Below are 57,671 nucleotides of genomic sequence, written 5' to 3'. Positions count from 1 at the left end.
TGGAGCAGAAGCTACGAAGGAAGTGCTAAGCCGATATCCTGAATTGAAAATCGTCATCTTAACCAGTTTCTTGGAGGACGATCTTGTAGTTCAGGCTATTGAAGCGGGTGCGGTGAGTTATGTTCTAAAGACCGTGTCGGCCGAAGAGCTGATTTATGCTCTGCAGGGTGCTTATCGCGGGATGCCTGTCATGACGGGGGACGTAGCCCAGGCGCTGACGCGCGGACTGCGCCAACGCACGGTGCAGGGGGATAGCTCCGGGATGACGGAGCGGGAGAAAGAGGTATTGCTGCTGATTGCTGAGGGCAAAAATAATAAAGATATCGCCGAAGAGCTTCATATCAGCATTAAGACGGTCAAGACGCATGTCAGCAATCTGCTGATGAAGTGCGAGCTGGAGGACCGGACCCAGCTTGCGATTTATGCGCACAGGCAAGGATGGGTCACCGGCAGCTAACGCAACACAAGGCATACTATAGCTTAATCTAGGTTGCCATTGGCTTTTATCTCCTTTTAAATTGTTTTTAAGGTGCGTTTAAGGTTTATAGTACAAAATAAGAACAAGTAAACAAGAACCCCTATAGGTTAGGGGAAGGAGGTTAGTTACAATGGACGATCAAAAAAATAAAACGGGTCAAAATTTTGACGATAACGAAAGCGACAAGCCGCAGCAATCTTCAGAGTCCGGCTCGTCCTCTTCATATTATTATTCATACGGGCCGTTCCAATCCTACGGAAAAAGCGGTGAGGAGTCTGGGGAAGGTTATTCGTACGACCGCGTACAGCGCGAAGAAGTTGAAATTACGAGACCTCAGCCGGTAAGGCCGATTCCAACATCGTCTTTTAATGCACATTCATCCTCAGCCGGTCCGCACGGCACCAATGCCGGGAACGCAGGAGCGCCTCCGGCCAGAAACGGGAATTGGCAGTACAATCAGCGCCCCAAATCATCCTTCAAATCTGTATTCGCCGGCATGCTCGCGGGAATGTTGATTTTGACCGGAGCGATGGTGTTTGCAGACCGCACCAATATGTTCACGCCTAATTCGGAACCTACTGTTCCGGCTTCGACGGCTGCGGAATCCCAAACGGCGGCCGGTAACGGAGGCTCAGCCTCTAAGGCTGCGACAGCGGCGTTCCCGATTACGAATCCGGGCGATGTGACGAGCGTTGTTCAGCAGGCAAGTCCGGCCGTGGTCAAGATTGAAACTTTGGTCAAAGCCAGCAACCAGAGAAGCCGGAGCCAAAACAATGATCCATTCTATCGTTTCTTCTTCGGGGACGATTGGTACGGAAGCAGTAACGGTGGCAATGGAGGCAACGGGGGAGGCTCGTCCAACTCCAATCAACTGGTGCCTACCGGAATCGGTTCGGGCTTTATTTTCGACAAAACAGGTTATATTCTAACTAATGAGCACGTTGTGCACAATGCTGATATCGTTCAGGTAACGCTGCAGGATATTGAAAAGCCATATGAAGCCAAGGTGCTTGGCACGAGCTATGAGCTTGACCTGGCCGTCCTGAAGATCGAGGGAGACGACAACTTTCCATCCATTCCGATGGGCAATTCCGACAGTACACAGGTGGGTGAATGGCTGGTAGCAATCGGCAACCCGCAAGGCTTTGATCATACCGTTACCGCCGGCGTACTTAGCGCGAAGGAAAGAGGCGGCATACGCATCGCTGGGGAAAACGGGGAGAAGGCGCGGGAATATGAGCATCTGCTGCAGACGGACGCTTCGATTAACCCGGGTAATTCCGGCGGTCCATTGCTCAATTTGAACGGCGAAGTAGTTGGAATCAACGTCGCTGTCAGCTCGGATGCGCAAGGTATCGGGTTTGCCATTCCGACGTCGACCGTTAATGAAGTATTGGATAAGCTGAAAAATAATGAAGAGATTCCTCAAAAGCCGATACCATTTATCGGTGCAACGCTGCTGACGATGACGGACGAAGTCGCCAAGCAGATGGGAACCGAGGTGAAGGAAGGCTCGCTTGTATCCGATATTGTATACAAATCTCCAGCCTATAATGCCGATCTCCGTCCATATGACATCATCACTGGAGCAGACGGAAAGAAATTTGTGACCAAGGAAGATTTGATCGGCTATATCCAGAAGCAAAGCGTCGGCAAAGTAGTGACCTTCAATGTCGTTCGCGATGGCAACAGCATAGACTTGCAAGTGACGATTGGAAATAAAAATGATTTCCCTAACCTAGAATAGGCCGGATGAAGCATCCGACCTGGAAGTGAACAGCGGGCGGCAGGGCGAAAAGCCTTGCCGCCTTCTTTGCATCATGGCCTGACGAAGGAAACTAAGCTGCTTCTGATGTACAATATAGTCAAGAACCTAAAGGAGAGATTGCCGTGAGATCGGGAATACTGGTAATTGATGATGACGAGAAAATTACTTCCATGCTGCGCCGCGGGCTGGCATTTGAAGGTTACGAGGTCCATACCGCTCATGACGGGATGGAAGGATTGTCGATGATGCTGGCCGCTGATCCCGATTTAATTATTTTGGATGTCATGATGCCAAAGCTCGACGGATTTGAAGTATGCCGCAGACTTAGAGAAGGGGGCAGCACGGTTCCTGTTCTCATGCTGACGGCTAAGGATGAGGTGGAGAATCGCGTCAAAGGGCTGGACACCGGTGCTGACGATTATTTGGTGAAGCCGTTTGCGCTGGAAGAATTGCTGGCCCGGGTAAGGGCTTTGTTGCGCCGCAAAGAAACGTCGGGCGGGGATGCGGGCAGCCAGAGATTAATATTTGAGGACATTGTCATGGATCTTGATTCCCGTGAGGTAATGAGGGCTGGACAGCGTCTTGAATTGACCGCCAAGGAATTCGAATTACTGCATTTGTTTATGCAAAATCCCAAGCGGCTGCTTACCAGAGATCTTATTATGGATAAAATATGGGGCTATGATTACAGTGGAGAGTCCAACGTGCTGGAAGTTTATATTGCGATGCTCCGGCAAAAAACGGAGGAATATGGAGGCAAACGTCTTATTCAGACGATCCGCGGCGCCGGGTATATTTTGAGAGGGGATTCCTAGGCATGTCGATCAGGTTGCGGCTAACAGCATGGTATACCGGCATTTTGGCCATAACACTTATTATGTTTGGCGCTTCCATCTATGGAATCGTACGGTATAACATTTTTTTAGAAGTAAAAAAGAGACTTGAGGAGCACGGGGCTCAAATTGAGCAGGCCCAAAATGTCAGTCTTTCTCAAGGGCTCGATTTGCAAATGGATCGCGGTCAAATATTGCGTTTGGAGGATGCGCGCATTTTTTGGCAGTTAAATAACTATGTATTGGGGTCTAAGCGCATTTCAGAAGGGATGCTGAATCGCCAAATGGTGTTTCCGGTGCCCTCGATCGACCAGATCGGCAAGAAAGGAAAATTTCAGAACATCACGATCAACGGTAATTCGTATTTGTTATATGAGCGGACGCTCGTCTATGGAAATACGATTGTCGGCCTGCTGCAGCTGGCGGCGGATACGAATGCAGAGCACCGCATTATGGATCAGTTAAAAACCGTGCTGTTATTCGGCTCTTTTATTACTATTTTTGTAGCCAGCTCCTTCGGGATGTTCCTGGCGCGCACGTCGATGATGCCGATCGGCAAAGTGATTGAGGCCGCTAACGGCATTCAGAAAGGCACGGACCTGAGTGTCCGTATTGAGTATGACGGGCCAAACGATGAAATCGGGCGTTTAATCGGCACGGTGAACAACATGTTAGCGAGGACGGAGCGATTTTACAATGAGCTGGACGAAGCTTACGCCAATCAGCGGCGATTCGTATCAGATGCCTCTCATGAGCTGCGCACGCCCTTGACGACGATCCGGGGAAATGTCGATCTAATCAAAAAAATATGGGGCCGGGAGGAAAACGAACCGATGCCGATGAACGAGGAGCAGCTAAGGAGCTTCTCGTTGGAAGCTGTCAGCGATATCGCAGATGAAGCCGAGCGGATGAGCCGTCTCATCAATGATATGCTGTCTTTAGCCCGGGCAGACGCAGGGCAAACAATCGAGAAAGAACCTCAATTGCTCGGTCCTATTGTCGAGGAAGTCGTACGGCGGGCTAATTTTTTACCGCGCCAGGCGCTATGGGTCCAAGGAGACTTGTCGGTCATTCAAGACGCCTGTATTGTCGGCAACAAAGATTACCTGCAGCAAATGCTGTTTATTTTTATCGAAAACGCCTTTAAGTATACACCGGAAGGGCAAGTGAGCATCGACGCCATAAGCTCCGGCAATCAGGTCGGCATTCGGATCAAGGACACGGGGATTGGCATGGAGCGAAGTGAAATTCCGCAAATTTTTGAACGATTCTACCGTGCCGATCCGTCACGCGGGGTAACGCAAGGAACAGGACTGGGGCTGTCTATTGCCAAATGGATCATCGATGAGCATGGCGGCTCAGTTGAAGTGATCACCCGGCGCGGAGAAGGGACGATGTTCGTGATCTGGCTTCCCGTTGTCTTTAACGCTTTGCCGAAATAGGCTATAATAAATAGTGTTACCCATCAGAAAGTATAATTAGGGAACGAGAAAGCGGGGGTGCCAAAATCATGGAAGTGATCAAAATTTCACCGCGCGGTTATTGCTACGGCGTTGTGGATGCGATGGTGCTCGCACGTCAGGCAGCCAAAAATCTTGATCTGCCGCGGCCGATTTATATACTGGGCATGATTGTGCATAACAGTCATGTTACCCAATCGTTTGAAGACGAAGGAATTATTACGCTGGATGGACCGAACCGGCTGGACATATTAAGCCAGGTCGAGCGCGGTACGGTCATATTTACCGCTCATGGCGTATCCCCTGAGGTTCGCAAAATCGCTCGCGACAAGGGATTGACCACGGTAGATGCCACTTGTCCGGATGTGACCAAGACCCATGTTCTTATTAAGGAGAAGGTGGCGGACGGTTACGATATTATTTACATCGGCAAAAAGGGTCACCCAGAGCCTGAGGGGGCGATTGGGGTGGCGCCAGAGCATGTTCATTTGATCGAGAAGGAGGAGGAGATCAGCTCCCTTTCGGTTAGCTCGGACAAAATTGTAATCACGAATCAGACGACGATGAGTCAGTGGGATATTAAGCATATTATGAAGAAGCTGCTTGAGAAATTTCCGGGCGCTGAAGTTCATAATGAAATATGTCTCGCGACTCAGGTCCGGCAGGAAGCTGTTGCTGAGCAGGCAGGCCAAGCGGATCTCGTCATCGTTGTGGGCGATCCGCGCAGCAATAACTCGAATCGGCTGGCTCAAGTATCTGAGGAGATCGCCGGAGTTACGGCCTACCGTATTTCTGACGTGACGGAGCTGAAGCGGGAGTGGCTGGAGGGAGTCGGCAAGGTTGCAGTCACCTCGGGTGCGTCGACGCCAACTCCGATTACGAAAGAGGTTATCGCTTATTTGGAGCAGTATGATCATCAAAATCCGGACACCTGGGAAATCGTGCGGACTGTGAATATGCAGAAGCTGCTGCCCCCAGTCAAAGTGGGAGCAAAGAAATCATAAGGTTAAGTTGAGTACAGCTGTCCCTGTAGCCAAGGCAAACTTTGCGCTATGGGGACAGCTTTTTTATTTTGCGTTAAATCGGTAAGCATGAAATAAAAGTGTTATAAAAAGCGGATTTGATCTATTGATTTTCGAGGGTAGGGTGCAAACTGCATAAAACTGGTGGGAAATAACATTTTTTGCGGATGGAATAAGCCTATAAAGGCAGATAGACTAAAAATAGAACATAAATAGAATACAAACAGCTATGGGGGACAAATCATGTACTGGAAGCGGATATCATATCATAAAAAGTTGTTTATCGTGCTGACGATCGTCAGCAGTTTGCCCGTGCTTTTACTAGGAACGATCGCTTATAAAAAGTCATCGGATACTTTGATGCGCCAGACGGAACAGGAACTGCAGGTAATTGCCGGCCAATTGATCACAGCGATCGAGAAGCAAATCAGCGATTTTGATCGTTTTAGCATCTTGCCCTACTATTTAACGGAAGCGTTTACAATTTTTAATCAGCCTTATATCCCTGAAAAAGAGTGGGGTTCCGCCGAGCTGAATGCGGAGAAGCAGCTAATTCGTTTAATGAGTGCCTATCCTTCTATTAATACCTCGATAAAAGGCATGGTACTGTACGGCAACAACGGCGGGATCAGCGGTTATCAGCTTAGCGGTTCTTCCTCGATCAATAGAAGCTACGATGTCACAAAGGAAGCCTGGTATCAAGAGGCGATAGAAAAAAGGGGCGGATTTGTCGTCTCCGGCGTGCATGAAGTCAGACAATTTGATGGACAAGCCTTTACAGCCGTGACCGTGTCCAGAATGCTGCTGGATGAGCGGATGCGCCCGCTGGCGATAATAGCCCTGCACATATCTCCCGATTTTATTGAGAAAATAATTTCCTCCTCGCAGCTGCGCGACACTGCTGTGACGGTTGTCGATGCGGATAATCAGCTAATCTATGCATCCGATGAACAGATTGCGGACCATCTGCTGGAGCGGCCGCCTCGCGTCGGGGTCGACGGCGTCTGGACGGCGGACAGCAAGCTGGGGGATCAGAACGTGAAATATAGCGGGGTTGTGAGGCAGAACAAATATTTGGGATGGACGATTTATATGGGTAAAAATCAGGATGTGATATTGCAGGGAAGCAGCACGATCCGCCAATATACCATAGCCATTGCTATCGTGCTGATGATTGCCTCCGCTGTCGTATCCTGGATGCTGGCCAACAGTTTGTCCCGGCCGATCAGCCGATTAATCCGTTCCATGCGCAATGTGGAGAAAGGTAAATTTGAAGTGCTGGAGGCGCCAACTAGATATGATGAAATCGGGCAGCTTCATTTAAGCTATGTGCGGATGGTCAAAAGAGTGAATGAGCTCATTCATTCGATCGCCGAGAAGGAACGGCAGAAGCGGAAGGCAGAGCTTTATGCGCTTCGGGTGAGGATTCAGCCTCATTTTTTGTATAACACGCTTAATTCGATTCGGATGCTGGCCATTTTGCAGCAGTCGCCGCAAATCGCCAAGCTGATTCATTCCTTAAACCGCTTGCTGCAATCATACATGAAGCTAAACGATGAGCTTATGCCATTATCCGAAGAGCTCGAGCTGCTCCGGGATTATGGGCAATTGATGGATCTAAGGTATACTAACACATTTGCCGTGGAGTGGGACGTACCGGAGGAACTGCTGGATGCAGGCATACCGGCCATGCTGCTGCAGCCGATATTGGAAAACGCTATTTTTCATGGCTCAATGGGCCTGAACCGCATATTGCTCATCACCGTGAAGGTCCGGCTAAGGGAAGACGGAAATACGCTGTGCATTGAAATTATCGATAACGGAATTGGAATATCAGAGGAGCAAATCGCTCTGCTGCTTGATCAGCGGGAGGACGACGCATCTCATATCGGGATCAACAATGTCAATGACAGGATTCGATTGTGGTTTGGCAGGGAGTACGGTCTTGAGGTTCAGCGCCAGGAACCGGGGACGGCGGTGCGGATGACGATTCCTTATAAATCCGTAACAAGGGGGAATTGAAATGTGGAATTTATTAGTGGTCGAGGATGAAGCGATCGTTAGAATGGGCTTGCGTTATATGGTGGATTGGGATGCCCAGGGCGTGTGCTGGAAAGCTGAGGCGTCTAATGGGGAAGAGGCCGTGCGGCTGCTGGAAACAGAAAACATTCATATCGTCATGACGGATATTCGCATGCCGGGCATGGATGGGATCGAGCTGGGCCGTTATATTCGCAATGGTCCGTTCAAGCATGTGCAGATGATCTATTTAAGCAGTTATGACGATTTTCCTTACGTCAAAGAGGCGATCCGGCTCGGAGCGATTGATTATCTTCACAAGCCGACTATGGATGAGGAGGAAGTGACGGCAACGCTTCAGAAAGCGGTCAAGCTGCTCGAGCAGAACACCGCGGGGACAACGGCCATATGGTCGGAGGAGGAGCGGAACGACTGGCTCGTATCTTTGCTTGATACGTACACTTACCCGTCCAAAATGCGATTGTCCGAACCGGAGAAAGGGCAATTTGCCCAGGGTCTGTGGATCGCTGCATTTCGCCTGCGGGATGATGCTGCAGATCAAATGACTGTAGATCACATAACCGCCCCCAGCACAAAAGATCATTTAAAGTTTATGTCGATCCGCTATTTGATTGAAGAATACGTCTCCCGAAACTGGGGCGGCATTGTGTTTCACCGCAACCATCGAGAAATATTGTGGCTGTCGCCATCTGCGCCGAAAGAAGAGGAGGACCTTCAGGGCAGGGAGCAGTATCTGGAGCGTCTGCGCAGCAAAATATTTGAATTGTTGAATGCGTCTATCATCTATTCGTGCAGTTCTATTTATAAAGATATGAGCGAAATTCCAAAAGCCTATATGGAGGCGGAGCTAAAATTTCCCGTCAACCAGCAAAGCGACAGCCTGCATGTCAGATTAGCGAAGGAATATGTGGATCATCATCTGCTTGAGGATATTACGCTGATGAAAGTGGCAGAGTCCATTCCGATCAGCACCAGCTATTTAAGCCGGATTTTTTTAAAAGAGGTTGGAGAAAGCTTTAGTGAATATGTCATCCGGAACAAAATTATTTATGCACAGAAGCTGCTGCGGGATACGAATAAAAAAGTATATGAAATAAGCGAAATATTAAGCTATACAAATCCGCATTATTTCAGCAAGCTGTTTAAAGATCGGGTAGGCATGACTCCGCTGGAGTATCGCAACCGTTAGTGCATAAGAGTGTAGGAAAATGCATTGATGTTCTATTTGGCCACACGAAAAGGTTTTTTACCTTGCCGAAAGTCGATATTTTCGCGTAAGAAATGACATATGGCCCTCATACCCAGCGCTGCTGCCGGATAGTAGACTTAAAGCAAGCAAATAGGCCAGCGCTTATTTACTTAACTTATTTATTATCAACAGGGGGTTGAAGAAATGAAAAGAAATCGCTTTACGGCAATGCTGGCGGTAATGATCTTGATCGTAATGATGTTATCCGCCTGCGGTGGCGGCGGCAGTCCGGAAAAGAACGCTGCTGGAACCGGGGCTGGTGATGGCGGCGGAGACAAAACGACAGTGAGCATTTGGGTGCTGAATGATCAAGCGGCATATCTTGAACCGATTATTAAAGATTTCGAAAGCAAAAATCCCGATATCAAAGTAGAACCTACCTTCTATGGGACAGATCCGTTAAAAGAATCACTGAAGGTAGCAGCAGCTTCGAAAACATTGCCAGATATGTGGTTTACTTGGGGCGGATCATTAGGGGCCTTTTACCCGGAAAACGGGTTGACGATGGATTTGACTGCGGTTGCGGCCGAACACAAATGGGAGGATATATATAATCCGGCAGCGATTGATTTGGTGAAGTATGACGGTAAAATTGCCGGGGTGCCATTCCACCTCGCTTCCCTCGCCGTCATTTATCCGAAGGAGTTATATGCTAAATTAAACCTGAATCCGCCAGCTACGTTCGCGGAGTTTGAAGCACAACTGCAATTGATGAAGGATCAGGATATTACGCCATTTGCCGTTGGAGGTAAGGGCGGCTGGATGCTGATGCGCTGGGTTGAGCAGTTGATCGAGCATTACGGCGGCGTCGAACTGCATGATCAGCTTAATGCGCTGGAAGCTTCATGGGAAGATCCGGCGGTTGTGCAAAGCTTTCAGAAGCTGAAGGAGTGGTCGGATAAAGGTTATTTCGAAAAAGGCTTTATTACTCTTGATCCACAGGAGGCTGAAACGCCGCTGTACCATGGTCTCCAAGGCTTTGCGATTGAAGGGGCATGGGTTGATTTGACCATATCCCAGGCAGGAGTAGATCCGAGCAGCATCGGTATTTTCAAATTCCCTACCGATCATCAGCCAGTGCGGATGTCGAGCTTTGCGGAGATGTTCCAAATTAACGGCAGCTCTGAGCCTGCTGTTCAGGAGGCAGCTGTAAAATTGGCCGAATATGTTACGGGCCAGGAGATTGTAAACGAGTATATTGACCAATATGGCTCTCCGGCTTTACAGCAATTCAATACTTCAGAGCAGTCCCCGCATACGGCAGAAATGGCCGATATGATTAAAGACGGCAACTTCCTGATTTCCGATCAGGCGCTGCCGCAAACGGTAGTACAGAAGCTGTTTGAAGCGCAGGATGCGGTGATTCTGAATGAATGGACACCGGAGCAGGCAGCCCAGGAACTTCAAAAAGCTGTCGAGGCGCATAAGAGCAACAACTAGAAATACAGCACAGCTTGGGAGGAACGGCCGTCTGGCTGTTCTCTCAAGCCCTGCTGGTGCGAGGGAGGCACAGTATGAAGCTCAAAGCTTGGAAGCCATGGACATTCCTGATGCCGGCGTTATTGATTTATCTTGTTGTAATCGTGGGGCCCTCCTTGTATACGCTGCAGCTCAGTCTATATCGCTGGAACGGGATTTCGCCAAACAAACAGTTTGTCGGCTTACAAAACTATATTTATTTATTAACAGAGGATACGGTCTTTCAAAAGGCTTTGAAAAATAACGTACTTTGGCTGGCAGGCTCTCTGACCATCATTATTGGACTGGGACTGATGTTTGCTCTGCTGCTTAACCGGAAACTCAAAGGGAGATCGTTGTTTCGCGGTGTATTTTATTTTCCCTATGTATTGTCAGGTATTATCGTCGCTTTGATGTGGAGCTGGCTTTACCATCCGACAAGGGGGTTCTTTAACGCTTTGTTGGAGGGGATCGGGCTTGGAGAACTGGCTCACCCCTGGCTGGCCGATCCGAAGACGGCACTGTACGCGGTATTTATCGCCGCTGTATGGCAAGGGGTTGGATTGCCAATGGTATTGTTTCTCGCGGGCTTGCAAAGCATTCCGAAGGACTGCTATGAGGCGGCGATTATCGATGGTGCCAAACCGGTTCAATCGTTCCGCTTCATAACGATACCGCTGCTAAGCGAAACCTTTGTCATTGTTTTCGCTACTACAATGGTTAATGCGATGAAGGTATATGACATTATTTACGGCATGACGGCAGGAGGCCCGGCGCAAAGCACACAGGTGCTGTCATCCTGGATGTACTATCAAACTTTTAAATTCAACAATATCGGTGTAGGGTCAGCCATTTCGTGGTTCCTGGTTTTTGTAACTATGGTGGTCATTATCCCTTACGTCTACTATACAAATAAAAAATCACATCTGTGATTTGCAGGAAAGCGGGTGGTGTGCCATATGGAAGACATCCAACAATCCGCTGTTTCAAAGGCGGTTATGTATCTATCTCTAATTTGCCTGGCTGTCATTTTTCTGATACCGATCGTGTTTATCGGGATGACAGCTTTGAAGTCCAATGCCGATCTGCTGAAAAATCCGGTCTATACTTTACCGGAAGTGTTCCAATGGAGCAATTTTGCCGAGGCATGGAGTAAAATGAATATTTATATTCGCAACAGTTTGTTTATTTCCGTGGTCAAGGTTCCGCTCGGTATATTGATCGAGGCGCTGGCCGCGTATGCCCTGACACGGATGGGCTTCAAGTGGGGGAACGCGCTATTTGCCGTATTTTTGGTCGGGATGATGATTCCCTTTCAGGCTACGCTCGTACCATTGAATATGATGCTGAATTATTTCGGGCTTGAAAATACGTATCCTGGTATTTTTATCGTTTATATAGGCTTTGGTATTCCCTTCGGCATCATGGTGCTGAGAGGATTTCTCCGCTCGATTCCAAAGGAATTGGATGAGGCGGCATATATTGACGGCTGTGCGGAACTGGGGAAATTTTTTCGCATCATATTGCCGATCGCTATGCCGGCCATAGCAACGCTGGTTATTCTCGATTTCCTGTCCACCTGGAATGAATTTTTGCTGGCGCAAATTTTCATCACAAAGGATTCTATGCAGCCGGTTACGGCGGGGCTGCTTACGTTCCAGGGACAGCATTCTACGAACTACACATTGTTAAGCGCCGGGGTATTGATCTCGATTGTACCGATTTTGGTCGTTTATTTATTTTTCCAGAAGTACTTTGTATCCGGAATGGCAGGAGCAATTAAAGGTTAGACAGGAGGATTCAAATGTTTACAGAGCAGACGAAGATAGGGCGCATATGGACGGATGAAGCTGCAGGAAAAATTTTGTTCAAGTATTTTCCGTTTCTTAAAGACGAGGAGCATCTTGCTTTTTCCTATAAAATTTTCACATTGGGGCAGTTCCTCGATTTGCGCGAGGAGCTTGGCTTTACGCAGGCGGAGCGGACAGCGCTGCTGCAAGAGCTGGCAGAGGCGGATTGCTCTCCGCAGGAAGGCGTGAAGAAATCCGCATTGAAGCGAGAGACTCATACAGGGTATGCCGATAAGCAAATGGACGGGGCCGGTTTGGTCAGCTCACCCGATAGCGCAGCCCAATGGGACGTGCTCGAGCTCAGTTTCAATGGGCCATCCGAGGGTAATCCTTACACGGATGTGGAGCTGAGTGCAACGTTTACTCACGGGGATGGGAAGCGTTCCATAAACGTTCTGGGCTTTTATAACGGCAATGGAAGCTACAAGGTTCGGATGATGCCTGACCGGGAGGGGAATTGGACGTACCGTACCCACAGCACTGTGAAAGCGCTGGAAGGAATCGAGGGCTCATTCATTTGTACCGCGCCCGAAGAAGGCAATCACGGTCCGGTGCGTGTCCGGGATACGTATCATTTCGCTTATGAAGACGGTACCGTCTATTTGCCGTTTGGCACAACTTGTTACGCATGGACGCATCAGGGAGAGGAGCTGGAGCAGCAGACGCTGGAAACGCTGGCGGGCTCGCCGTTTAATAAAATGCGGATGTGCGTGTTTCCCAAGTCCTATCTATACAACCGCAACGAACCGCCTCTGTATCCGTTCGAAGGCTCCCCGGAGGAGGGCTGGAATTTCCGCGCATTTAACCCGGCCTTCTTCGAGCACTTGGAGCAGCGGATAAGCGATTTGGGCCGGCTCGGAATAGAAACGGATCTGATCTTGTTCCACCCGTATGATCGCTGGGGATTTTCGGAAATGGAGCAGGAAGCCGATGATTTGTATTTACGTTATATTGTCGCCCGCTTGTCAGCATACCGGCATGTCTGGTGGTCGCTGGCAAATGAGTATGATTTGATGTGGGCGAAGACCGGCGAGGATTGGGAAAGGTATGCGAAGATCATTACGGCCCATGATCCCTACGGACATTTGCTGTCAAATCACAATTGGCTGACGTTCTATGATCATAGCAAGCCTTGGCTAACCCACTCCAGCATTCAAAGAATCGATGTATATAAAACCTCCGAAGCGACGCTGGAATGGCGGGAGCGCTGGAACAAGCCTGTCGTCATCGATGAATGCGCCTATGAAGGAGACATTGATCAGGGCTGGGGCAACATTAACGGTCAGGAAATGGTTCGCCGTTTCTGGGAAGGAATGATCCGGGGCGGATATGTCGGCCATGGAGAAACCTATTTGAATGATGAAGAAATTTTATGGTGGTCCAAAGGAGGCAAACTAGTTGGCGACAGCCCTGCGCGTATCGCGTTCCTGCGCAAGCTGGTAGAGGAAGCGCCAGGCCAGCGCTGGGAACCGCTCCGATCCGACTGGGATGCCCCCTGCGCAGGTGTCCGGGACAACTATTACATGTACTATTTTGGCTTTAACCAGCCGAAGTTCAGAATTTTCAATGTTAAACCGGGCATCAAGTATACCATTGAGATCATTGATACATGGAATATGACGATCGAGAAATGCGCTGGTCTACATGAAGGAACCTTCCGCGTGGAGCTGCCAGGCAGGCAGTTTATGGCTGTTCGTTTGCGCCGAGCGGATGAATGAGCGCAGTGGCTCAGCAAATAGGTGAACAGAGAGCCTCAGCCGATGAGTTAGCAGTGCCTTTACAAATGGTGAGCATAGCATCTCAGCAAATGAGTGAGTACGGTGCCTTTGCACGCGCGCAGCTCCCAGCGCAGTGTTTGAACTTCATGAAGGCGATCGGTCGGCTGCGTGAAAAGCAAAAACGACTCGCTGTAAAAGTTTTCCGGTAAAGTAATAAGCTGCAAACCTGTATAGTAAAGGGTTTGTAGCTTTATTTTTGAATTTCGAAAAATATAGGGTAACAACATTCTCTTAAGTTATTTAGGCGGAAGTTTAGCTTGACGATGTACATGTATTCAGTTATAGTTACTTTAGTGGTTAAAAGCTTCAAAGCGAACAAGCGTCTAAGTGGCAAAATATATTAAATGGATTCATAGATGATCGAAAAATAAGAACTAAAATGAGAGGATGACAATCATGATCGTAATCACTTCTAATCAGACACCAGAGGAACGTATTAATGAAATAATCGCAGTAATTGAAAAGGAAGGATTACAAACTCATGTTTCGAGAGGAAATGACCGTACAGTTATCGGATTGATTGGTATGATCGAGCCGAAGCTTGCGGAGCATTTACGCCAAATGAAGGATGTAGAGAATGTCATTAAAATTTCTAAATCTTACAAGCTGGCCAGCCGCGATTTCCATCCGGAGAACACGGTCATTAAAATTGGAGATGTAGAAATTGGCGGCGGTGAGCTCGTCGTAATGGGTGGTCCTTGTGCCGTAGAATCCGCCGAACAAATCGATGAAATCGCCCGCCTCGTGAAAGCGGCGGGAGGACAAGTGCTTCGCGGCGGAGCGTTTAAGCCGCGTACAGGGCCTTACAGCTTCCAGGGCGTAGGTGTTGAAGGCCTAGTCATGATGGCGGAAGCCGGAAAGAAGCACGGCTTGCTGACGATTACCGAAGTAATGACCCCTGAATATGTCGATGTTTGCGCGGAGTACGCTGACATTTTGCAGGTAGGTACGCGTAATATGCAAAACTTCGATTTGCTGCGCAAGCTGGGAACCTGCGGCAGACCGGTGCTGCTGAAGCGCGGATTCAGTGCAACGTACGACGAGTTCCTGAATGCGGCGGAGTATATTTTGGCAGGCGGAAATCCAAACGTCATGCTTTGTGAGCGGGGGATCCGCACGTTTGAAACCTACACTAGAAATACGCTTGATCTATCGGCGATTCCGGTATTGCAAAGCTTGAGCCATTTGCCGGTCATTTCCGATCCGAGCCATGGCACAGGACGCCGTGAGCTCGTAGAACCGATGACGAAAGCATCCGTTGCGGCAGGAGCGGACGGGCTGATCATCGAAATGCATACGGACCCGGATAATTCGATGACTGGCGACGGCGTGCAGTCGTTGTTCCCGGATCAGTTCGCTGCTTTGCTTCGTGATTTGGAGCAGCTGGCCCCATTGCTTGGAAAACGGTTTGATACGCCTAAGGCGCTCGTTTAAAGTTTAGCCGAACGAATATTTACATTTAATTCATTATTCGTCCGTTATAAAGGTCGAGCAGGATTACATCGTATTCCTGGCTCGGCCTTTTTAAGATTCTGCATCGATAAACGTTTTTCTTAAGATATCGGAAATTATAAAGCTCGAAGCCAGAAGTTCCTGGTGTCGCAAGAAAGGCAACTTCTGAACACGATGTTTTTGTATGATATTTCAAACACAAAACCAGGATCAGAGCGCAACACGGTTGAATGTGTATGATATTTCAAATATATAACCTGGATCAGGCGCAATGCAGTTGAATGTGTATGATTTTTCAAACACAAAACCTGGATCAGAGCGGAACACGGTTGAATGTGTATGATTTTTCAAATACAAAACCAGAATCAGGGCGCAACACGGTTGAATGTGTATGATATTTCAGACACAAAACCTGGATAGGGCGCAACGTTGGTTGAATGTGTATGATTTTTCAAACACAAAACCTGGATAGGGTGCAACGCGGTTGAATGTGTATGATTTATCAAGTACAAAACCAGGATCAGGGCGCAACGCGGATGAATGTGTATGATTTTTCAAGCACAAAACCTGGATCAGAGCGCAACACGGTTGAATGTGTATGATATTTCAAACACAAAACCTGGATAGGGTGCAACGTTGGTTGAATGTGTATGATTTATCAAGTACAAAACCAGGATCAGGGCGCAACGCGGTTGAATGTGTATGATTTTTCAAGTACAAAACCAGGATCAGGGCGCAACACGGTTGAATGTGTATGATATTTCAGACACAAAACCTGGATAGGGCGCAACGTTGGTTGAATGTGTATGATTTTTCATACTTCATAAATTGTCATTCTGGACTGGGCGACTGTTAAGCAGCAACTGCTCAGCAGCAAACTGCTCAACATCAACTGCTCGATCGGATAAACGAGATATCGTCACAAAAGCAGGTAATAAGCCCTAGCATGCTTACATTGTCAATTCTAGGAGACGGATGCCAGACAGTTCTCCCAGTTACATGAAGGTTTGTTTATAGACTTCAATCTGCGAAAGTCGAGTTAAAAAGTATTAAAAAAGTACTTTACAATAAGAAATAGGGGTGCAATAATGGCTTTATCGAAACCGGTTTCGGAGGATTGTTATTAGATGGTTATGAGGATTGTTATTAGATGGTTATGAAGATTGTTATTAGGTGGTTATTAGATAATCATCACTATAATATGTGTTTAAGTTTATTTGGTTTTTGTTTTAGGTTGGTTGCGATGATTATCGTTTCAGCTTGATGAATTCAGTCTTCAGTTGAGCTCCTTCAGCTCCTTCAGATTATTCAGATTATTCAACTTATTCAACCCATCCAGATAGCTCAGCGTTTAAGTTTAATGAATCAATGAAAATAACTGCGAGGATGCCACGTTGAACTGAAGTTTTTTAATCCTACGTAGTTTGAAATGGAATGGATTCACTTTTTATATTTACATATTAGCTATATATGCATTTAAAGAGAGGAGAACGATTGAATGACACAGTCGCGTTGGGAGTTTCAAGGAAATGAAGGGGTGTTTAAGCTAAAGGATCCAGAGAAGAACAGTTATCTCTATTTCCCGTTAGTAAATGAAGCGGGGATGATGTCCGCGATTACGCCGAATCTGCATGGCAGCATGACATCAGGTCATAATACGTTTCTTATGGAGCCCGTATCAGCGGGTGATCTGCACAACTCCAAGGCTTCGCGAAATTTCTGGATTCATATTAAGGGGCATGGAGCGTGGTCTGTATGCGGCAACTCCGCCAAACAGAATGCTAGTCAATTTGAAGAAGATCGGGAGCGTAACGAAATGGAGGGCGGTTTTTTATGGCATAAGCTTATCCGCCATCATGCTGCGATTGGCCTAAAGGCCGAAACTACGAGCTTTGTACCTGTCACTGATGATAAAGTCGAATTAATGAAGGTGACATTAACGAATACGGGTAGCGCTGCACTTGATTTAACACCGACCTCGGCTATTCCTCTATATGGCCGCTCGGCAGACGATCTCCGGGATCATCGGCATGTCACATCTCTGCTGCACCGCATTTATGTGTCGGACTTTGGTGTGGAAGTCCAGCCTGCTTTGTCTTTTGATGAAAGGGGCCACCGGATAAACAAAGTAAGTTACAGTGTTCTCGGTGCCGAAGGAAGCGGTAAAGCTCCGATCGGCATGTTCCCGGTTCAAGAGGAGTTTACCGGGGAAGGCGGGGCTTTGGACTGGCCGGAAGCTGTAGTATGCAACCGTGAACCGCAAGCAGCAGCAGGTATTTCGTTTGAAGGTTACGAGGCTGTTGGAGCACTCCGATTCGCACCCGTACAATTATTACCCGGGCAATCTGCTTCTTATATTATGGCGATGATCATTTCTGAGGGGAGGATAAATGATGCTGAGTATGCTCAGAATTATTTATCTGCGGTACAATTTGAGAAGCTGCTGAAGGAGAATGAAGCCTATTGGCGGAAGAAGCTGGGTACGATCCAGTTTCGGTCCGGGAATACAGAGCAGGATTTATGGAGGAAGTGGGTGACTCTACAGCCTATTTTACGCCGGTTGTACGGCAATTCGTTTCTTCCTTATCATGATTATGGCCGGGGAGGCAGGGGCTGGCGTGATTTGTGGCAGGATTGTCTTGCATTGATGGTGATGGAACCAAATGAAGTGAGGCATCTGCTGATAAACAATTATGCGGGAGTTCGAATTGATGGCAGTAATGCGACAATTATTGGCTCGCAGCCCGGTGAGTTTATTGCAGACCGCAACAACATTCCAAGGGTATGGATGGATCATGGGGCATGGCCTCTTCTGACGACGCTGCTTTATGTGCATCAAAGCGGTGATCTGGACATTTTGCTGCAGCCGCAGTCGTATTTCCGGGACATTTTCGTCAAGCGCTGTCAGGAGCGCGACTTGAGCTGGAATGCTGATAGCGGAAATAAGCTGACAACTCATGATGGCAGCGTCTATGAGGGCAGCATTTTGGAACATATATTGCTGCAAAACATCGTACCATTCTATCATGTTGGGGAGCATAACAATATTAAGCTGGAGGGTGCGGACTGGAATGATGGGCTTGATCTTGCCCCGAATCGCGGCGAGAGCGTGGCCTTTACCGCATTTTACGCCAGCAATCTACTGGAATTAACGGAGCTGCTCATTGCATTGCAGCAAAAGTCAGGATTGGAAACGATGGAGTTGGCCGAAGAAATGACGATGCTGCTGGATTCGATTATGGAGCCCGTTGATTATGAAAACGTGGATGTGAAGCTAAATCTTCTTTATCGATATTATGATGCAGTCACGCCTTCGGTTAGCGGAAACAAGCGGAAGTTGAAAATTTCGGAGGTTGTGGATGATTTAAGAGGAAAGGCAAGATGGATGATTTCCCACCTTCGCCATAATGAATGGATTACTAGTTCAGAAGGATATGCCTGGTTTAATGGCTACTACAATGACGATGCCGAGCGGGTCGAAGGTGAATTTCCGCAAGGCGTACGCATGACACTTACTGGTCAAGTGTTCAGCATTATGGGAGGTATCGCTACGGATGAGCAGGTTGGTAAAATCGTACAGGCTGCGGATCGCTATCTGAAGGATGAAAAAATCGGCTACCGTTTGAATTCGGATTTTGGCGGGGTGCAACAAAACCTTGGCAGGGCTTTTGGTTTTGCGTTTGGTCATAAAGAGAACGGAGCGATGTTCAGCCATATGACCGTCATGTACGCTAATGCGCTTTATAAGCGCGGTTTCGTAAAAGAGGGGTATAAAGTACTGGATTCTATCTACCGTCTCTCTACTCATTTTGAGCTTAGCCGGATGTACCCGGGCATACCTGAATATATTAATGAAAAAGGCCGCGGAATGTATACGTTTTTGACCGGCTCCGCGAGTTGGCTGCTGCTGACCGAACTGTCAGAGGTATATGGGGTGAAGGGAAGCTACGGCGATCTGCATCTGGAGCCTAAGCTCGTCAAAGAGCAGTTTGACGGCCAAGGCGAGGCTGCGGTAGAGACGTTGTTCGCGGATCGAATGCTGCATATAACCTATCGTAATTTACAGTTTCTCGAATATGGTCAATATCGGATTGGATCAATAACAGTAAACAGAAGTGACGTGGAAATTGTGCCTTTTGGTTCGGGGTGTTTAATTCAACGCTCTTTGCTGGAAGCTTTATTTGAAAAACGAGAAGGCGGTACAGAGCGGATTGATATTATACTGGTAGAGAAGTAAGAGCCTGATCTAATAGAAGATGATTGAACCTAGGGCCAGCGTTTCTGCTTTCAAGCGAAAAATCCTAGAAGGCTTAGAAGGCTTAGAAGGCTAGTAGGCTAGAAGGTAAGAAGGTAAGAAGGTAAGAAGGTAAGAAGGTAAGAAGGTAAGAAGGTAAGAAGGTAAGAAGGTAAGAAGGCTAGAAGGTTAATAGGCCTAAAAACCAAGAAAACATAAAACCGTGTATGCTGGTTTTTTCGAGTATGTCGGGCATTCCTCGTATGTTGAGTATTCCAAGTATTCTAAGTATGCTGGGTAGTACTATGAAGGGCAGTAGGGGAAGAGGAGAGCTGATGATGGGATTTCAATTAAGCAACGAGTTCCTGGTGATTGATATTGCAGCAGTTGGCGATTATAAGGGCACGCGCTTTGACTGGAGCGGCTTTATCACCGGGGTCACTATGCGTGAAGGCAACCATACCTTCTGTGTGCCGGAAAGTCTTCAGGTCGGAGAGGGGACGGGCGGAAAAGGTTTGTGCAACGAGTTCTCAATAAGGGAAGCCATCGGTTATGAGGATACGCCAGTTGGGGGTCAATTTCCTAAGCTTGGAGTAGGGCTATTGACCCGGCCGGATATCCAGCCTTATCAATTTTACCGAAGTTATTCGCTTCAGCCTTACCGGATTGAGGCTGAGATGAAAAGCGAGCAGAATATTATATTTACGACATATCCCGACAATTGCGCCGGATACGCTACAAGGCTTGAGAAGTCTATCTCTATTACCGGGAATCAGCTGTGGATTGATTACCAATTAACGAATACAGGGTTACGCGAAATCCGGACAGATGAGTACAACCATAACTTTCTGGGAATAGATCGTCAGCCGATTGGACCGGACTATAAATTGAGATTTCCTTTTGAGATTCAGCCTTGGAGCGATGAGCCCGGGACGATGGATGGCGTAGTAATTGAAGGAGGAGATGTCACTTGGAAAAGGACGCCGGATAAGCCCTTTTACTTCCTTTTAGACGGATTTCCATCCAGCTCGTCCACATGGATTTGGGAATTGCTGCATCAGCCGAGTGGAGCCAGTGTTAGGGAAATCAGCTCTTTTCGAGTCTCTGCTGTCGCGGTATGGGGTACAGGGCACGTCGTTTCCCCAGAAATTTTCGTCCGTATCGAATTAGCGCCTGGACAGAGCCAAAATTGGTCAAGGGTATATGAATTCTACCGTGGGTCATGATAAAATCTCTGTTAAGATGAAGCGTTAATGTGTCAATTCTGCAAACTATCAAATCAAATGAAATATCACCTTGCTGGAAAAAAGAATAGTTGCTATGATAAACCTTATCAAAACTTCGAAAGTCTATAAATAAGTGTTAAGAGAGGACGGGGGAGAAATGAGTAAGAGAGCTTATAACTTTAACGCAGGACCTGCAGCACTACCGTTAGAAGTGTTGGAACGGGCTCAGGCGGAATTCGTCGATTATCGCGGAACCGGCATGTCGATCATGGAAATGTCGCACCGTGGAGCAGTTTATGAGGAGGCTCACAATGAAGCGGCGAGCCGCCTTTTGAAGCTGTTCGGTAATCCCGAGGGATATAAAGTATTGTTCCTGCAAGGCGGTGCTTCAACGCAGTTTTCCATGATTCCGATGAACTTCCTGACAGAGGGAAAAACAGCCGGTTACGTCATGACGGGAAGCTGGGCTAGCAAGGCGGTTAAAGAAGCGAAGCTGATCGGCGAGGTGTTTGAGGCTGCTTCATCCAAAGAGAGCAAATTTATGAGTCTGCCTGATCTGAGCCATCTGAATTTGCCGGACAATGCAGCATATCTGCATATCACATCCAATGAGACGATCGAAGGAACTCAGTTCAGGTGCTTCCCGGATACAGGCAGCATTCCGCTGATCGCAGATATGTCCAGTGACATTCTGTCCCGTCCATTCGATCTTACGCAATTCGGCATGGTATATGCTGGCGCCCAAAAGAATTTGGGGCCGTCCGGCGTAACCGTAGTCATCGCTCGTGAGGAGCTGCTGCAAGATTCACCAAAGCACCTGCCGACGATGCTGCGCTACGACACGCATGCAGGCAACAATTCTCTATATAATACACCGCCTTCTTTCTCGATCTACATGGTAAACCAAGTGTTGAAGTGGATCGAAGAGCAAGGCTCGCTTGAAGGCATCGAGAAGAAGAACCAGGAGAAAGCGGCGCTTCTGTACAACGCGATTGACAATAGCGGTGGATTCTACCGCGGATGTGCCGATAATGACAGCCGATCGCTGATGAACGTCACCTTCCGTCTGGCTTCGGAGGAGCTGGAGAAGCAATTCGTGAAGGAGTCCGAGAAAGAAGGCTTCGTCGGATTGAAAGGGCACCGTAGCGTTGGCGGCTTGCGCGCTTCGATCTACAATGCCGTACCTTACGACAGTATTAAGGCATTGGTTGACTTCATGGCAGAGTTCCAGAAATCCAACGGATAAGCAGCGGAAACTGGTTTATGCATTGCGTGTAAAACAGCTGAGGAGACCAACGTGGAGTATCCTGGAAGGATATCATAAAGGATTTCCCCCGCTGAATAGAGTATGCCTCTCGCCAACAAGGTTGGCGGGAGGTTTTTGTTTGGGGAATATTGTTTTGCTGCTATAATAGACAAGTAAAACAAACGATGAAAACGTAACAACGATGGAATACGATAAAAGAGACATGGAAAAAATCGAGAATGAGATGAATGGATTTGAATAAGCTCAAATTTGTAATTAGTGAGGATCTGTGAATTATGACGTTGCATATTGTACTTGTTGAACCGGAAATACCCGCAAATACGGGGAATATTGCCCGTACCTGTGCAGCTACGGGCATTCATTTGCATTTGGTACGCCCGCTTGGCTTCCGTACGGACGATGCTACTTTGAAGCGTGCAGGGCTTGATTACTGGTATGCGGTAAATATTGAATACCATGATTCTTTCCGGGAGGTTAAAGAGAAATACAGCGGCAGCCGCTTTTTCTTCGCGACGACAAAAGCGCAGAAGCGCTATACCGATTTCGAATACCGGGACGGCGATTTCTTCGTATTCGGCAAAGAGACCAAGGGCCTCCCGGACGAAATTTTGCATGCTCATCCGGATCAACTGATCAGGATGCCGATGACGGATAAAGTACGCTCCTTGAATTTATCCAATTCAGCGGCCATCATCGTGTTCGAAGCGCTGCGGCAGTTGGATTTTCCGGGAATGCAGTGAGAGAAATTGACACCAAGAACGAAGAGGGGAATTGACTATGCCAAGAACAGAGCGCGAGAAGATGTTAGCCGGGGAAATGTATGATGCTTCGGACCCGCAGCTCGTAGAGGACAGACTGCGGGCCAGAAGATTAACCCGGTTATTTAATAGTACGCATGAGGATGAACTGTCTCGCAGGACAGAATTGCTGGGAGAACTGCTGGGCTCGGCTGGGGAAAATGCTTATATCGAGCCGACTTTTCGCTGTGATTATGGCTACAACATTCACGTTGGCCGTCAATTTTATGCAAATTTTGACTGCGTCATTTTGGACATTTGCGAAGTGAGGATCGGGGATTACTGCTTCATGGCTCCCGGAGTTCATATCTACACGGCTACCCATCCGCTCAATCCGCAAGAGCGAAATGCCGGATTGGAATATGGTAAGCCGGTAACCATTGGCAACAATGTATGGATCGGAGGCCGCGCGGTCATCGTCCCGGGAGTGACGATCGGAGACAACGTAGTTATTGCGGCGGGGGCCATTGTTGCTAAAGACGTTCCTCCTGGTGCTGTTGTAGGAGGAAATCCTGCAAAAATATTAAAATCTGTCGAATAAAAGCAGGAATCCTCGGAAAAAGAGCGAAATACATTAAAGAGGGTAGTTGTATCTACGTATCATTGTGTACATACCATTTTTAGGAGAGGTGTAAGTAATATGAAGCCTGCTGGTGTGGTCCGTAAAGTGGATCAGCTGGGGAGAATTGTCCTGCCCAAATCGCTGCGTAAGAGATATCAAATGAACGAGGGAGATCCTGTCGAAATATTGGTGCAGGGCGATCACATTATTTTGGAGCGCTATCGTCCGAAATGCGTGTTCTGCGGCTCCATGGAGAGCGTCAGTGACTTTAAGGAACGCTGCATTTGTAATCAATGCCTTGCAGAAATGAACCGTCTCGTTTAGTTGAATCGACAAGAGGATAAGCATTCGCTTTATGCGGATGCTTTTTTCTCGTTGCTGCTTGCTTTTCGGAAACAGCGCTGCATGATGGCGGTCGGTCGAAGTACATGAATTAAGGACACTGCTCTCACCGGAATATAAATAAGCTTCCCGCGGGGAAGCTTATTTATTGAAACCGGAACGTATAAGCATCCATATTTCTAATTTGATTTCTTAAAATATCAGAAAGTATAAAATCCACAGCCAAAACTTCCTGATATCGCAAGAAAAGCCGCCGATAATCGCGGGGTGTCTTCTTAGAGAATACGTCAATAGACGTTCGTTTTTCTTATAGCCCTTTTGTTTTATCGTTATTATACGACGAAGTTAAAATACCGCACAGATAAAGAGCAAACACCAAAGCTACGATCCAGAACGTTAGCGAAAAAGAAAACAATGGTGAACACCTCCATAATTAACTGCTTCTTATTATACCCGCCTGCGCTTAAAAAATAAACGTTAATTATGATATTTTTAACAGACAATCTAGCAGATATTGAAAATGCATAGTTCTATCGCTAGGAAGCGGTCATTTAAAGAACAGGAAATGAGTAGGTACTGGGCGAAGCTGTCCATCAGAAGGCTTATTGATTACCTTTCCGTTTAAAATGAGTGAGGATGAGCCGCCCCCATCCAAGTTGTAGGCGTTCACTACACCCATATTGTAAAGCTTGTCCTGCAGCTCCTGCAGTGTTGCGCCAGAACTGCCGTTTTCATCGTAGCCGTCCACTACAAGTATGATCAGTTGGTCATCCTTGTAGTTGCCGATTACAGTTCGCGGCGCCCGCTGCGGGGCCTGCTGCCATTTGAGCGGGATCGTTGTTTTTTGTCCGTCCTTCAAAAGAATCGGGACAAAGGAGGCGCCAAAAGCAGGGTCCAGTTTATCCAGCTGGCTTTTCTCGTAAAACTTGCCTCCAATCAGCTTGCCGGACTTGCTTAACCCCACGAAGAAGAGATCTTTGTACGAAGGCTCGAAGCCATTCAAGTATTTCCCATTCAACACGGTTGTGCTTAGCGGATAGCGTTTGCCCTTGGAATCCGCAAAGCCCCCGGCATTTATTCCGGCGACAGCACCGTGGCGCATTACAGCCTGCTTGGTCGTTTCAGAACCGCCTAGCTTGTCATGTCCTAGCGTCATTTTCATAGCGTCTGGAGATTTCAGCTTCACTTTCATTGCATAGCCTTTGTAGTTGCCAGGGTTTACTTTGTAAAGTTCGATTGTAATACGGTCGCTGTTGACCGTCCCCTTGGGTGTACCAAGTTTGGCAGTGATGCGGCGGTTGTATATTTTTTCCGGCTTATCGGCCGTGTTTCTTGCAGTTTGCACGATAGACGTCATTGTATTTGTCGTTTTATGATACAGCTCCGTCGTTGTTTGTATGAAGGATGCCGTATAAAGCGCTGTATCTTCAGCTTTAGTCAAGTCCAAGTCGACGGTGGTCATCACGCTAGTGATCGCAGGTGAATCGGAGGTAATCCGTTCCGGTTCCCCGGCCCATTCAATCGAGGGACCATTCAGCAAAAGGGCAATTAAAAGCCCGAACAGCGGACCGGTTGCAAGCAGGAAGAATCGATTAATTGTTTTAATATCACACATTATTTCAATAATTCCATCTGTTTTTGCAGCTTCGCCAGCTGGTTTTTTACATCGTCAAGCTGAGAATATAATTTGTTGCTGTTATCGGTCTTGTCGCTTGCATTATCTTTTGTAAAGTTAAGCAATTCATTGAACGCTTCGACTTTACTTTGCAATTGCTCCACTTGCTCGGTCAAAGCTGCCAATTGTAAGCTGTAATCGGCTTGCATGATTTCAGTCTTGGCTTGCAGGCGGGAATCCAGCTGTTCAAGCATGGATTGCTTCATGTAATCACTATAAAAATAGGCAGCAGTGACACCTGCGCCTATAAGCATCACCCAAATCAGCAGAACAATTTTTACGGAAGGCCTTCGCTTTCTATGGCTGCGGAGTGGTTCGGATGTCGTTATAGGCTCCGTAGAATAAGACACATTGATCACCTCAAATTATTTAGTTCAAGATAACATTCTATCACGAGCTTTTTTCAATGGCAAAAAACGATAGAATTGGAGAAAAAGCGTCATAATTTAACAGAGCCTTCGCAGAAAGGGATGATCCTGTTTTCAGCAGCAGGAATGTCCACCCTCAGTAAACAGAGGAGGCATTGCCTCGAAAATTTGTCCTCCTATACAATGGCTGAAACAAACATCGTTTGGAGGCGGATACCGTGGAAGGCTGGCTGGAATTTATGCAAACGAATCAGTTGTCGCAAATCGAACGGAAATTTGGCGGAACGAGCGACGAGAAAGAGCTTATTTCACTTGCCCCCTGCGGGGGGGATGGAGGAGAAGGGATCGACGGGCTGCATACTGTTTTTCGACAAGAGAGAATGACATCAGAGGAACTGAAGCGGAACAGACAGTATGAGGGAGGTGAGTTTCGTCCTTTACGCGAATGGTTAGCAGCTGCCTATTATGGTTTGGAAGAGGACAGAACCGGTGTAGAACAGCTGTTATTAACGGCTGGCGCTCACGAGGCTATAAATTTACTGCTCAGATGGAAGCTGCACGCCGGGGGCGTTGTACTGGTGGAGACGCCTGCTTCGCCTGAAGTGCTGGAGAACATTCGGCAGCATGGGGGGGATGCGGTACAAGTGGCCTGCGATAGGGAAGGTATGCTCCCGGAATCGCTGGCTGAGCAGATGGCGCTGCACAAGACGTTGCATAGGCCATTGCTTCTGTATGTGGCTCCCCATTATTCTAATCCGTCAGGCCGGCTTTGGAGCGAGCAGCGCAAGCGGGAGCTGCTTCGGATATGCGCGTTCCATCAAGTGCCGATTATAGAGGATGACACCGCCGGGCCTATTCCTTTTTTCGCCTCTCAAGGTGGCGAACTGCGGCGGGAAAGGGCTGGAACGGAGACAGGCCGGGCAACTGCGCTGTTCAATTTGCAGCGAGAGCTAACCGGTCACGGAGATTTGGTGATTGGAATCGGTTCGTTCCAGGCTACAGCATTTCCATCTCTCCCTGTTGCCTGGATTCGCGGCAGTCAGGATGTGATTCATGCTTTGAAGCAGCTTAGCCCAGCTTCGGCTCCACGGGCTAAGGCACTTGTTATAGAGAAGGTGAAGTGTCAGCAGCGGCTTTATGCGCTGTTGAATCAGCCATCCTTCTCCTGGGCGGCGCACGCTGTGCTGCTGGAGGCGGAGTACGCGGCCCGCCGCGCCGCAGTGCTGGAGCAGCTTCGGGAGCAGGCCGCATGGCGAGGCGCCAGTTTTGAAGAGCCGCAGGGCGGGCTCTTCCTGTGGCTGCGCCTGCCGCCGGGCCTGTGCTCCGAAGCGCTGCTCCGTGCGGCGCTGCTGAGAGGCGCCGCGTTTATGCCCGGCGCGCGCTGCTACGCCGGTGAGCCGGATGCCGAGGCCATCCGGCTCACCTTTGCAGCGCACAGCGCAGCAAGGCTGCGCCGCGGCATGGCGCGGATCGCGGCTGCGATCGCGGAGTTTACCGCGCGCGGCGCCGGGTGAGGCGCGCCCGCTGCGCGCCTTCCGCCCCCGCGCCTTCCGCCCCCGCGCCTTCCGCCCCCGCGTACTCCGCCTGCGCCCTCTCTCGCCGCGCCCATCGCGCCCCCCTGCGCCTCCCTCAAGAGAATCTCTTGAGGCCATCCGTTACCTGAGTTTCTGCACACAGGTTCACGTTCTTCTTGCTCTACATGAAGGGGAGGGCGTGACAGGCTGGCTTGCCTTGGCGATGGAGTCTGCCTCTCACCGGGCCTCCGCCGCGCTCGCCATGCCTGCGGCCGTGCCTCTCGCCGCGCCTCTCGCCGCGTCTCTCGCCGTGCCTCTCGCCGCGTCTCTCCCGCGCCTCTCACCGCCCCCTCCCCGGCGCTTCTCGCCCGCTACTCCCGCGGCTCCTGCGCCGCTGCCGCCTGCGGCAAGTTGGCTATAACGCTGGCGTATTGCTGCAGCTCTGCTATTCCCGCGGGCGTCATTGCATAGCGTCCGCGCGCGACCCGCTCGAACCAGCCGTAGTAATTGCGCTGCAGAATTGCGGCGGCAGTACCGACACCGCTAATGTCACGAACTTCCCGTGGCGACATGACTCCGCCCGCCTGCAAAACCATGGCGATCCGCAGGGCACGTTCCCGGTAAGCCGTCACCAGCTTTGTTCCATGGCTGCCTCCGACATTATAATCCCCGCTGCGCTCATTGAACTCATTGAGCAGGCGGGCGGCGCGTGCCTTAACGACTTTTGGAGCGGGGGTATATACCTGGTCCCCTGGCGAGCACAACACCTCTACAAACGGGCTTTTCGTCTTATAGCGGGTAACGGTAATCAGGCCGAGCCCAAGCTTACGGCATAAGACGGTAAGTTCGCTCCATCGCTGGTTGTGTGCTCCTTTTTTAGCTCGGTTGCGCTCGACGGCCAAATAAACCTCGCTGCTAAGCTTCTGCCTCTCCAGACCTTGGAGCAGGAGAGGAAGATTGAACGTCTTCTTCATTTCCACGATCAGCGGAGCTTCCTGATCCGGGTGGATGCCGACGAGGTCGCAATGCCGAACCTCGCTACGGATGACGTAACCCCGCGCCTCAAAAAAAGCTTTAAGCGGGGCATACAATTCGGTCTCATGCTGAACGGCCAAGATCCGATCTTCCTTTCTGTTAGTAATGCTAATTGTTCAATTTTCCAACATCTAAATAGATTGGACTAGTGACTTGGATTTTTTTAATATGCGAATTTTTACTTTACACATATGGTAGAGGCTATAAAACAAAGTGAATACGACAGAAACCATAAACAAAGCGAACGCACGCTGCGCAGAAACGTTGCATACTTTTGCCCCGCGCTAATTGTTTAGCTCAACTTATTCTGGAATGAATGCCTTTGAAAATTATACCACAACCCGGCGTTGCCCCCGGAGGAAATCGAGCAGATGTCATCAATTCCTAGATTTCCGATAAGATTATTTTTAACGCTGAAAATGGTCAACTTCTTCCTTCGAGTCGCATAGGTATGTAATACACTTTTGTTAACATAAACGACACTAGAAACTTCCAGGCGGACATGAATGATGCTATGCAAAAGGGCAGTAAATACGGTTTGTCCAACGTAAATGACATGATCACATCGATGACATCGATCGATATTTTACTCAACATGGAAGCTCCATTCAGTTCAGCAAGGATCACCGGACGGGGAGATAAGTTACGCCCCAGGCGGAAGTACAGGAGGTACCGAACATGGATATTTTCAAGCGCATTGCGGCTTACCGTGCGGAAAGCGATTCGTTAACGTGGAGTGGCACTTTCAAGGATTATATTGAACTGTTGTCCAAAGATCCTTCCCCCGCCATGACTTCTCATGCCCGGGTATATGAAATGATCGAGTCCTATGGCGTAGAGGAAGTGAACGGGCGAAAACGGTATAAATTTTTTGAACAGGAAATATTCGGACTGGATCAAGCGATTGAGAAGCTGGTGGAGGAATATTTTCATTCCGCTGCCCGGCGGCTGGACGTTCGCAAGCGGATTTTGCTGTTGATGGGTCCGGTTAGCGGCGGGAAATCGACGCTGGTCACGCTCTTGAAACGCGGTTTGGAAAAGTTTTCACGAACCGACAAGGGAGCTGTTTATGCGATATCCGGCTGCCCGATGCATGAGGACCCGCTGCATCTTGTTCCGCACGAGCTTCGCCCAGAGGTGGAGCAGGCGCTGCAAGTCCGGATTGAAGGCAATTTGTGCCCGGTATGCCAGATGAAATTAAAGACCGAATATAACGGGGATATTGAAAGGGTTGCCGTGGAGAGGGTGCTGCTGTCCGAGGATAGCCGGGTCGGAATCGGCACCTTCAGCCCATCCGATCCCAAATCCCAGGATATCGCCGATTTGACGGGCAGCATCGATTTTTCCACCATTACGGAATACGGCTCCGAGTCGGACCCTCGGGCGTATCGTTTTGACGGCGAACTCAATAAGGCGAACCGGGGATTGATGGAATTTCAGGAAATGCTGAAATGTGACGAGAAATTTTTATGGAACCTGCTGTCGCTTACCCAGGAAGGAAACTTCAAGGCCGGCCGGTTTGCGCTGATTAGCGCGGACGAAATGATCATAGCGCATACGAATGAGTCGGAATACAAGGCATTTATCGCCAACAAAAAAAATGAAGCGCTGCAATCACGGATGATTGTCATGCCGATCCCATACAATCTCAAAGTATCGCAGGAGGAAAAAATTTACGCCAAGCTGATCGGGCAGAGCGACATGAGACACGTGCACATTGCTCCTCATGCGCTTCGTTCTGCGGCTGTTTTCTCCATTCTTACCCGGCTGAAGGAGACGAAGAAGCAAGGCGTAGACCTCGTCAAGAAAATGCGTCTCTACGATGGGGAGGAGGTTGAAGGGTATAAGGACGCTGACTTAAAGGAACTGCAAAATGAATACCTGGAGGAGGGCATGTCTGGCGTCGACCCGCGCTATGTCATCAATCGGATTTCCAGCGCGCTGATCAAGCAGGATCTTCATTGCATGGGCGCGCTCGATATTCTTCGGGCGATCAAGGACGGACTGGACCAGCACGCGTCAATTACAAAGGAAGAGCGGGAGCGTTATCTTAATTTCATCAGCATCGCGCGAAAGGAATACGATGAACTCGCGAAAAATGAAGTACAGAAAGCGTTCGTTTACTCTTTCGAGGAATCGGCAAAAACGCTCTTTGAGAACTATCTCGATAATATCGAGGCGTTCTGCAACTGGAGCAAAATCCGCGACCCGCTAACCGATGAGGAGCTGGATCCTGACGAGCGGCTAATGCGCTCTATTGAAGAGCAAATAGGCATATCGGAAAATGCAAAAAAAGCGTTCCGCGAAGAAATTTTAATCCGCATCTCCGCCTATTCCCGGAAAGGGCGAAAATTTGAATATAATCATCATGACCGCCTGCGTGAAGCGATTGAAAAAAAACTTTTTGCCGATCTGAAAGATATCGTTAAAATAACGACCTCTACCAAAACACCGGATGAGAGCCAACTGAAGCGGATTAACGAGGTCAGTAAGCGGTTGATCGACGAGCATGGCTACTGCCCGGTTTGCGCCAACGAATTGCTGCGGTATGTGGGCAGCCTGTTGAACCGGTAAATTTCATATAGGTCACGAAAGAGCCGTAACTCGGGCAGTTTGAGTTGCGGTAATTTCTTTATAAAAGGATATTTATTGGATAGAATCAACTTTGTCTTTCAATATTAGTCAGAACAGAGTTATACTAGTAAAAAAGTCACTATTAAAAAAAGTCATTTAAAAACAACTAGAAGGAGTACAGTTTTATATGATTGATCTTTCTCCGGCAAGGGCCAAGCAAGTCGCGTTTATTGGCATAACGCAAAATGATCTTGAATTGCTAAAGGACTATAGGCCTGTTTTCGAAAAAGTTGTGGAGCAAATCGTAACCCGTTTCTATGAGCATTTGCAGCGCGATCCAGACCTGCTGGAGATTATTCATCGTCACAGTACGATCGACCGTTTGAAGCAAACGCAGAGGCAATACTGGCTGTCGCTAGCAGATGGAATAATAACGGAAGAGTTTATTGCCCAGCGGATTCGCATCGGACAAATCCATTCCCATATCGGCTTGACCACGGACTATTATTTAGGCAGCTACATGGTTTATTTGGATTTGGCCATTGAGCTTTTGAAGCCGCTTGCAGGCGAGCGCTGGCATGTCGTAACCCATGCGCTGTCCAAAATGTTTAATTTGGATTCCCAGCTCGTTTTGGAAGCGTACGAGAAGCAAGAGAAAAATAAGCTGACGGAAATTGCCTCTGAGAAAGACAGTCTGCTTCAGGCTGTAACCGAAGTTACGCAAGAGCTGACGGGGATGATTAGCGAGCTCAGTGAAAACTCAAGGATTATTGCCTCCGCTGCCCAGGCGACCGCGGCATCGCAGGAAACGGCGCATGAACTGGTAGAGCAGCTGCACGACGAGGTAGGGCTAATCGATGAAATGAGCATTTCAATCCGGGAAATTTCTGACAGAACTCATCTTCTTGGTCTTAATGCGGCCATTGAAGCTGCGCATGCCGGGGAGAACGGGCGGGGATTTGAAGTGGTGGCGGGAGAAGTGCGCAAGCTGGCTCAAAGCTCTAAGCAGACATTGCTGCAAATCCAAAACCTAGTTGAAGGGATCAAGAGTAAGCTGTCCCATATTCAGCGGGAATCCGTGGAGATGGCCACCAGTGCCCAGCAGCAGGCGATGAATTCGGGGGAGCTGTCCATGTTCGTGCAAATGATTGAGAAAGTCGCGGATGACTTAAGTCAGCTGCAGAAAGCGGATCAATAATGCGGTGACAGAGTAGACAATAGATTGTAAGCCATGGGTGGCAGAAGCATAGCTCCAGTAGTCGGCCAGCCGCCGTCATGCAGCGAAAACCGCGCGCAGGGAGTTGCGCACGGTATGAAATACAGTCTTGAAACTGGCGAAATGTCAGCTCTATATTTCAGGAAATAGACCCGGTGCTGCTGTATCCGGGTCTATTTCTTATTCTCAAATCAGCTTCCTGTAATGTTTCTGCCCGTCGTAGCTGAATATCGCCTTTTTGTCCTCGACCACACTTTCCAAGTGAACCATACGCCCCCATAATAGATGAACATAAGGCAACGTTCTTTCAAGGTATTTCAAATCCAGTTCAATGCCTTCATATTGATGCTTAAGCACGAGCTCACCGGCACGGTTATAGTTGCCGTCTTGAACGACGATATATGGCGCACCGCCGTTAATTCGTGACTCAACCAGCTGATCCCGCACATTTTCCCACGCCTTATCGGTAATTTTCCATTCCGGACCCTGCTTTTCAAAAATGTATAAGTCCAAATCACGAACGAGCTCCTTCGTCAAATAACTGCGGAGGAAGGAGACGTCGGAGTCCAGCTCGCGCACTTCGAATATTTTCTCTCTGCCTTTGCCAGGCTCCCGTCCGAATCGGCGCTGCTCTTCTGGGGTCGGCTGGTCCCAGCGGCGTTCAATATCTTCAAATATTTTTAGTCCTATATAATAGGGATTCAAGCTGTGGCGGGAGGGCTGGACTACCGAGGCATTGAGCTTGGCGTATTCCACAGCTTCGTCGCTCGTCAGATCCAATTCGCGTAAAATGCGTTGGTGCCAGTAGGAGGCCCAGCCCTCATTCATGATCTTCGTTTCCATTTGCGGCCAGAAATAGAGCATTTCCTCCCTCAGCATACTCATAATATCCCGCTGCCAATCCTCCAAAGCTTCGGAATACTCCTGAATGAACCACATAACATCCTTTTCAGGCTCAGGGGGGAAGCTTGCAGCGGCGGTCTGACCTTCCTGCACCGCCGTATCGTCATGGAGCTCCAGCGCCCAAAGATCATCATAGTGACCGCTTCGCCCGCCTCGTTCCGTCTGCTGGTTTGCTTGCTTGGCTCTGCGTATTTTTTCCTCTGTCTGCTGCCGTTTGTCGTAGCGATGAGGCTTGATTAACTGCGGATCCACATGCTCTTGGATAGCGAGCACAGCGTCGATGAAAGCCTCTACCGTTTGCGCGCCGTAGATGAGCTCATATTGGCTGATGCGCTCGGCGGTTGCTGACATGCTTTCGACCATGTTCCGATTCGTTGCCGAGAAACGTACATTATTTTTGAAGAAATCGCTGTGAGCCAGTACATGAGCTACGATAAGCTTGTTTTGAATGAGGGAGTTGCCCTCCAGCAGGAAGGCATAACAGGGGTTGGAGTTGATGACCAGCTCATAAATTTTACTTAATCCCAGATCGTACTGCAGCTTCATTTTATTAAAAATTTTGCCGAAGCTCCAATGGCTGAAGCGAGTTGGCATCCCGTACGCGCCGAAAGTATAAATGATGTCCGCCGGACATATTTCATAACGCATCGGATAATGATCCAGGCCGAGGCCGGACGCGATTTCTGTAATTTCTGCAATGGCGTATTCCAGCTGCTCCATTTCACCGCTCAACTCCCGCTCCCTCCTTCCTGTTTATGAAAAAATCGCTTTAACGCGGCATATACTTCACCCTTTTCTTTAATAACATAATGCATGAATCGCTCAAGCTTGATGTGGCGGTATGCCGACATCAGGGTGCTTCCCCGGTTATACTGGTTAACTTCGCCATATCCGAACATGTTGCAGCGCCCCAGCAGTTCGCCGATCAGTCTGATGCAGCGCTCGTTGTCAGAGGTTAAATTGTCACCGTCCGAGAAATGAAAAGGATAGATGTTATAGCTGGCTGAAGGATAGCGGGCATCAATGATTTCCAGCGCTTTTTGATAGACGGAGGAACAGATGGTGCCGCCGCTTTCGCCCCGGGTGAAAAATTCCTCCTCGGTGACTTCCTTTGCCTCCGTATGATGGGCAAGAAATACGATTTCTACTTTTTCGTACTGGCGTCTGAGAAAACGGGTCATCCAAAAGAAGAAGCTTCTGGCGCAATATTTCTCAAAGTTCCCCATCGATCCCGAAGTGTCCATCATCGCTATTATGACGGCGCTTGATCTGGGAACGGCGACATCCTCCCACGTTTTGTAGCGTAAATCATCCGGCGAAATGCCATGGATTCCGGGGGAGCCCGATGTAGCATTGCGACGCAGGTTTTCGAGGATGGTACGCTTCTTGTCGATATTGGACATGAGGCCTTTTTTGCGGACATCGTTAAAGCGGACCGCGATCGTTTCCAGATCTTTTTTATCCTTTTCCTCCATAAAGGGAAGCTCAAGCTCCGCAAACAGCATTTCCTCCAAATCCTCAATGCTGATTTCCGTTTCAATAATGTCCTCCCCCGCCTTGTTGCCTGCTTTCCCCCCTTTGCCTTCCTCTTTTGGTTTGTCTTCCGCAAGAATATCTCCTACTTTGCTGTCTCCGTTCCCTTGCCCTACGTGCTTATGCTTTTGATAGTTATGAATAAACCGGTATTCCTCCAAATTGCGGAGCGGGACTTTAATGACCCCTTTACCGTCGGACATAATTATGCTCTCCTCGGTAATCAGATCCGGAAGATTCTGTCTGATGACATCCCGTACTTTTTCCTGATGCCGCTGCTGATCCTGGTAGCCTTTGCGGTGCAATGACCAATCTTCTTTGGAGACGATGAACGTGTACGGGTCTGGTGTATAGGACATGATGGTGCACCTCCCATTCAAATTGTTCCTGAGCGGTGAGCGTGGATGTAATTAAAGTATATTCACATGAGGGAATGATATGTGAAGGGCATCGCTGATTCCAAAAGGAATCCATAGTTGACAAGGCGTGGCAGGCATAGGCGCAGGGACCCTGTCCTACGTATGCAGAATCGGTTAGAATTATTACATTGGAAAACAACAGTTTAAAAAGGAGCCCTCACTGTGATCAGCGATAAAAATGGACTACTTCGTCAATTACTATCAGAAGGGGGAACGTACAAATCATTGTACGAACATCACCCCGATGCCATTTGTGTCATTGATGTGGAAGGGAATTATATGGCTGCTAACCCGGCGACCGAGAAAATTACGGGATACCTGCCTGAACAATTTGTAAAGCTGCCGCTTGATCTGCTATTCTGCGAACATGGCAGGAAACTGAAGGAGGAGTGTTTCAGGCGGGCGCTGGAAGGAGAGTCCGGAAGCTTCGAAATTTCCTTCAAGCATAAGAATGGGCAAATCCGCGATGTCAGCGTAACCTATGTGCCAATCATGCACGGCAATGAAGTCATCGGTGTCTATTCGATGTCCAAGGACATTACCGAGGCTAATGCCGTAAAGAAAAGCTTGGAGCAGTCGCAAAGATTATATGAGCTTGTAACTACCCATGCGCAGGATGTAATTGCTTTTACAGATATGCAGGGTATTTGCCTGTCGGTATCGCCAGCTGTTCGCAAGCTGCTTGGATATGATCCGCAGGAACTGATTGGAACAAACCTTCAGCATCTGATCCTCCAGCGCGAAGGCAAGCTCGCAGAAGACAGCTGGAGCTCTGATCGTTCCTTGCTGATCGATATGCTGCGGCATAAAGACGGAAGGGAAGTCTGGGTTGAAACAAAAATTCAGAAAATATATGACAGTCAAGGAAAGGCAAGCAAGGTTCTTGCTATTGCAAGGGATGTGACAGCTCGTCAGCAGACGGAAATGAAGCTGCGCAAAAGTGAGCAGACGTTGGCGCAGGCGCAAAGATTAGCGGTTATTGGCTCTTGGGATGTAGATTTGATCCATGGCCGGTTTTCAAGCTCTGCGGAATTCAATCGTATATTTCGTCAAAAGTTTCATTCCTTGCAAGAAATGAATAAAGCGCTCTATAAGCAGGTTCACCCTGTGGATATCCCGATTGTAGAAGGGGCGATGCGCAGTATAGAGCAAGGCATTCCGTTCGAGATCGTATACCGGCTAGTGCTAGAATCCGATGAGCTGCAAGTGATCCGTTCCCAAGCGACGATCGAGAAGAATAAGGCAGGCGAGCCTGTAAGGGTTATTGGTATTGTCCAGGATATTACCGAACGGCAGAAAATTGAGGCCGCCCTCCGGGAGAGCGAGCGGCAGTTCCGGCTTATCTCCGAATACTCGATGGATTTGATTTCCCGGCACACGGCGGACAAAGAAGCGGTTTATTTATTCACTTCCCAGTCGTCCGTTACTTTGCTTGGTTATGAACCGGAGGAGATGATAGGGAGAAGCGTATATGATTTTATTCATCCTGAAGATATTGCTGTCGTGAGGAATGATTTGGAGGCAAGACTGAAATCTCGGACAGTATATACGATTACTTATCGTATTCGCTGTAAAGACAGCCGGTATATTTGGTTTGAGAGTACGGGCAGATACCGTTACGATCAATTGACTGGAGAAATAGAAGAGATGATTGTCATCTCCAGGGATGTAACCGAGCGTAAGGAAAGTGAACGGCGGCTTCAGGAAAGCCAGCAGCGGTACAAGTCTTTGTTTGAATATAGTCCTGCCAGTGTTTACTCTATGGATCTTTACGGCTCTTATTTAACGCTTAATTCAAATTTTGAATCGTTGACGGGGTATGGCAAGGAAGAACTGACGAATATGAGCTTTCATGATCTTATTGATCCGGCGGAGCTGTCCAAGACGGAGCGCCATTTTGAAATGGCGAAGGAAGGGAAGCCGCAAACCTATGAGACCGTGGTGATTCAGAGGGATGGAACCAAAATTGAAATCGCGGTGACCAATGTGCCGATCATGGTCGATAAGTGCGTCGTCGGTGTGTACGGATTAGCCAACGATATTACAGAGAGAAAGCGTTACGTGGAGCAAATTGAGAAGCTTAGCTACTTGCATTCGCTCATTTTAGGTTCGGTATCCGAAGGGATCTATGGGCTGGATGAAAACGGGAGCACGGTATTTATCAATAAAGCGGCTGCAGATATGCTCGGTTATGAACAAGCCGAATTTATCGGACTAGCCAATCATTCACTGATTCACCATACTACGAGCGGAGGAATGGACTATTCTCCTGAGCAGTGTCCCATTATGCAAACGATATATGACGGAATTCCCCGCTCGGGAAATGAGGACGTGTTCTGGAGAAGGGATGGCTCCAGCTTCCTGGTGGAGTATTCAGTAAGCCCGATGGCCGAAAGAGGGCAAATTGTCGGGGCAGTCGTCGTATTTCGCGATATTACAGGAGAGCGGGAAATTTTGCGTGCCAAAGAGTCGGCGGAAAGGGCCGCGCTGGCTAAGTCAGAATTTTTGGCTATGATGAGCCATGAAATCCGCACCCCGATGAACGGTGTGATCGGCATGACGGACTTGCTGTTAGCGACGGAGCTGAACGACGAGCAGCGCTATTATGCTGACATCATTTCGAGCAGCAGCTATGAACTGCTGGCCATTTTGAATGATGTGCTGGATTTCAGCAAGATCGAAGCGGGCAAGCTGGCGCTTGAATTCGAACTGTTTGAATTGGAGTCCTGTATATCCAGCGTTGTCGAGTTATTTCTGCCCGGTGCAGACAAGAAAAATATTGCCTTAACTTACGAGATTGCGCCGGAAGTGCCTGATTTGATCGTAAGTGATCCCGTGCGGCTGCGACAAATCCTCGTTAACTTGGTCGGCAATGCCTTGAAATTTACGGAGGAGGGCCAAATTAGGATTACTGCAGCGAGGAAAGAGGCAGAAACACCTTCGGCTGCACTGCTGGAAATCAGCGTTACGGATACGGGGATCGGCATTCCGGAAGATCAGCAGGAAAAGCTGTTTCAATCTTTTTCCCAAGTTCATCCCATCATTAACCGAAAATATGGGGGGACCGGATTGGGGCTGGCGATTTGCAAAAAAATGGTGGAGCTGATGGGAGGAACAATTATGGCCGAGAGCATGGAAGGCCAAGGCTCAACGTTCCGCTTTACGCTTATCAGCGGCATGCGGGAAGAGGATGATGGCGGTAAGGGAGATGACCTTGAACGGCATGAGCGGAGTGAATGGAATGAATGGCATGAACAGCTTGGCGGCGATGATGCCGCGTCCTTTAACGAGCAGAAGTCACTCACTCACTATACAGAAGCGGAGAACACCTCTGCTGGAGCTGCAGCGCTGGAACATGCGGACAGCGGGGAAGCAAGGCTGTCTTTGCTCGTCGCAGAGGACCATCCAGTGAACTGCCAAATTTTTGTGCAAATGCTTCAGAAGCTCGGATATGCTCCGGATGTGGCCCATAACGGGGTGGAAGCGGTTGAGGCTGTAGCTTCCCAGGCTTACGATTTAGTATTTATGGACATAGAGATGCCCGTTATGGACGGGATTAAAGCTGCCCGCTTAATAAGGCAATGGGCTCCGGTCGAGCAAATGCCAATCATCATCGGCATGAGCAGCAGCGGCGTGATTGGGGAGCAGCGAGAGCGCTGCCTAGCCAGCGGCATGTCGGGATTTTTGCGGAAGCCGCTTCGTATACAGGAGGTTTCCAGGCTGCTGGACGAGTGGAGCGTAAAAATTGGCAAGCGGTAGTCATAACAATTTTTTGAGAACATGTGGCAAGCCGGCGAAGCAAAGAAGCGATCGCCGGCTTGATTTTTCCAGATGAGCAAGGTGTTATTGTAATGCTTTAGTATATAAAATGCCGATGGTCTTGGCGCCGCAATGGCTCGATATGACGCAGCCTGCGTCGGATATCGCGACCTCTCGGGCCTGCGTTTTCGATTGCAATATTCGCTGCAGTGAAGCGGCATCGTCATCAGCTAAGGAATGCGTAATAAATACAAGATCATTATCCATATCTGCTGTCTTGCTTAGCGCATTTTCAACGAGCTGTTCGAGCACTTTCTCCCGGCTGCCGCGAATTTTCGCGACCGGAGTCATTTTGCCATCAATGACTTTAATAACCGGGCGAATTTTCAGCAGGCTGCCTACGAGGTTCTGCATCCCTGAGCATCTTCCGCCTTTATATAAGTAGTCAAGGGAGTCGATGACAAATTCCGTTTCAACCAAGGGTCTTGTCATCTCCAGCAAGTCCACAATCTCAGAGACGCTCTTGCCTTCAGAAGCTGCTTTGACAGCTTTCATGACTAGCAATCCAATACCAGTAGACAGGTTAAGTGAGTCAAAAACGGTAACCTGTCCTTCAGCAAATTCCTCCGCAGCAATAACGGCATTCTGGTAAGTGGAAGATAACTCGGATGACAGACTTATGTATAGCACTTGCTGTCCTTGTTCGATTGCAGGGTTGAAAGCTTGGATAAAATCGGCGGGAGATGGCGCTGCTGTCTTGGGCAAACGTCCGCTCTTTGCTACTTTGCTGTATAACTGCGGCGTTGTTAAATCGACCCCATCCTTGTACGTTTCGTCATCAAACGTTACATACAGCGGAACGAGACCGATATCATATTCCTCGATCCATGAAGCAGGCAGATCGCAGGTGCTGTCCGCAAAAACTTTAATCTTTCGCAAAGTGATCCCTCCAAATAAATTCGGGTTATCAGGTTCAAAATAAAGTTTAGTGCTGTTTGTTCATATACATAATCGCTACTGTATGAGGGCCGCAATGGCTTGAAATGACACAGCCTGCTTCGGCAATCGCCACTTCACGGGCCGGGGCCTGTTCTTTTAGAATAGCGGCTAGCCGTCGAGCCTCGTCTTCGGCAAGGGTGTGGGCTACAATGATTAAATCATCGTCCATTTGATCTTTTTTGGCAAGGGCGTTATCGAGCATTTGCTGAACTGCCTTCTCTTTCTTGCCGCGGACTTTGTAAGCAGGAATAATGCTTCCATCGACGACTCGCAGAACGGGACGGATTTGCAGCAAGCTGCCGATGAAGTTTTGCATGCCTGAGCAGCGCCCGCCTTTGTACAAATATTCCAGTGTATCGATAACAAATTCCGTACTCACTAGTGATCTGGCCTTCTCGAGCAGTTCCACGATCTGCTGCGCGCTCAAACCTTGCTCTGCAGCTCTTACTGCCTTCATGACAAGCAAGCCGATACCGCTGCACAAATTCAATGAGTCTACGACATGCACACGGCCTTCAGGAAATTCCCCGGCTGCAATAAGAGCATTTTGATAGGTGGAGGATAGGCTGGAAGAAATGCTAATATAGACGATGTCATTCCCTTGTTCCACGCAAGGTGCAAATGCTTCCAAGAAATCCTGGGGAGAGGGGGCCGTCGTCTTCGGCAGGCTACCGGCGGCAGCGACTCTTTCATAAATATCAACGGGCGCAATATCGATGCCGTCTCTGTACGTTTGGTCACCAAATACTACGTACAGCGGAATAATTCCGATATTATATTTATCGACCCAGCCTGCCGGCAAATCGGAAGTGCTATCCGCGAAAATTTTTACTTGTGCCATAGGTATCTCCTTAAATTCGATAGTCCAGCTATATTTTATCAAAAAGCGGGAGCGTTTAACATCTCTATATCAAACAAATCGCCCCCGCGAGAACAAAAGAATCTAACGTGGGGGCGATTTGTCTGGCAGACTTACATTTGCAAAAGACCGATAAAGTACAATACGATAATAAGAATTACGGAAATTGAAGATAAGCATGTGCCAATAATCGCGAAAACTTTTTTGCGATTTTTAATAACAAGCCCGATAATGCCTAAAATGAGGGCAATCAAGTTCAACAATCCTGCCCCCATCATAGCGAGAACACCAAGAATGGCCGCAGGACTCTCTACCATCGCAGCTTCAATATGGGCTGGATCGTCCAGAACCTGCCCCAGTGCGGCAATAATGAGAAAGATAGATACGAAATACCCTAATAGTGCTACAATACTCATAACGAATGAGGTAATCCCAAGCCCGGAGTGCTTTAAGCGGGTTAATGGCTGGGATGGCACTGCATTGTCGTAATAAGGGCCAGGTTGTGCCCCAGGTTCATTGTTCATTAATAATCAAGCTCCTTTATGAATATAGTTCGCATCAACGTATAATCTTCCATAAATTCAGTAAAAAATCAAGGAAAATTTCATTTTAGTGCCATTTTTGGGAGGACGCAAATAGCTTGCTTGCAGGATAGAGAATAAGTTTATTAGTTAATAGTTAATATTTGCAGGAGGGATAGAAGAAGATGAGAAGAATAGCAGGAGCGGGCGCCATCGTAATGCTGTTGGCCGTTGTCCTTGGCGCATTTGGAGCTCATGTATTGGAGCCGATTATTGGAGATGCGATCGATGCTTATAAGACAGGGGTCCAATATCATATGATCCATGGAGCCGGAATGATCCTGGCCGCCTTAGCGGCAGGCACATGGGGGGACAGCCGCAAGTTGCAATGGTCAGCGGGGCTGTTCCTGCTTGGCATTATTTTGTTCTCTGGCAGTCTTTATTTGCTGGCAGTAACCGGGTGGAGATGGCTGGGGCCGGTTACTCCGCTCGGCGGAGTTAGTTTTATAGCCGGTTGGCTGCTGTTTGCTGCCGGGACATGGAATAAGAATAACAGGTCAAAATGATGAACAATGGCTGCGCCTACCGTAAAACGGGCGCAGCCATTATTGTCTTCGTATCCATGTGATAATCAGGTTTCTATGAAGTCTATAATCTCACTAAGCATAAAAGTGTACACTTGCTTCTCATCGACATGATACACGTTGATCGTATAGGTTTCAGATTGGAAATTTAAAATACGGCAGGGGATGTTAATTCGCTCCCCATTTCGGTTAATCAAAATTCGCACCAAGCGATTTTCGGATATATACTTCTGGATCCAATCCTGAAAATTGCGGTTTTTTGCCATTGCGGCAAAGTTATTTTCAGCGCCTGGAACATCCGCTGGCTTGTCTTCTGACTTCGCATTGCCCGGCGTTGTTTCTGTCGTATCACTCTGTGAATTGCTGACGGTGAGCCGTTTGTATGATCTGGAAATGAAGGATTGTTTCCTGGCGGCCAGCAAGGATTCAATGATTTCTCCTAACTCAATTCCTGAATTGATGCGGTAATCGATAATTTGTTCCCCTTCGTTCAGCAGTTGCAGAAGCGATTGAAGCGCCAGAGCGTTGGAACTGCTTTTTACTAAAATCTCCACATTAAATAAATATCCTAATTGCTCGTTATTCTTATTGTTTCCATTCGTTTGTTTGTCCATTTTTCCCCCAGGAAGAGATGTTAAGTGCTGTCACTCATAGATGCTAGATGTATAAATAAATTACCCATTAATCATAGCACCGCTTAGGGGACAATCATAGTCCTAAAGATTTAAATTAATGCTTCTTTTTGTTTATTTTCAACAAATGGTAAATTTTCAGAAAATAATGAGAAACTTCAAAATCTTATACGATCTCTTGTAGGGTGCTTATACAGATCGTTGGAAAAGAGCAGCCAGGTTTTCTTTAAACGGAGCTCTGACGACACCCTTCTCAGTTATGATCGCTGTGATTAAATGGTGCGGAGTTACGTCAAAGGAAGGGTTAAATACTTTTATGCCGGCTGGCGCCGTACGTTTGCCAAACCCTTCTGTAACTTCATGCTCTGGCCGTTCTTCAATCGGGATCTGTTGTCCTGTATCCGTCTGTAAGTCTATTGTGGATAATGGCGAGGCGACATAAAAAGGAATGTTATGCGCCTTAGCTAGAACAGCGAGACTGTATGTGCCGATTTTGTTAGCGGCATCTCCGTTGGCGGCCACCCGGTCTGTACCTACGATGACCGCATCAATCCAGCCTTTTGACATGACAAGCCCAGCCATGTTATCGCACAGCAAGGTGACATCGATTCCCGCTTGCTGCAGTTCGAACGCGGTCAGCCGCGCTCCTTGAAGAACAGGTCTTGTTTCGTCGGCATATATTTTAAGGTTCATCCCCTGCTCTGAAGCAAGGTAGAACGGAGCGAGAGCCGTTCCGTATCTGGCTGTCGCAAGTCCACCCGCATTGCAGTGTGTAAGCACGCCCATCCCGTCCTTAAAGAGCGGAAGCGCATGTTCTCCGATCTTCCGGCAAACGTCCTCATCTTCCTGGTGAATCGCGATCGCTTCTGCAAGCAGTCCTTCGTTTCGCGAGGAGAGATCGCTGTGCTCTTCAGCAAGCTGTGCAGCGCGATCCTTCATCCGGTCGAGCGCCCAAAACAGGTTGACGGCAGTCGGACGGGAGGTCGCTAAATACTTCGCTGTGGACAAAACGTGTTCCAGCCATTGTGGCTCCCCGCCTTGGAACGAGTTCGCTCCAAGAACGATCCCATATGCTGCAGCGATGCCTATGGCCGGTGCGCCCCGGACCTTCATTGCATGGATGCCATCCCAGACCTCTTCCGGGGTTGTCAGCTCCAGAAAGACAATCTCTTCTGGAAGCAGGCGCTGGTCGAGCATCAGAAGCTTATTTACCTCCCAGCGGAGGCTTAAAAGAGGTTCGCGGCTACGCTGGCCTGGCGGGTCCTTTTTACCTAAATCCTCGGTCATGCGTTTATTTCCTCCTTAGCTGCGGCTGTACTGGCCCACCTGGCCACTTCGCCGATAGAAGCAGCCGATCTGCCTTTCTTCACAAGCTGCTTGCCAATTTCAAGCGCCGTTACTTTGGCTTGCTGGCGATGGGCATCATTTACGATCGTCTCAATATCCGCAACGTGGGACAAGCCGACAATACGGCGGATGACCTTGCAGCCGGCAAATCCGATAGCGTCCTGCAGCACTTTTTTCATAAAAAGATCCTGGTAGCCCGGGGTTCTGAACATGAAATCTCCTCCTTCAGCGTCCCAGAGCTTGCGGAAATGATGCTCGAAATGGTTCCAGACGCTGCTGATTGTCGTCAAAAGCCATTCGCGGCGTTCTTGCAAAACAGCTGGGCTGTTGCTCCAGCCGGGCTGTGCAGCATAGTTCAGCAGCAAATTGCCAATAACAGCTCCGAGGTCAAAACCAATGGGGCCGTAGTAGGCGAATTCGGGATCGATGACTTTTGTGGATTCGGAAGTGACAAAGATGCTGCCGGTATGCAGGTCGCCGTGAAGCAGAGCCTCGCCATGGGTCAGAAATTTCTCTCTGAGCAAAGCTGCTTCGAGGTGAAGCTCCGTATCGTGCCACAGCTTCTCCGCCTCGTGACGGATGTCCTCGCTAAAGTCGTTGTTGTCGGCATTCCGGTAAGGATCCTCGAATATTAAATCTTCGGTAATTTTGCATAAATCAGGATTGACAAAACGTGCGGCCTGCAGCTTCTTATTCTGTTGATTCATACCCAGATCCGATGTATAGAACAACGTTGTCGCAATAAAGCGGCCGATATGCTCAGCAAAATGGTCGTAACGCTGGCCGTCTATCAGGCCTTTACGCATAATGGTGTGACCGGACAAATCCTCCATTACGGTTACTGCCAGCTCGTTATCCCCGCCATAAATAGCAGGTACGAGATCGGGGCAGAGGCGATGCTGAATTTCCAGCGCTTCCCGCTCGATGCGGGCCCGGTCCAGGCTTAGCGGCCATGATTCGCCAACGACTTTGGCATAAGGGAGCGCCTGTTTAACGATCAGGCTCTTGCTTCGCTGCGGATCGGCAATTCTAAACACCAGGTTTAAGTTGCCATCACCGATTTCTTCGCAAGCAAGCGCGGCATCTTCACGGAAAAATCCAGGGATCGATCTGGCATAAGCCACCGCATCCTCTGTGGAAAATGGATGATATGAGGACATGATAAGGCACCTCCAAAATAATATGAATTTTCTAATTTTTTTCTATTTAAATATAGAAAACTTAAATTAAAATTAGTTTAAAGTTAGTATATCGGAAAAGTGTGTAATTAGCATTACTTTTTTCAAGGCTGCGATGTTGGGATAAAGTATATGAAGCCAAGTCGTGGAGTGATTTAATTTGTTTCGTAAAAACTAGACCCGGGTAACATAAATAATATGGGTGGATAGAGCCCGGTAAATAACTTATATTCATTTCAGGCATGTTTTACGTGCTCTGGGGTGAACATATAACAATAAACGTGGAAATGAGGGATTGCATTATGGCTAAAGCCGATTCGAAGTCCGCAAACAAAGCTGGTAAAACAAACAAGTCAAGTTTGGAGCAGGTACTTAACGAGCAAGTCGCTAATCTCAACGTGTTGTATGTGAAAATACACAATTATCATTGGTATGTAAAAGGAGAAAACTTCTTTACGCTACATGCTAAGTTTGAGGAACTGTACGACGAGGTTACCGAGAAAATGGATGCCGTTGCCGAACGGCTGCTTACAATTAAGGGCAGTCCGGCTGCTACGATGAAAGAGTACTTGGAAATTGCTACAATTCATGAGGCAACGGGAAAAGAAGATCAGCGGGCTATGGTGCAAACCCTGGTTGAGGACTTTGCTACACTGTCCGAATCTTTTCAGGAAGGCATTGAGCTCGCCGACAAAGCAGGCGATGAAGCGACGGCCGATTTGCTAACCGGGTTTATAGCCGATTTGGAGAAGCATATGTGGATGCTTCGTACGTATTTGGGATAGGAGCACCATAAACTGCATCAGAGGGCTGGGTCCAAGCTTGATCCGGCCCTGTTTCTTATCTTTGTTCAACAGGGGATTGGCTGAGGCAAAAAACAATTTAATCTATTCTAGGCACTTGGATGGTCTCATAGTACTTAAAGTAGAAATAGATATTAAGTTTTCTGCTTTATTTCAGGGCATGTTTCTGGATTTGTCACCTGCACATCTTACAGTACAATTTTTGCATGGAAATTATTTAATAATGGAGGAGAGCAAAATGGCAAAAGTAAGGGTAGGAGAGGAAAATGGAAATCCAATCAAGCTGTATTATGAGGACTATGGAAATGGTAAGCCGGTCGTTTTGATTCATGGGTGGCCGCTGAGCGGACGTTCATGGGAGAATCAGGTACCAGCGCTTGTAGAAGCGGGGTATCGGGTCATTACGTATGACCGCCGTGGCTTTGGTCAATCCTCCCAACCTTGGGAAGGATACGATTACGATACGCTGGCGGCGGACCTTCATCAGTTGCTTGAGCATTTGAACCTGCGTGAGGTGACACTGGTCGGATTTTCGATGGGTGGCGGGGAAGTGGCCAGATACGTCGCAACGTATGGCACCGATCGGGTGAAAAAAGCAGTTTTTGCAGGTGCTATTCCTCCGTATTTGTACAAATCGGAGGACAACCCGCAGGGAGGGCTCGATGATGAAACGATCGCCGAATTCCAAAATGGCGTAAAAAATGACCGCCTTGCGTTTCTTGATTCTTTTACGGCGAATTTTTTTGCAGTAGGAAATCGGACGGACTTGGTTAGTGAGCCATTCCGGATTTATAACTTGAACATTGCCGCCTTTGCTTCTCCGAAGGGAACGCTGGACTGCATCTCGGCGTTCAGCTACACTGATTTCCGCGACGACCTGAAGAAATTCAACATTCCGACATTGATTCTCCATGGGGATTCCGATGCCCTCGTTCCCTTCGAGGTAAGCGGCAAGTTGGCGCATGAGGCTATCCCGTCCAGTCAGCTCGCAATCATCAAAGGCGGGCCGCACGGGTTTAATGCAACGCATGCCGAGGAATTCAACAAGGCTTTGATCGAATTTTTGAATCAAAATTAATCATTAAAGGCCATACTATATTTGTTTGCAATAACAAGGCAGCTGCAGGGTTACCTGAGCTGCCTTTATCTATATATAAGCTGGGCCAAGGCGTCATCTTTGTGGCAAATCGCCGATGGTTTCTTCGACAAAAAACGTGCTTGGCGAAGCCTCCGGAATGAAAGCTTCTCTTCCCGCCAGCAGGTGAGTACCCCCAATCCGGTAACCCAGCCCGGTACAGCTCCCTTCTCCGAATCCAATCCAAACTGACGCTGTAATCCCTTCAATCCAGCTGTGGCACATTGCTTAAGCATCCGAATTAGGTTAGAATAAAAATGAGAATCAGTGAGAATCACTTAGAATAATTCTAATGTGATAATAATTGTGCTATAATGCAGGAAGCAAAGGGAGGCGTCCCTATTTTAATATACGTTAAAGATTCTAACGACTTAATGGAGGGAGCAGTAAACATGGCTACACATTTCGTTATTGAGGGACTTAAAGCGACAATTGAGGACAAGGAGATTCTTAAGGGAATCGACATTGAAATAAAAGGTGGGGAAGTTCACGCCATCATGGGACCGAACGGAACGGGAAAAAGTACGCTCGCTTCCGCGCTGATGGGCCATCCTAAGTATGAAGTTACCGATGGCAAGGCGCTGCTCGATGGTGAAGATTTGCTGGAAATGGAAGTGGATGAGCGCGCGCGTGCAGGCATGTTCCTGGCAATGCAATATCCAAGCGAAATTGCCGGCGTAACGAACTCCGATTTCCTTCGCAGTGCGATCAACGCACGCCGCGGGGAAGGCAACGAGGTTTCTCTAATAAAATTCATCCGCCAGATGGAAGGCAAGATGAAGGAGCTCGAAATAAATCCTGAATTTGCCCATCGCTATTTGAATGAAGGATTTTCCGGCGGGGAGAAAAAGCGGAACGAAATTTTGCAAATGATGCTGCTTGATCCGAAGATCGTTATCCTTGACGAGGTTGACTCCGGTCTCGACATCGACGCTTTGCGCATCGTGGCTGAAGGCGTAAATAGTATGCGCAGCGAAGATCGCGGTTTCTTGATCATTACTCACTATCAACGGCTTCTTGACTACGTCAAGCCTGACTTCGTCCATGTGATGATGCAGGGGCGTATCGTGAAGTCCGGCGGTCCTGAACTGGCTGAGCGTCTGGAGAAAGACGGTTACGACTGGATTAAGGAAGAGCTTGGTATTGTTGACGAGACAGTGGGAGAGCAAGTTTAACGGAAGGAGGAAGGAGGAGCTAAGATGACTACACAAACCGTTCTACCGGTAGAACCGGATGTATTGAAGACCGCTTCCGTGAGCAACGGAGAACCGGCTTGGTTGACAGAAAGTCGCATGAACGCATTGAAGCTTGCGGCAGAGCTTGAATTGCCGAAGCTGGAGAAAACGAGAATCGACCGTTGGAATTTGCAGAACTACGGAACGCCTCGCCAAGGGCAAGGAGAGACAGCGCAGGAAATTCCAGAGATCGTGACCAGCCTGGTCGATTTGAACGAACAGAGCAATTTGATCGTTCAGCGGAACTCAGCGACCGTATTTACGAAGCTATCCGCGGAATTGGCTGCCAAGGGCGTTATTTTTACGGACCTGGAAACGGCAGTGCGCGAGCATGGCGACCTGGTGCAGAAATATTTGCATAACGTCGTGAAAAGCGATGAGAACCTGCTTACAGCGCTTCACTCCGCATTGTGGAGCGGCGGTATCTTCCTCTATGTTCCGAAGAACGTGGAAATTGAGGTTCCGCTGCAAAGCATCTATATTGTGGACGACAGCAAGGCTGTATTCGCTCCGCACGTACTGATTGTTGCTGAGGCAAACAGCCGCGTAACTTACGTGGATAATTACATTTCCGGCGACCTCTCAGACGCTATCGTGCACAACGGAGTAGCTGAAGTGTTCGTTCAAGCAGGCGCAAAGGTACAATTTGCGACCGTGCATAATTTATGCGAGAAGACGACCGATTTAACATACCGCCGTTCCGTGATCGAGAATGACGGACGCATCGAATGGATCATCGGTGAAATGAACGCTGGCGACACAATGAGCGACACGGCATCTGTATTGAAAGGCAACGGATCTTCATCGGATGCCAAAGTCATTGCCATCGGTTCCGGTTCCCAGAAACTGAACTATACGACGAGAGCCGTTCACTTCGGTAAGAGCTCGGATAGCCAGATGATCACCCGTGCGGTCATGCGCGAGCAGTCCACGGCGATTATTAATGGGATTACCAAGATTGAGCATGGCGCTACGAAAGCGAATGGCGAGCAAACCGAGAAGGTGCTTATGCTAAGCCCGAAAGCACGCGGAGACGCGAATCCTATCCTTCTTATCGATGAGGACGATGTAACGGCAGGTCACGCGGCGTCCGTAGGTCAGGTGAACCCGGAACAAATTTACTACTTGATGTCCCGCGGCATTAGTAAAGAGGATGCAGAGCGTCTCATTATTTATGGCTTCCTGGCTCCCGTTGTAGCGGATATTCCGCTGGAGCAGCTGCGGCAGCAATTGCAGACGCTGGTGGAAAGGAAGCTTGGACAATGAACCCGACGCTGATTAAAGAGCAATTTCCTATTCTAAATCAGGAGATTAACGGGCATCCGCTCGTCTATCTCGATAGTGCGGCAAGCTCCCAGAAGCCGCGTAAGGTGCTCGAAGCGTTGAAGCATTATTATGAATGGGATAACGCCAACGTGCATCGCGGGGTTCACACGCTGGGCAGCCGCGCTACGGATGATTACGAGTCGGCTCGCGAGAGAGTGGCCCGTTTTATCGGCGCTCAGCATACGGAAGAAATTATTTTTACCCGGGGGACGACGACGGCGCTGAATATTATCGCATCCTCCTATGGGGCTTCTGGCCTTAGTGAAGGCGATGAAGTTGTCATTACGCAGATGGAGCACCACAGTAATCTCATTCCTTGGCAGCAGCTGGCCTTAAAGAACAGGGCTGTGTTGAAATATATTCCGCTGCAGCCGGACGGCAGCGTCTTGTTGGAGGATGTGGAGAAGACCGTAACTCCAAAGACAAAAATCGTAGCTATGTCATACGTTTCGAACGTGCTGGGCGTGGTGAATCCTGTGAAACAGATCGCTGAAATTGCCCATCGCCATGGAGCCGTCATGGTCGTGGATGGAGCTCAAAGCACGCCGCATATGAAGGTCGATGTCCAGGACCTGGACTGTGATTTCTATACTTTTTCCGGTCATAAAATGTGCGCTCCGACGGGGATTGGGGTACTATATGGTAAGAAGCGTCTGCTTGAGGCCATGGAACCGATCGAATACGGCGGAGAAATGATCGATGACGTAGGATTATACGAATCGACCTGGAAGGAGCTTCCCTATAAATTCGAGGGCGGCACGCCGATCATTGCCGGAGCGGTTGGGTTGGGCGCAGCTATTGATTTCCTCGAGGAGATCGGGTTGGATGAAATTCACCGCCATGAAACGAAGCTTGCCGCCTACTCGATTGAACGGCTGTCTGAAATCGAGGGTGTGACGATTTATGGACCGCGGGAAAGGGAAGTCGGATTGATTACGTTCAATCTGGATGATGTTCATCCGCATGACGTAGCCACGGTGCTTGATGCATCGGGCATCGCGATCCGGGCAGGACATCATTGCTGCCAACCGCTCATGCGCTGGCTTGAAGTGAGTGCGACGGCGAGAGCTAGCTTCTACTTGTACAATACGGAAGAAGACATCGACCGTTTGGCCGACGCTTTAATCCAAGCAAAGGAGTATTTCAAGTAATGCAACTTGACGACTTATATCGGCGCGTTATTATGGATCATTATAAAAACCCCCGCAACCGCGGGAAGTTTGATAATGACGTCTTGACTGTAGATTTGAACAATCCGACCTGCGGGGATCGCATATCTCTGCAGCTTATCGTCGAAGACGGCATCGTAAGGGACGCGAAGTTTACTGGGGAAGGCTGCTCGATCAGTATGTCATCGGCATCGATGATGACGGAGGCTGTTAAAGGCCTTACCTTCGAGCAGGCTCTTCAACTGGCCGAGCGCTTCTCTTCCCTCATGAAAGGCGAGGACGTCCATTTTGATGAGCTGGAGGATATCGAGGCTCTATCCGGAGTTAATAAATTTCCTGCACGGATCAAATGCGCGACTCTAGCTTGGAACGCATTGAAGAAGGGGATTCAAGAGTCATAAATTAAGGAGGTAATCCATCATGGCTAAGAAGGCTCCCGATATCGGGGAATACAAATATGGTTTCCGCGACGAGCATAAATCTATTTTCCAGTCAGGCAAAGGCTTGACTCGTGAAATCGTTGAGGAAATTTCAAAAATTAAAAATGAACCGCAGTGGATGCTTGACTTCCGCCTGAAATCGCTTGAACAGTTTGAGAAAATGCCGATGCCGCGTTGGGGCGGCGACCTGGATGAGCTTGACTTCGATGAGATTCAGTACTATGTAAGACCGTCGGAGAAGCAAGGGAAGACATGGGAAGAAGTTCCGGCAGAAATTAAAGAAACGTTCGATAAGCTCGGTATTCCGGAAGCAGAACAGAAGTTCCTGGCTGGCGTATCGGCCCAGTATGAATCTGAGGTCGTTTACCACAGCATGCAGAAGGAACTGGAAGAGCAGGGTGTTATTTTCAGTGACACTGATACGGCCCTGCGAGAGCATCCGGAAATTTTCCGCGAGTATTTCGGTACCATCGTTCCGCCGGCAGACAACAAGTTTGCAGCCCTGAACAGTGCGGTGTGGTCGGGAGGAAGCTTCATTTACGTCCCTAAGGGCGTGAAATGCGAAATTCCTTTGCAGGCATACTTCCGCATTAACTCCGAGAACATGGGGCAGTTCGAAAGAACGCTGATCATTGCCGATGAGGACAGCTTCGTACACTATGTAGAGGGCTGTACCGCTCCGGTATATAGCACGAATTCCCTTCACAGCGCGGTAGTTGAAATCATCTGTAAGAAGAACGCGCGCGTTCGTTACACGACGATTCAGAACTGGGCTCCGAACATCTATAACCTCGTTACAAAGCGGGCTGTAGCTGAAGAGAATGCGAACATGGAGTGGGTTGACGGTAACATCGGCTCTAAACTGACGATGAAATATCCTGCTGTCGTACTGAAAGGCCGCGGCGCAAAAGGCAGCGTGCTGTCGATCGCTGTAGCCGGCAAAAATCAGCATCAGGATTCCGGCGCAAAGATGATCCATTTAGCTCCAGACACAACGTCGACGATCGTCTCCAAGTCGATCAGTAAACACGGCGGGAAAGTAACCTACCGCGGTCTGGCTTCCTTTGGCCGTCAGGCGGAAGGCGCCAAATCGAACATCAAGTGCGATACGTTGATTCTGGACAATGAGTCGACGTCCGATACGATTCCTTATAATGAAATCATGAACGATAACATCGTTCTGGAGCATGAGGCTACGGTATCGAAGGTGTCTGAAGACCAGCTGTTCTATCTGATGAGCCGCGGTCTGACCGAGGACGAAGCGACGCAAATGATCGTGATGGGCTTCATCGAGCCATTTACGAAAGAGCTGCCGATGGAATATGCGGTTGAGATGAATAGATTAATCAAGTTCGAGATGGAAGGCAGTATCGGTTAATCTGCCTTTTTAAAAAACAAGCTGACTTCTTTGTAATAAGGAAGTCAGCTTGTTTCATTATTCATCAAACTATAGCAAAATTCTTTTTTTATTGTTAAAATTTAAGAAAAAAAGGATGTTATGAAAAATGAAGTATAAGTTTCCTCTATTGTTGGCAGCATTATTCATATTTTTACTTGGAGGCTGTACAGGAAAATCTGAAAATGATTCGGTAACGCTGAAAGATATGACGATTACTAAGGAGGGGGATAAGAAAACCAAAGTGCATTACGGAATGGATCGTTCTGATGCCGAGAAAATATTGGGGTCAGGAGAAGAAATAATGAAATTTATGATTAAATATGACCCAGGCGTGACGATAATGTATCGAAATGACAAGGTAGCCGGGATTGTGCTGGATGTTAATTCATCCGATATTTTTCGGGCTCATCGGTTACAAATTGGCATGCACAGGGATAAGGTGAAAGAAATATATGGTGAGGTATACATAATCGATACAGCTGAGTACATAGATTATGCTTACGATACAAATAGCAAGAAATTCATAGATTCAGAACCGGATGTCAAATTGACACAGGAGGAAATGGAAGATGTTTATGTTATTTCGGTAATTTTTGATGAAGAAGGTTTGGTCAATCGAATATTATTGCTTGATCAAAAAATGGCCAGATACTTTATGTAAGCAAAGCCTGAAAGAGCTCCCTGCTTGGTGTGACTTAATGGGACTTACGAGACTTGATGGGAGTTGGCTGGAGTAGATGGAGCTTAGCGGGAATAGACCTGCTGAATTACTCCATTTGATTGGCACGCATGAAAGACAGTGTCTAGCCAAGAAGATATTTAATTCGCGCTTAGCCTTAGCAAGTATGCGCAATAGCAAATGCTCAGTCAAGTATTCAAGCAAGTACTCAGTCAAGTACTAAGGCAAAAACCGGCAACCAAAGAACAATAAAAACAGCCCATTCACTATCCAAAAGGATAGGAAAGGGCTGTTCATTATGCCGAGTTAAATGTATACTTCGGTAATCGTCATCTCGCGCTCTTTGGACAAGTCGATGAAGCCGGCATCGGTCTGTACGAGCGGACGGAAAAAGTCGGTCTGGTTCGTCATAACAATCGATCCTACCTCGCCTGAATTCAACATCACTTTCTTGCCGATGAAGTTCGGCAGCAAATGCCTGATCAGCGCCTGAGTCGGTTCAGGGCTAAGCTGACCAAAGCTAAGTGCGTTCAATTCGCGGAGCACGGTGAGCAGCTCCTGCTTGGACCGGTATACGCGGTTGGACGTCATTGCACTGTAAACGTCGGCTACGGCAGCTATTTTAGCATAAGGGTGGATATCCTTGTCGCTGAGTCCTTGCGGATAGCCGCTGCCGTCTTCCCGTTCATGATGCTGCAGGGCAACTAATGCGGATATTTCATCACCGGTTGATTTGAGAATAATATCGGAGCCGTAATATGTATGGCGTTTGACCTCTTCGAATTCTTCCGCCGTCAGCTTGCCTGGCTTGGAAAGAATCTCTTGAGAGATCTTGCATTTGCCAATATCGATCAAATAGCCGGCTTTACCGACTTTGTATGCTTCTTGTTTAGGATAACCTAGCCAGGTTGCGATATAATAAGAGAGCATTCCGACCTGTATGGAATGATTGTATGTATAATTATCATCGTTATTCAACAGTAGAAGAAGTGAGACGACATCTTTCTGGCCGATCAGTTCATTCACTAAAGGGTTCAGCAGCTCATCGACGCGAGATTCATCAAAAGTGCCTCTGGATAGCGCTTCCAGAAAAATCTGTTCGAAGCCATCTACCGCTTGATCAAATAGCGGAATTACTTTAGTTACTTGTTCGGAATAGCCGCTAGCTGCAGGCCGATCGATGTCTATAGTTCGAGGTTCAATATCGATGTAGTCTATACCGTGCTGCATCAATTTTACAATAGCATCACCGGTCAGTTCTGTTCCTTTATGCAGGATTAAAACGCCGAATTGATTAAAAATATCATTTTGAAGCCGGTCGCCAGGACTGATTTCGATTACATGTAGTTTCAAGAACGATGACACCTCATTATTCTACAGTATTTCTTTCATGATATCAGGAAAGAACTGGAATGGCAATGATATTATGGGTCTAAAGATGCTCTTTGTGTGATATTTGTCCTGGCGCAGATGGATCCCAAGGTCCTTGACCGTGGCCCTTCCATTCCGTCCCATCCTCCCAAATTTCCTTTTTCCAAATAGGGACGATCTGCTTCAATCTTTCAATGGCATAGCGGCTCGCTTCATAGCTGTCGTTCCGGTGGGGGGTGGAGACGGCGATGATAACGCTGCTCTCGGCAATGTTGACCTGACCAATCCGGTGGCTGATCGCGCATTTCGTGCCCGGCCAGCTTGCGGCGATCTCTTCGCCGATCTGTTCCATTTTGGATAGAGCCATAGGAATGTAAGCTTCATATTCCAAATGAATGGTCCGTTGGCTGCCGGTCATTTCCCGGGTTGTTCCGACAAAGACCAATGTCGCGCCATGATTGGCGGTGTTTACTTTGCTTGTCACTTCATCGACCGAAAGCGCCAGGGAAGTGATTGTGTACATATTGCATTGCGAATGGAAGGAAGAGGAACTGGAATCGCCTTTGCCTCCTGAAACAGGGGGGATAAGTGCAATTTCATCCTGCTCGGTAATGACAAGATCGCCCGCAGCATATTCTTGATTGACGGCAAGAAAAGAAATGTTAATTAACGAAGCAGCATCCGGGTATAGGCCAGCTATAAAACGTTTCAATTGATCGGCGGTGACCGCGTTATCCCCGTAAGTTAGTTCAAGTCGTGAAGTACCGATGCGATCAGCTAATCCAGCAAATAGATAAATCGTCAGCTTCATATCATTTTCACCTCGTCATGCTTAATAAACCCTTATAATATATCATATTTAGGGAGACAATGAACAAATTTGAGGTATATAATATTGTACATCTAAAACTTTTATTAGAACGGCTGTACAGGTACAGACCGGGGAGGGACAATTCATGTTGCCGAATGCGGAAGAGGACACACTGACGATTCTGTATACCAACGATTTACACAGTCATTTCGGTGCCATGGGACATATCGCCTTTATGGTGAAGGAGCTTCGCAGTCAGCAAAGCGGACCTGTACTGCTGCTTGATATTGGCGATCATATGGATCGCGCAGCATTGGAGACGGAAGGGACGATGGGACAAGTCAATGTAGATGTCTTAAATCTGATGGAATATGACGCCATCACGATAGGCAACAACGAAGGCCTGACCTTTACACCGGAGCAGCTCGAGCATGCCTATGCAGGTTTGACATCTCAGGTTGTATGCGCCAATATGCTGGATTTGCATACTGGTTTGCCGCCCGTATGGATGAACAGGCATCTGATCCTGGAAAAGGCCGGACTTAAAATCGGGCTGGTCGGGGTTACAGCCGCTTATGCTGAATTTTATGAACTGCTAGGCCTTAAAGCGCTTGATCCTATGCATGCTGTTGCGGATTCCGTCAGCGAGCTGCGCAGTGAAGCGGACCTTGTAATTGTTATGTCTCATGTAGGCTTGCCGTTTGACCGCCAATTGGCAGAGCAGGTACAGGGCATCGATCTGATCATCGGCGGTCATACCCATCATTTGCTGGAGGAGCCATTACGGGTCGGACAGACGATGATTACGGCGGCAGGCAAATTCGGCCGGCATCTGGGGCTGATTAAAGTGCAGAAAGACGCGGCGTCAGGAAGGCCAGCGGTAGCTTCCGGAGTATGCCTGCCTGTGGAGAGCGGCGCGGACGATCTGGACGTGCTGGGCGCCCTGCAAATTCATAAGGACCGGGCATTGGAGCGCATGGCCCGAACTGTCGCGGTTACCGAGCAAGAGCTAACGATCCGTTATGATTATGAATCGCCGTTCGGGAACTTGCTTGCCCAGGCCGTCAGAAGATTTACGGGCAGCGACTTGTCCATCGTAAACAGCGGACAGTTATTGTCCGGGCTGCCGGCGGGAGAAGTGAGCGAAGGGATGCTGCACGCCTGCTGTCCATCTCCTATCAATCCATGCCGCATGAATTTGAAAGGCGAGCATATATTGTACAGCCTGGAACAATCCTTGCTGCCGGAAATAGCCGATAAGCAAATATTTGGCTTCGGCTTTCGCGGCAAACAATTAGGGGGAATTTGCGTTGATGGCCTGGAAATTATTTATGATCCTGCGGCAGCCCCATTTCACAAAATAGTCCAAGCAAGCGTACAGGGAGTTCCGATCGTTCCAGAAGGCGTTTATGCCGTAGGTACGCTTGATATGTTTACCTTTGGCATTGGGTATGAAAGTCTTAAGCTGGGCAGTGAAATGGAATTTATGCTTCCGGAGTTTTTACGGGACTTGCTGCGAATAGAGCTTCAGACCGCAGGTGCTGTGGAAAGCTGCTTTTACAATCGATGGAAGGCGAAAACCGAAACCTTTAATGAAAATTTATGATGCTGCAAATGTTTGAACTCCGAATCAAGCTGAGGAGGGAATTATGAGCTATATCGTCTCGATTATTCTGGGTATTGTTGAAGGGCTGACGGAATTTATCCCTGTTTCTTCAACAGGGCATATGATTTTAACAGCTAAGCTGCTCGGGTTTGACGATTCAACGCCCGAAATGAAAACTTTTATGATCGTCATCCAGCTAGGAGCGATTCTGGCTATTGCCTGGGTATACCGGGAGCGAATCAGCGGTTTGCTAGGTATGAACAAGAAGGCGGTTACCATATTCAAAAACCGGGCGCCGCTCAAAAGGCTTGACCTTGTTCACGTTCTGTTAGGTATTGCTCCCGCACTGACCGTAGGTTATTTCTTTCGAGATTTTATTAAAAGCCTGTTCAGCCCTTCCACGGTACTGTGGGCCTTGTTAGCCGGCGGCGTATTTATGATTGCAGCGGAATGGTTCTCTAAGAACAAGGGGCGCCCTACAGCCAAGGAAATCGACCAACTGACGTATAAGCAAGCGTTGATGATCGGCTTGTATCAATGTATTTCGGTGCTGTGGCCGGGATTTTCCCGCTCCGGTTCCACGATTGCTGGCGGAATGTTCAGCGGAGCCAGTTACAAAGCTTCTGCCGATTTCTCCTTTTTAATTGCCATACCGATTATGTTCGCTGTATCCGGTTATGAAATGCTGGACGCTTACCGCTATTTAAGTTTGGAAACTATAGGACATTTTGCGATTGGCTTTTTAGTTTCGTTTGTTGTTGCTTA

47 protein-coding genes (2 of these 47 cut by a window edge) are annotated in these 57,671 nt (G+C 48.3%); 33 read left to right on the top strand and 14 right to left on the bottom strand.

Annotation, left to right across the window (positions count from 1 at the left end; translation table 11 throughout):
- The 18 genes from G358_RS0116805 to G358_RS0116715 all read left to right on the top strand — a co-directional run.
- On the top strand, nucleotides 1–457 hold the 3' portion of the coding sequence (locus tag G358_RS0116805; protein ID WP_019638408.1) for a response regulator. The gene continues 203 nt to the left of window position 1, outside the view; 457 of the gene's 660 nt are visible here — the last part of the coding sequence; its start codon lies beyond the left edge, outside the window; the stop codon is at nucleotides 455–457.
- A 151-nt stretch (nucleotides 458–608) separates the two neighbouring features.
- Nucleotides 609–2,225 (top strand): S1C family serine protease, encoded by a 1,617-nt coding sequence (locus G358_RS0116800; protein WP_019638407.1) that lies wholly within the window; start codon nucleotides 609–611, stop codon nucleotides 2,223–2,225.
- Nucleotides 2,226–2,368: 143 nt separating this feature from the next.
- Nucleotides 2,369–3,061 carry a response regulator transcription factor gene (locus G358_RS0116795; protein ID WP_019638406.1) on the top strand — a complete coding sequence of 231 codons (693 nt, stop codon included), beginning with the start codon at nucleotides 2,369–2,371 and terminating at the stop codon, nucleotides 3,059–3,061.
- 2 nt (nucleotides 3,062–3,063) lie between these two features.
- Entirely contained in the window at nucleotides 3,064–4,521 is a 1,458-nt protein-coding gene (locus G358_RS0116790) for a sensor histidine kinase (protein WP_019638405.1), read from the top strand.
- 68 nt (nucleotides 4,522–4,589) lie between these two features.
- The gene (locus G358_RS0116785) at nucleotides 4,590–5,543 is read left to right on the top strand and encodes a 4-hydroxy-3-methylbut-2-enyl diphosphate reductase (protein WP_019638404.1); all 954 of its coding nucleotides are present in this window, start codon (nucleotides 4,590–4,592) and stop codon (nucleotides 5,541–5,543) included.
- A gap of 261 nt (nucleotides 5,544–5,804) precedes the next feature.
- Nucleotides 5,805–7,583 carry a cache domain-containing sensor histidine kinase gene (locus tag G358_RS0116780; protein ID WP_019638403.1) on the top strand — a complete coding sequence of 593 codons (1,779 nt, stop codon included), beginning with the start codon at nucleotides 5,805–5,807 and terminating at the stop codon, nucleotides 7,581–7,583.
- 1 nt (nucleotide 7,584) lies between these two features.
- Nucleotides 7,585–8,790 (top strand): response regulator, encoded by a 1,206-nt coding sequence (locus tag G358_RS0116775; protein WP_019638402.1) that lies wholly within the window; start codon nucleotides 7,585–7,587, stop codon nucleotides 8,788–8,790.
- A gap of 204 nt (nucleotides 8,791–8,994) precedes the next feature.
- A complete protein-coding gene (locus tag G358_RS0116770; RefSeq protein ID WP_019638401.1) occupies nucleotides 8,995–10,290 on the top strand; it encodes an ABC transporter substrate-binding protein in 1,296 nt (431 codons plus the stop codon).
- A gap of 74 nt (nucleotides 10,291–10,364) precedes the next feature.
- Complete coding sequence (locus G358_RS0116765; RefSeq protein ID WP_019638400.1) at nucleotides 10,365–11,240, top strand: carbohydrate ABC transporter permease; 876 nt, start codon at nucleotides 10,365–10,367, stop codon at nucleotides 11,238–11,240.
- A gap of 27 nt (nucleotides 11,241–11,267) precedes the next feature.
- The gene (locus tag G358_RS0116760; RefSeq protein ID WP_019638399.1) at nucleotides 11,268–12,098 is read left to right on the top strand and encodes a carbohydrate ABC transporter permease; all 831 of its coding nucleotides are present in this window, start codon (nucleotides 11,268–11,270) and stop codon (nucleotides 12,096–12,098) included.
- A 14-nt stretch (nucleotides 12,099–12,112) separates the two neighbouring features.
- Nucleotides 12,113–13,876, top strand: a complete 1,764-nt coding sequence (locus tag G358_RS0116755) for a DUF5605 domain-containing protein (RefSeq protein WP_019638398.1) — start codon at nucleotides 12,113–12,115, stop codon at nucleotides 13,874–13,876.
- A gap of 456 nt (nucleotides 13,877–14,332) precedes the next feature.
- Nucleotides 14,333–15,370, top strand: coding sequence for a 3-deoxy-7-phosphoheptulonate synthase (gene aroF / locus G358_RS0116745; RefSeq protein ID WP_019638396.1), 1,038 nt, complete (start codon nucleotides 14,333–14,335; stop codon nucleotides 15,368–15,370).
- 1,516 nt (nucleotides 15,371–16,886) lie between these two features.
- Nucleotides 16,887–19,625 carry a GH36-type glycosyl hydrolase domain-containing protein gene (locus G358_RS0116740; protein WP_019638395.1) on the top strand — a complete coding sequence of 913 codons (2,739 nt, stop codon included), beginning with the start codon at nucleotides 16,887–16,889 and terminating at the stop codon, nucleotides 19,623–19,625.
- Nucleotides 19,626–19,957: 332 nt separating this feature from the next.
- On the top strand, nucleotides 19,958–20,848 hold the full coding sequence (locus G358_RS0116735) for a hypothetical protein (RefSeq protein ID WP_240480050.1): 891 nt from the start codon (nucleotides 19,958–19,960) through the stop codon (nucleotides 20,846–20,848).
- A gap of 157 nt (nucleotides 20,849–21,005) precedes the next feature.
- Nucleotides 21,006–22,094, top strand: a complete 1,089-nt coding sequence (gene serC / locus G358_RS0116730; RefSeq protein WP_019638393.1) for a 3-phosphoserine/phosphohydroxythreonine transaminase — start codon at nucleotides 21,006–21,008, stop codon at nucleotides 22,092–22,094.
- A 296-nt stretch (nucleotides 22,095–22,390) separates the two neighbouring features.
- Nucleotides 22,391–22,855: a tRNA (uridine(34)/cytosine(34)/5-carboxymethylaminomethyluridine(34)-2'-O)-methyltransferase TrmL gene (gene trmL / locus G358_RS0116725; RefSeq protein WP_019638392.1), complete on the top strand. Its 465-nt coding sequence runs from the start codon at nucleotides 22,391–22,393 to the stop codon at nucleotides 22,853–22,855.
- 37 nt (nucleotides 22,856–22,892) lie between these two features.
- On the top strand, nucleotides 22,893–23,453 hold the full coding sequence (locus G358_RS0116720; RefSeq protein ID WP_019638391.1) for a maltose acetyltransferase domain-containing protein: 561 nt from the start codon (nucleotides 22,893–22,895) through the stop codon (nucleotides 23,451–23,453).
- Between the two features lie 99 nt (nucleotides 23,454–23,552).
- Nucleotides 23,553–23,798, top strand: coding sequence for an AbrB/MazE/SpoVT family DNA-binding domain-containing protein (locus G358_RS0116715; RefSeq protein ID WP_019638390.1), 246 nt, complete (start codon nucleotides 23,553–23,555; stop codon nucleotides 23,796–23,798).
- A 565-nt stretch (nucleotides 23,799–24,363) separates the two neighbouring features.
- On the opposite strand, the gene G358_RS0116710 is transcribed toward G358_RS0116715, so the two are convergent.
- Both G358_RS0116710 and G358_RS0116705 read right to left on the bottom strand, forming a co-directional pair.
- Complete coding sequence (locus G358_RS0116710; protein WP_019638389.1) at nucleotides 24,364–25,431, bottom strand: phosphodiester glycosidase family protein; 1,068 nt, start codon at nucleotides 25,429–25,431, stop codon at nucleotides 24,364–24,366.
- A complete protein-coding gene (locus G358_RS0116705; RefSeq protein ID WP_019638388.1) occupies nucleotides 25,431–25,841 on the bottom strand; it encodes a hypothetical protein in 411 nt (136 codons plus the stop codon). Before G358_RS0116705 ends, G358_RS0116710 begins: the two co-directional genes overlap by 1 nt.
- Before the next feature lie 236 nt (nucleotides 25,842–26,077).
- Here G358_RS0116705 and G358_RS0116700 point away from each other — a divergent pair, with 236 nt between their 5' ends.
- Nucleotides 26,078–27,373, top strand: a complete 1,296-nt coding sequence (locus G358_RS0116700) for an aminotransferase class I/II-fold pyridoxal phosphate-dependent enzyme (protein ID WP_019638387.1) — start codon at nucleotides 26,078–26,080, stop codon at nucleotides 27,371–27,373.
- Between the two features lie 371 nt (nucleotides 27,374–27,744).
- On the opposite strand, the gene G358_RS0116695 is transcribed toward G358_RS0116700, so the two are convergent.
- On the bottom strand, nucleotides 27,745–28,488 hold the full coding sequence (locus tag G358_RS0116695; RefSeq protein ID WP_019638386.1) for a DUF2161 domain-containing phosphodiesterase: 744 nt from the start codon (nucleotides 28,486–28,488) through the stop codon (nucleotides 27,745–27,747).
- Between the two features lie 598 nt (nucleotides 28,489–29,086).
- On the opposite strand from G358_RS0116695, the gene G358_RS0116690 reads away from it, so the two are divergent.
- Nucleotides 29,087–30,982 (top strand): PrkA family serine protein kinase, encoded by a 1,896-nt coding sequence (locus G358_RS0116690; protein ID WP_019638385.1) that lies wholly within the window; start codon nucleotides 29,087–29,089, stop codon nucleotides 30,980–30,982.
- A gap of 187 nt (nucleotides 30,983–31,169) precedes the next feature.
- Nucleotides 31,170–32,180, top strand: coding sequence for a globin-coupled sensor protein (locus G358_RS0116685; protein WP_019638384.1), 1,011 nt, complete (start codon nucleotides 31,170–31,172; stop codon nucleotides 32,178–32,180).
- Nucleotides 32,181–32,384: 204 nt separating this feature from the next.
- Here G358_RS0116685 and G358_RS0116680 read toward each other — a convergent pair whose 3' ends face one another.
- Nucleotides 32,385–33,821, bottom strand: coding sequence for a SpoVR family protein (locus G358_RS0116680; protein WP_157274397.1), 1,437 nt, complete (start codon nucleotides 33,819–33,821; stop codon nucleotides 32,385–32,387).
- A gap of 8 nt (nucleotides 33,822–33,829) precedes the next feature.
- Nucleotides 33,830–34,993, bottom strand: coding sequence for a sporulation protein YhbH (yhbH, locus tag G358_RS0116675; RefSeq protein WP_019638382.1), 1,164 nt, complete (start codon nucleotides 34,991–34,993; stop codon nucleotides 33,830–33,832).
- A gap of 222 nt (nucleotides 34,994–35,215) precedes the next feature.
- Here yhbH and G358_RS30315 point away from each other — a divergent pair, with 222 nt between their 5' ends.
- Nucleotides 35,216–38,812, top strand: coding sequence for a PAS domain S-box protein (locus G358_RS30315; RefSeq protein ID WP_033404149.1), 3,597 nt, complete (start codon nucleotides 35,216–35,218; stop codon nucleotides 38,810–38,812).
- An 84-nt stretch (nucleotides 38,813–38,896) separates the two neighbouring features.
- Here G358_RS30315 and G358_RS0116665 read toward each other — a convergent pair whose 3' ends face one another.
- The 3 genes from G358_RS0116665 to G358_RS0116655 all read right to left on the bottom strand — a co-directional run bounded on the left by G358_RS0116665 (nucleotide 38,897) and on the right by G358_RS0116655 (nucleotide 41,194).
- Nucleotides 38,897–39,751: a DegV family protein gene (locus tag G358_RS0116665; protein WP_019638380.1), complete on the bottom strand. Its 855-nt coding sequence runs from the start codon at nucleotides 39,749–39,751 to the stop codon at nucleotides 38,897–38,899.
- A 46-nt stretch (nucleotides 39,752–39,797) separates the two neighbouring features.
- Complete coding sequence (locus tag G358_RS0116660; protein ID WP_019638379.1) at nucleotides 39,798–40,652, bottom strand: DegV family protein; 855 nt, start codon at nucleotides 40,650–40,652, stop codon at nucleotides 39,798–39,800.
- A gap of 131 nt (nucleotides 40,653–40,783) precedes the next feature.
- Nucleotides 40,784–41,194, bottom strand: a complete 411-nt coding sequence (locus G358_RS0116655) for a hypothetical protein (protein ID WP_019638378.1) — start codon at nucleotides 41,192–41,194, stop codon at nucleotides 40,784–40,786.
- Nucleotides 41,195–41,376: 182 nt separating this feature from the next.
- Here G358_RS0116655 and G358_RS0116650 point away from each other — a divergent pair, with 182 nt between their 5' ends.
- Nucleotides 41,377–41,757 (top strand): DUF423 domain-containing protein, encoded by a 381-nt coding sequence (locus G358_RS0116650; protein WP_019638377.1) that lies wholly within the window; start codon nucleotides 41,377–41,379, stop codon nucleotides 41,755–41,757.
- A 65-nt stretch (nucleotides 41,758–41,822) separates the two neighbouring features.
- Here the strand turns inward: G358_RS0116650 and G358_RS0116645 are convergent, their stop codons facing one another.
- The 3 genes from G358_RS0116645 to mtnK all read right to left on the bottom strand — a co-directional run bounded on the left by G358_RS0116645 (nucleotide 41,823) and on the right by mtnK (nucleotide 44,914).
- Nucleotides 41,823–42,389, bottom strand: coding sequence for a hypothetical protein (locus G358_RS0116645; RefSeq protein ID WP_019638376.1), 567 nt, complete (start codon nucleotides 42,387–42,389; stop codon nucleotides 41,823–41,825).
- 207 nt (nucleotides 42,390–42,596) lie between these two features.
- Nucleotides 42,597–43,694, bottom strand: coding sequence for an S-methyl-5-thioribose-1-phosphate isomerase (gene mtnA, locus G358_RS0116640; protein ID WP_019638375.1), 1,098 nt, complete (start codon nucleotides 43,692–43,694; stop codon nucleotides 42,597–42,599).
- Nucleotides 43,691–44,914 carry an S-methyl-5-thioribose kinase gene (mtnK, locus tag G358_RS0116635; protein ID WP_019638374.1) on the bottom strand — a complete coding sequence of 408 codons (1,224 nt, stop codon included), beginning with the start codon at nucleotides 44,912–44,914 and terminating at the stop codon, nucleotides 43,691–43,693. The genes mtnA and mtnK overlap by 4 nt, the downstream gene beginning before the upstream one ends.
- Before the next feature lie 320 nt (nucleotides 44,915–45,234).
- On the opposite strand from mtnK, the gene G358_RS0116630 reads away from it, so the two are divergent.
- A complete protein-coding gene (locus G358_RS0116630) occupies nucleotides 45,235–45,717 on the top strand; it encodes a Dps family protein (protein ID WP_019638373.1) in 483 nt (160 codons plus the stop codon).
- A gap of 256 nt (nucleotides 45,718–45,973) precedes the next feature.
- Nucleotides 45,974–46,813, top strand: coding sequence for an alpha/beta fold hydrolase (locus tag G358_RS0116625; protein ID WP_019638372.1), 840 nt, complete (start codon nucleotides 45,974–45,976; stop codon nucleotides 46,811–46,813).
- 93 nt (nucleotides 46,814–46,906) lie between these two features.
- Here the strand turns inward: G358_RS0116625 and G358_RS0116620 are convergent, their stop codons facing one another.
- Entirely contained in the window at nucleotides 46,907–47,095 is a 189-nt protein-coding gene (locus G358_RS0116620) for a hypothetical protein (RefSeq protein WP_019638371.1), read from the bottom strand.
- Between the two features lie 167 nt (nucleotides 47,096–47,262).
- Here G358_RS0116620 and sufC point away from each other — a divergent pair, with 167 nt between their 5' ends.
- The 6 genes from sufC to G358_RS0116590 all read left to right on the top strand — a co-directional run bounded on the left by sufC (nucleotide 47,263) and on the right by G358_RS0116590 (nucleotide 53,100).
- Complete coding sequence (sufC, locus tag G358_RS0116615; RefSeq protein ID WP_019638370.1) at nucleotides 47,263–48,045, top strand: Fe-S cluster assembly ATPase SufC; 783 nt, start codon at nucleotides 47,263–47,265, stop codon at nucleotides 48,043–48,045.
- A 24-nt stretch (nucleotides 48,046–48,069) separates the two neighbouring features.
- Entirely contained in the window at nucleotides 48,070–49,371 is a 1,302-nt protein-coding gene (gene sufD / locus G358_RS0116610; protein ID WP_019638369.1) for a Fe-S cluster assembly protein SufD, read from the top strand.
- A complete protein-coding gene (locus G358_RS0116605) occupies nucleotides 49,368–50,582 on the top strand; it encodes a cysteine desulfurase (protein ID WP_019638368.1) in 1,215 nt (404 codons plus the stop codon). Before sufD ends, G358_RS0116605 begins: the two co-directional genes overlap by 4 nt.
- A complete protein-coding gene (gene sufU, locus G358_RS0116600; RefSeq protein WP_019638367.1) occupies nucleotides 50,582–51,001 on the top strand; it encodes a Fe-S cluster assembly sulfur transfer protein SufU in 420 nt (139 codons plus the stop codon). The genes G358_RS0116605 and sufU overlap by 1 nt, the downstream gene beginning before the upstream one ends.
- A 19-nt stretch (nucleotides 51,002–51,020) precedes the next feature.
- Complete coding sequence (sufB, locus tag G358_RS0116595; protein ID WP_019638366.1) at nucleotides 51,021–52,418, top strand: Fe-S cluster assembly protein SufB; 1,398 nt, start codon at nucleotides 51,021–51,023, stop codon at nucleotides 52,416–52,418.
- Between the two features lie 127 nt (nucleotides 52,419–52,545).
- Nucleotides 52,546–53,100, top strand: coding sequence for a hypothetical protein (locus G358_RS0116590; RefSeq protein WP_019638365.1), 555 nt, complete (start codon nucleotides 52,546–52,548; stop codon nucleotides 53,098–53,100).
- Between the two features lie 324 nt (nucleotides 53,101–53,424).
- Here the strand turns inward: G358_RS0116590 and G358_RS0116585 are convergent, their stop codons facing one another.
- Nucleotides 53,425–54,471 (bottom strand): HD-GYP domain-containing protein, encoded by a 1,047-nt coding sequence (locus G358_RS0116585; RefSeq protein ID WP_019638364.1) that lies wholly within the window; start codon nucleotides 54,469–54,471, stop codon nucleotides 53,425–53,427.
- 79 nt (nucleotides 54,472–54,550) lie between these two features.
- Nucleotides 54,551–55,300, bottom strand: a complete 750-nt coding sequence (locus G358_RS0116580) for a molybdenum cofactor biosynthesis protein (protein WP_019638363.1) — start codon at nucleotides 55,298–55,300, stop codon at nucleotides 54,551–54,553.
- A 145-nt stretch (nucleotides 55,301–55,445) separates the two neighbouring features.
- On the opposite strand from G358_RS0116580, the gene G358_RS0116575 reads away from it, so the two are divergent.
- Together G358_RS0116575 and G358_RS0116570 are read left to right on the top strand one after the other, a co-directional pair.
- Entirely contained in the window at nucleotides 55,446–56,906 is a 1,461-nt protein-coding gene (locus G358_RS0116575) for a bifunctional metallophosphatase/5'-nucleotidase (RefSeq protein WP_019638362.1), read from the top strand.
- Nucleotides 56,907–56,949: 43 nt separating this feature from the next.
- Nucleotides 56,950–57,671, top strand: partial view of an undecaprenyl-diphosphate phosphatase gene (locus G358_RS0116570; protein ID WP_019638361.1) — the 5' portion only. Its footprint extends 109 nt past the window's final position; only the first 722 of its 831 coding nucleotides appear in the window; the start codon lies at nucleotides 56,950–56,952; its stop codon lies off the right edge, out of view.

The sequence above is a fragment of the Paenibacillus fonticola DSM 21315 genome (assembly GCF_000381905.1).
In the GTDB taxonomy this organism is placed as follows: Bacteria; Bacillota; Bacilli; order Paenibacillales; family Paenibacillaceae; genus Fontibacillus; species Fontibacillus fonticola.
The sequence above is the reverse complement of the archived record's forward strand: the minus strand, read 5'-3'. Positions and strand labels throughout refer to the sequence as shown.

Bases quoted from the DNA above. Each gene is read 5' to 3' on its own strand.
- G358_RS0116800 (WP_019638407.1), top strand. From the start codon at position 609: ATGGACGATCAAAAAAATAAAACGGGTCAAAATTTTGACGATAACGAA.
- G358_RS0116790 (WP_019638405.1), top strand. From the start codon at position 3,064: ATGTCGATCAGGTTGCGGCTAACAGCATGGTATACCGGCATTTTGGCC.
- G358_RS0116785 (WP_019638404.1), top strand. From the start codon at position 4,590: ATGGAAGTGATCAAAATTTCACCGCGCGGTTATTGCTACGGCGTTGTG.
- G358_RS0116780 (WP_019638403.1), top strand. From the start codon at position 5,805: ATGTACTGGAAGCGGATATCATATCATAAAAAGTTGTTTATCGTGCTG.
- G358_RS0116775 (WP_019638402.1), top strand. From the start codon at position 7,585: ATGTGGAATTTATTAGTGGTCGAGGATGAAGCGATCGTTAGAATGGGC.
- G358_RS0116770 (WP_019638401.1), top strand. From the start codon at position 8,995: ATGAAAAGAAATCGCTTTACGGCAATGCTGGCGGTAATGATCTTGATC.
- G358_RS0116765 (WP_019638400.1), top strand. From the start codon at position 10,365: ATGAAGCTCAAAGCTTGGAAGCCATGGACATTCCTGATGCCGGCGTTA.
- G358_RS0116760 (WP_019638399.1), top strand. From the start codon at position 11,268: ATGGAAGACATCCAACAATCCGCTGTTTCAAAGGCGGTTATGTATCTA.
- G358_RS0116755 (WP_019638398.1), top strand. From the start codon at position 12,113: ATGTTTACAGAGCAGACGAAGATAGGGCGCATATGGACGGATGAAGCT.
- aroF (WP_019638396.1), top strand. From the start codon at position 14,333: ATGATCGTAATCACTTCTAATCAGACACCAGAGGAACGTATTAATGAA.
- G358_RS0116740 (WP_019638395.1), top strand. From the start codon at position 16,887: ATGACACAGTCGCGTTGGGAGTTTCAAGGAAATGAAGGGGTGTTTAAG.
- G358_RS0116735 (WP_240480050.1), top strand. From the start codon at position 19,958: ATGATGGGATTTCAATTAAGCAACGAGTTCCTGGTGATTGATATTGCA.
- serC (WP_019638393.1), top strand. From the start codon at position 21,006: ATGAGTAAGAGAGCTTATAACTTTAACGCAGGACCTGCAGCACTACCG.
- trmL (WP_019638392.1), top strand. From the start codon at position 22,391: ATGACGTTGCATATTGTACTTGTTGAACCGGAAATACCCGCAAATACG.
- G358_RS0116720 (WP_019638391.1), top strand. From the start codon at position 22,893: ATGCCAAGAACAGAGCGCGAGAAGATGTTAGCCGGGGAAATGTATGAT.
- G358_RS0116715 (WP_019638390.1), top strand. From the start codon at position 23,553: ATGAAGCCTGCTGGTGTGGTCCGTAAAGTGGATCAGCTGGGGAGAATT.
- G358_RS0116710 (WP_019638389.1), bottom strand. From the start codon at position 25,431: ATGTGTGATATTAAAACAATTAATCGATTCTTCCTGCTTGCAACCGGT.
- G358_RS0116690 (WP_019638385.1), top strand. From the start codon at position 29,087: ATGGATATTTTCAAGCGCATTGCGGCTTACCGTGCGGAAAGCGATTCG.
- G358_RS0116685 (WP_019638384.1), top strand. From the start codon at position 31,170: ATGATTGATCTTTCTCCGGCAAGGGCCAAGCAAGTCGCGTTTATTGGC.
- G358_RS0116680 (WP_157274397.1), bottom strand. From the start codon at position 33,821: ATGGAGCAGCTGGAATACGCCATTGCAGAAATTACAGAAATCGCGTCC.
- yhbH (WP_019638382.1), bottom strand. From the start codon at position 34,993: ATGTCCTATACACCAGACCCGTACACGTTCATCGTCTCCAAAGAAGAT.
- G358_RS0116660 (WP_019638379.1), bottom strand. From the start codon at position 40,652: ATGGCACAAGTAAAAATTTTCGCGGATAGCACTTCCGATTTGCCGGCA.
- G358_RS0116655 (WP_019638378.1), bottom strand. From the start codon at position 41,194: ATGAACAATGAACCTGGGGCACAACCTGGCCCTTATTACGACAATGCA.
- G358_RS0116650 (WP_019638377.1), top strand. From the start codon at position 41,377: ATGAGAAGAATAGCAGGAGCGGGCGCCATCGTAATGCTGTTGGCCGTT.
- G358_RS0116645 (WP_019638376.1), bottom strand. From the start codon at position 42,389: ATGGACAAACAAACGAATGGAAACAATAAGAATAACGAGCAATTAGGA.
- mtnA (WP_019638375.1), bottom strand. From the start codon at position 43,694: ATGACCGAGGATTTAGGTAAAAAGGACCCGCCAGGCCAGCGTAGCCGC.
- mtnK (WP_019638374.1), bottom strand. From the start codon at position 44,914: ATGTCCTCATATCATCCATTTTCCACAGAGGATGCGGTGGCTTATGCC.
- G358_RS0116630 (WP_019638373.1), top strand. From the start codon at position 45,235: ATGGCTAAAGCCGATTCGAAGTCCGCAAACAAAGCTGGTAAAACAAAC.
- G358_RS0116625 (WP_019638372.1), top strand. From the start codon at position 45,974: ATGGCAAAAGTAAGGGTAGGAGAGGAAAATGGAAATCCAATCAAGCTG.
- G358_RS0116620 (WP_019638371.1), bottom strand. From the start codon at position 47,095: ATGTGCCACAGCTGGATTGAAGGGATTACAGCGTCAGTTTGGATTGGA.
- sufC (WP_019638370.1), top strand. From the start codon at position 47,263: ATGGCTACACATTTCGTTATTGAGGGACTTAAAGCGACAATTGAGGAC.
- sufD (WP_019638369.1), top strand. From the start codon at position 48,070: ATGACTACACAAACCGTTCTACCGGTAGAACCGGATGTATTGAAGACC.
- G358_RS0116605 (WP_019638368.1), top strand. From the start codon at position 49,368: ATGAACCCGACGCTGATTAAAGAGCAATTTCCTATTCTAAATCAGGAG.
- sufU (WP_019638367.1), top strand. From the start codon at position 50,582: ATGCAACTTGACGACTTATATCGGCGCGTTATTATGGATCATTATAAA.
- sufB (WP_019638366.1), top strand. From the start codon at position 51,021: ATGGCTAAGAAGGCTCCCGATATCGGGGAATACAAATATGGTTTCCGC.
- G358_RS0116590 (WP_019638365.1), top strand. From the start codon at position 52,546: ATGAAGTATAAGTTTCCTCTATTGTTGGCAGCATTATTCATATTTTTA.
- G358_RS0116580 (WP_019638363.1), bottom strand. From the start codon at position 55,300: ATGAAGCTGACGATTTATCTATTTGCTGGATTAGCTGATCGCATCGGT.
- G358_RS0116575 (WP_019638362.1), top strand. From the start codon at position 55,446: ATGTTGCCGAATGCGGAAGAGGACACACTGACGATTCTGTATACCAAC.